The 56,338-nt window shown below is 69.7% G+C and carries 51 protein-coding genes and 1 pseudogene; 30 read left to right on the top strand and 22 right to left on the bottom strand.

All coding sequences use genetic code 11. The features are described from left to right. Nucleotides 1–138 precede the first annotated feature (138 nt). The 3 genes from SSP08S_RS37865 to hutH all read left to right on the top strand — a co-directional run bounded on the left by SSP08S_RS37865 (nt 139) and on the right by hutH (nt 4,073). Entirely contained in the window at nt 139–933 is a 795-nt protein-coding gene (locus tag SSP08S_RS37865) for an enoyl-CoA hydratase/isomerase family protein (protein ID WP_019072859.1), read from the top strand. Nucleotides 934–1,130: 197 nt separating this feature from the next. After that, nucleotides 1,131–2,276, top strand: a complete 1,146-nt coding sequence (locus SSP08S_RS37860) for a GGDEF domain-containing protein (RefSeq protein WP_019072858.1) — start codon at nt 1,131–1,133, stop codon at nt 2,274–2,276. Nucleotides 2,277–2,534: 258 nt separating this feature from the next. Then, on the top strand, nt 2,535–4,073 hold the full coding sequence (hutH, locus tag SSP08S_RS37855) for a histidine ammonia-lyase (RefSeq protein WP_026179181.1): 1,539 nt from the start codon (nt 2,535–2,537) through the stop codon (nt 4,071–4,073). A gap of 42 nt (nt 4,074–4,115) precedes the next feature. Here hutH and SSP08S_RS37850 read toward each other — a convergent pair whose 3' ends face one another. After that, nucleotides 4,116–4,931 (bottom strand): hypothetical protein, encoded by an 816-nt coding sequence (locus SSP08S_RS37850; RefSeq protein ID WP_174479432.1) that lies wholly within the window; start codon nt 4,929–4,931, stop codon nt 4,116–4,118. A 41-nt stretch (nt 4,932–4,972) separates the two neighbouring features. Next, nucleotides 4,973–5,266: an LAETG motif-containing sortase-dependent surface protein gene (locus SSP08S_RS37845; RefSeq protein WP_019072855.1), complete on the bottom strand. Its 294-nt coding sequence runs from the start codon at nt 5,264–5,266 to the stop codon at nt 4,973–4,975. Between the two features lie 130 nt (nt 5,267–5,396). Between SSP08S_RS37845 and SSP08S_RS37840 the strand changes: the two genes are divergently transcribed. Together SSP08S_RS37840 and SSP08S_RS37835 are read left to right on the top strand one after the other, a co-directional pair. Further along, entirely contained in the window at nt 5,397–5,750 is a 354-nt protein-coding gene (locus tag SSP08S_RS37840; protein ID WP_051106063.1) for a hypothetical protein, read from the top strand. A gap of 209 nt (nt 5,751–5,959) precedes the next feature. Beyond that, nucleotides 5,960–7,210, top strand: a complete 1,251-nt coding sequence (locus SSP08S_RS37835) for a L,D-transpeptidase (protein WP_026179179.1) — start codon at nt 5,960–5,962, stop codon at nt 7,208–7,210. A gap of 452 nt (nt 7,211–7,662) precedes the next feature. On the opposite strand, the gene SSP08S_RS56685 is transcribed toward SSP08S_RS37835, so the two are convergent. Both SSP08S_RS56685 and SSP08S_RS37825 read right to left on the bottom strand, forming a co-directional pair. Continuing rightward, on the bottom strand, nt 7,663–7,992 hold the full coding sequence (locus SSP08S_RS56685; RefSeq protein ID WP_019072852.1) for a DUF397 domain-containing protein: 330 nt from the start codon (nt 7,990–7,992) through the stop codon (nt 7,663–7,665). Beyond that, nucleotides 7,964–8,827 (bottom strand): helix-turn-helix domain-containing protein, encoded by an 864-nt coding sequence (locus tag SSP08S_RS37825; protein ID WP_026179178.1) that lies wholly within the window; start codon nt 8,825–8,827, stop codon nt 7,964–7,966. The genes SSP08S_RS56685 and SSP08S_RS37825 overlap by 29 nt, the downstream gene beginning before the upstream one ends. Before the next feature lie 112 nt (nt 8,828–8,939). On the opposite strand from SSP08S_RS37825, the gene SSP08S_RS37820 reads away from it, so the two are divergent. The 8 genes from SSP08S_RS37820 to SSP08S_RS37785 all read left to right on the top strand — a co-directional run bounded on the left by SSP08S_RS37820 (nt 8,940) and on the right by SSP08S_RS37785 (nt 17,763). Then, complete coding sequence (locus tag SSP08S_RS37820) at nt 8,940–9,125, top strand: hypothetical protein (protein ID WP_019072850.1); 186 nt, start codon at nt 8,940–8,942, stop codon at nt 9,123–9,125. After that, nucleotides 9,122–9,523: an ATP-binding protein gene (locus SSP08S_RS37815; RefSeq protein WP_019072849.1), complete on the top strand. Its 402-nt coding sequence runs from the start codon at nt 9,122–9,124 to the stop codon at nt 9,521–9,523. The genes SSP08S_RS37820 and SSP08S_RS37815 overlap by 4 nt, the downstream gene beginning before the upstream one ends. 57 nt (nt 9,524–9,580) lie before the next feature. After that, nucleotides 9,581–10,150, top strand: coding sequence for a DinB family protein (locus SSP08S_RS37810; RefSeq protein WP_019072848.1), 570 nt, complete (start codon nt 9,581–9,583; stop codon nt 10,148–10,150). A gap of 281 nt (nt 10,151–10,431) precedes the next feature. Further along, the gene (locus SSP08S_RS37805) at nt 10,432–11,895 is read left to right on the top strand and encodes an ABC transporter permease (protein ID WP_019072847.1); all 1,464 of its coding nucleotides are present in this window, start codon (nt 10,432–10,434) and stop codon (nt 11,893–11,895) included. A 161-nt stretch (nt 11,896–12,056) separates the two neighbouring features. Continuing rightward, on the top strand, nt 12,057–12,743 hold the full coding sequence (locus SSP08S_RS37800; protein WP_019072846.1) for an ABC transporter ATP-binding protein: 687 nt from the start codon (nt 12,057–12,059) through the stop codon (nt 12,741–12,743). Nucleotides 12,744–13,006: 263 nt separating this feature from the next. After that, nucleotides 13,007–16,363, top strand: coding sequence for a S8 family peptidase (locus tag SSP08S_RS37795; protein ID WP_439654586.1), 3,357 nt, complete (start codon nt 13,007–13,009; stop codon nt 16,361–16,363). 83 nt (nt 16,364–16,446) lie between these two features. Next, the gene (locus SSP08S_RS37790; RefSeq protein ID WP_019072844.1) at nt 16,447–17,217 is read left to right on the top strand and encodes a group II truncated hemoglobin; all 771 of its coding nucleotides are present in this window, start codon (nt 16,447–16,449) and stop codon (nt 17,215–17,217) included. 33 nt (nt 17,218–17,250) lie between these two features. Next, on the top strand, nt 17,251–17,763 hold the full coding sequence (locus SSP08S_RS37785) for a hypothetical protein (RefSeq protein ID WP_019072843.1): 513 nt from the start codon (nt 17,251–17,253) through the stop codon (nt 17,761–17,763). Here SSP08S_RS37785 and SSP08S_RS37780 read toward each other — a convergent pair. Then, the gene (locus tag SSP08S_RS37780; RefSeq protein WP_019072842.1) at nt 17,753–18,688 is read right to left on the bottom strand and encodes a helix-turn-helix domain-containing protein; all 936 of its coding nucleotides are present in this window, start codon (nt 18,686–18,688) and stop codon (nt 17,753–17,755) included. The two genes, SSP08S_RS37785 and SSP08S_RS37780, sit on opposite strands and share 11 nt — an antisense overlap. 169 nt (nt 18,689–18,857) lie before the next feature. Between SSP08S_RS37780 and SSP08S_RS37775 the strand changes: the two genes are divergently transcribed. After that, nucleotides 18,858–19,898 (top strand): NAD(P)-dependent alcohol dehydrogenase, encoded by a 1,041-nt coding sequence (locus tag SSP08S_RS37775; RefSeq protein WP_019072841.1) that lies wholly within the window; start codon nt 18,858–18,860, stop codon nt 19,896–19,898. Between the two features lie 415 nt (nt 19,899–20,313). Here the strand turns inward: SSP08S_RS37775 and SSP08S_RS37770 are convergent, their stop codons facing one another. The 5 genes from SSP08S_RS37770 to SSP08S_RS37750 all read right to left on the bottom strand — a co-directional run bounded on the left by SSP08S_RS37770 (nt 20,314) and on the right by SSP08S_RS37750 (nt 25,210). Further along, on the bottom strand, nt 20,314–21,351 hold the full coding sequence (locus SSP08S_RS37770) for a FecCD family ABC transporter permease (RefSeq protein ID WP_019072840.1): 1,038 nt from the start codon (nt 21,349–21,351) through the stop codon (nt 20,314–20,316). Beyond that, complete coding sequence (locus SSP08S_RS37765) at nt 21,348–22,337, bottom strand: FecCD family ABC transporter permease (protein WP_019072839.1); 990 nt, start codon at nt 22,335–22,337, stop codon at nt 21,348–21,350. The genes SSP08S_RS37770 and SSP08S_RS37765 overlap by 4 nt, the downstream gene beginning before the upstream one ends. A 19-nt stretch (nt 22,338–22,356) precedes the next feature. Further along, nucleotides 22,357–23,424 (bottom strand): ABC transporter substrate-binding protein, encoded by a 1,068-nt coding sequence (locus tag SSP08S_RS37760; protein ID WP_043259970.1) that lies wholly within the window; start codon nt 23,422–23,424, stop codon nt 22,357–22,359. 73 nt (nt 23,425–23,497) lie between these two features. Continuing rightward, nucleotides 23,498–24,256, bottom strand: a complete 759-nt coding sequence (locus SSP08S_RS37755) for a type 1 glutamine amidotransferase family protein (RefSeq protein WP_019072837.1) — start codon at nt 24,254–24,256, stop codon at nt 23,498–23,500. Nucleotides 24,257–24,310: 54 nt separating this feature from the next. Continuing rightward, the gene (locus tag SSP08S_RS37750; RefSeq protein WP_019072836.1) at nt 24,311–25,210 is read right to left on the bottom strand and encodes an AraC family transcriptional regulator; all 900 of its coding nucleotides are present in this window, start codon (nt 25,208–25,210) and stop codon (nt 24,311–24,313) included. A gap of 128 nt (nt 25,211–25,338) precedes the next feature. On the opposite strand from SSP08S_RS37750, the gene SSP08S_RS37745 reads away from it, so the two are divergent. Both SSP08S_RS37745 and msrA (SSP08S_RS37740) read left to right on the top strand, forming a co-directional pair. Beyond that, the gene (locus SSP08S_RS37745; protein ID WP_019072835.1) at nt 25,339–26,430 is read left to right on the top strand and encodes an aldo/keto reductase; all 1,092 of its coding nucleotides are present in this window, start codon (nt 25,339–25,341) and stop codon (nt 26,428–26,430) included. A gap of 136 nt (nt 26,431–26,566) precedes the next feature. After that, nucleotides 26,567–27,079 (top strand): peptide-methionine (S)-S-oxide reductase MsrA, encoded by a 513-nt coding sequence (gene msrA, locus SSP08S_RS37740; RefSeq protein ID WP_026179176.1) that lies wholly within the window; start codon nt 26,567–26,569, stop codon nt 27,077–27,079. A 125-nt stretch (nt 27,080–27,204) separates the two neighbouring features. Here the strand turns inward: msrA (SSP08S_RS37740) and SSP08S_RS58425 are convergent, their stop codons facing one another. Both SSP08S_RS58425 and SSP08S_RS37730 read right to left on the bottom strand, forming a co-directional pair. Next, nucleotides 27,205–27,582, bottom strand: a complete 378-nt coding sequence (locus SSP08S_RS58425; RefSeq protein ID WP_019072833.1) for a DUF3885 domain-containing protein — start codon at nt 27,580–27,582, stop codon at nt 27,205–27,207. A gap of 37 nt (nt 27,583–27,619) precedes the next feature. Next, nucleotides 27,620–28,213 (bottom strand): DUF4291 domain-containing protein, encoded by a 594-nt coding sequence (locus SSP08S_RS37730; protein ID WP_019072832.1) that lies wholly within the window; start codon nt 28,211–28,213, stop codon nt 27,620–27,622. A 299-nt stretch (nt 28,214–28,512) separates the two neighbouring features. On the opposite strand from SSP08S_RS37730, the gene SSP08S_RS58420 reads away from it, so the two are divergent. The 3 genes and pseudogenes from SSP08S_RS58420 to SSP08S_RS56670 form a co-directional block, all read left to right on the top strand. Further along, nucleotides 28,513–28,794: a hypothetical protein gene (locus tag SSP08S_RS58420; protein ID WP_019072831.1), complete on the top strand. Its 282-nt coding sequence runs from the start codon at nt 28,513–28,515 to the stop codon at nt 28,792–28,794. Then, nucleotides 28,784–30,301: a fibronectin type III domain-containing protein gene (locus tag SSP08S_RS58415; RefSeq protein ID WP_020684322.1), complete on the top strand. Its 1,518-nt coding sequence runs from the start codon at nt 28,784–28,786 to the stop codon at nt 30,299–30,301. The genes SSP08S_RS58420 and SSP08S_RS58415 overlap by 11 nt, the downstream gene beginning before the upstream one ends. 106 nt (nt 30,302–30,407) lie before the next feature. Continuing rightward, nucleotides 30,408–31,429: pseudogene (locus SSP08S_RS56670) on the top strand (hypothetical protein); the annotation flags it as partial. Here SSP08S_RS56670 and msrA (SSP08S_RS37710) read toward each other — a convergent pair. Both msrA (SSP08S_RS37710) and SSP08S_RS37705 read right to left on the bottom strand, forming a co-directional pair. Further along, complete coding sequence (gene msrA, locus SSP08S_RS37710) at nt 31,404–32,114, bottom strand: peptide-methionine (S)-S-oxide reductase MsrA (RefSeq protein ID WP_019072830.1); 711 nt, start codon at nt 32,112–32,114, stop codon at nt 31,404–31,406. The pseudogene SSP08S_RS56670 and the gene msrA (SSP08S_RS37710) overlap by 26 nt on opposite strands. A gap of 121 nt (nt 32,115–32,235) precedes the next feature. Continuing rightward, nucleotides 32,236–33,354, bottom strand: a complete 1,119-nt coding sequence (locus SSP08S_RS37705; protein WP_019072829.1) for a hypothetical protein — start codon at nt 33,352–33,354, stop codon at nt 32,236–32,238. Nucleotides 33,355–33,481: 127 nt separating this feature from the next. Here SSP08S_RS37705 and SSP08S_RS37700 point away from each other — a divergent pair, with 127 nt between their 5' ends. Next, on the top strand, nt 33,482–34,636 hold the full coding sequence (locus tag SSP08S_RS37700; protein ID WP_019072828.1) for a cystathionine gamma-synthase: 1,155 nt from the start codon (nt 33,482–33,484) through the stop codon (nt 34,634–34,636). A gap of 8 nt (nt 34,637–34,644) precedes the next feature. Here SSP08S_RS37700 and SSP08S_RS37695 read toward each other — a convergent pair whose 3' ends face one another. The 3 genes from SSP08S_RS37695 to SSP08S_RS37685 all read right to left on the bottom strand — a co-directional run bounded on the left by SSP08S_RS37695 (nt 34,645) and on the right by SSP08S_RS37685 (nt 36,039). Next, nucleotides 34,645–34,893 (bottom strand): hypothetical protein, encoded by a 249-nt coding sequence (locus tag SSP08S_RS37695; RefSeq protein WP_019072827.1) that lies wholly within the window; start codon nt 34,891–34,893, stop codon nt 34,645–34,647. 25 nt (nt 34,894–34,918) lie between these two features. Further along, complete coding sequence (locus SSP08S_RS37690; RefSeq protein ID WP_026179173.1) at nt 34,919–35,422, bottom strand: sigma factor-like helix-turn-helix DNA-binding protein; 504 nt, start codon at nt 35,420–35,422, stop codon at nt 34,919–34,921. Nucleotides 35,423–35,541: 119 nt separating this feature from the next. Next, entirely contained in the window at nt 35,542–36,039 is a 498-nt protein-coding gene (locus SSP08S_RS37685; protein WP_019072825.1) for a MarR family winged helix-turn-helix transcriptional regulator, read from the bottom strand. Nucleotides 36,040–36,202: 163 nt separating this feature from the next. Here SSP08S_RS37685 and ilvA point away from each other — a divergent pair, with 163 nt between their 5' ends. From ilvA to SSP08S_RS37670, 3 genes are all read left to right on the top strand, one after another. Next, nucleotides 36,203–37,432: a threonine ammonia-lyase gene (gene ilvA / locus SSP08S_RS37680; protein WP_019072824.1), complete on the top strand. Its 1,230-nt coding sequence runs from the start codon at nt 36,203–36,205 to the stop codon at nt 37,430–37,432. Between the two features lie 173 nt (nt 37,433–37,605). Further along, nucleotides 37,606–38,622, top strand: coding sequence for a daunorubicin resistance protein DrrA family ABC transporter ATP-binding protein (locus SSP08S_RS37675; RefSeq protein ID WP_019072823.1), 1,017 nt, complete (start codon nt 37,606–37,608; stop codon nt 38,620–38,622). Continuing rightward, the gene (locus SSP08S_RS37670) at nt 38,619–39,476 is read left to right on the top strand and encodes an ABC transporter permease (RefSeq protein WP_019072822.1); all 858 of its coding nucleotides are present in this window, start codon (nt 38,619–38,621) and stop codon (nt 39,474–39,476) included. The genes SSP08S_RS37675 and SSP08S_RS37670 overlap by 4 nt, the downstream gene beginning before the upstream one ends. A gap of 126 nt (nt 39,477–39,602) precedes the next feature. On the opposite strand, the gene greA is transcribed toward SSP08S_RS37670, so the two are convergent. Beyond that, nucleotides 39,603–40,103, bottom strand: coding sequence for a transcription elongation factor GreA (gene greA, locus SSP08S_RS37665; RefSeq protein WP_019072821.1), 501 nt, complete (start codon nt 40,101–40,103; stop codon nt 39,603–39,605). Between the two features lie 168 nt (nt 40,104–40,271). Then, nucleotides 40,272–40,670 (bottom strand): DUF4307 domain-containing protein, encoded by a 399-nt coding sequence (locus SSP08S_RS37660; RefSeq protein WP_019072820.1) that lies wholly within the window; start codon nt 40,668–40,670, stop codon nt 40,272–40,274. A gap of 158 nt (nt 40,671–40,828) precedes the next feature. On the opposite strand from SSP08S_RS37660, the gene mca reads away from it, so the two are divergent. After that, entirely contained in the window at nt 40,829–41,692 is an 864-nt protein-coding gene (gene mca / locus SSP08S_RS37655) for a mycothiol conjugate amidase Mca (protein ID WP_019072819.1), read from the top strand. Further along, nucleotides 41,685–41,930 carry a hypothetical protein gene (locus SSP08S_RS37650; RefSeq protein ID WP_174479431.1) on the top strand — a complete coding sequence of 82 codons (246 nt, stop codon included), beginning with the start codon at nt 41,685–41,687 and terminating at the stop codon, nt 41,928–41,930. Before mca ends, SSP08S_RS37650 begins: the two co-directional genes overlap by 8 nt. A gap of 24 nt (nt 41,931–41,954) precedes the next feature. Here SSP08S_RS37650 and SSP08S_RS37645 read toward each other — a convergent pair whose 3' ends face one another. Then, complete coding sequence (locus SSP08S_RS37645; protein WP_019072817.1) at nt 41,955–45,158, bottom strand: tetratricopeptide repeat protein; 3,204 nt, start codon at nt 45,156–45,158, stop codon at nt 41,955–41,957. A 146-nt stretch (nt 45,159–45,304) separates the two neighbouring features. Here SSP08S_RS37645 and SSP08S_RS37640 point away from each other — a divergent pair, with 146 nt between their 5' ends. The 5 genes from SSP08S_RS37640 to SSP08S_RS37620 all read left to right on the top strand — a co-directional run bounded on the left by SSP08S_RS37640 (nt 45,305) and on the right by SSP08S_RS37620 (nt 54,049). Further along, entirely contained in the window at nt 45,305–47,341 is a 2,037-nt protein-coding gene (locus SSP08S_RS37640; RefSeq protein ID WP_019072816.1) for a thioredoxin domain-containing protein, read from the top strand. 192 nt (nt 47,342–47,533) lie between these two features. Next, nucleotides 47,534–48,802, top strand: coding sequence for a glycosyltransferase (locus SSP08S_RS37635; protein ID WP_019072815.1), 1,269 nt, complete (start codon nt 47,534–47,536; stop codon nt 48,800–48,802). Beyond that, the gene (locus SSP08S_RS37630) at nt 48,799–50,448 is read left to right on the top strand and encodes an ArnT family glycosyltransferase (protein WP_019072814.1); all 1,650 of its coding nucleotides are present in this window, start codon (nt 48,799–48,801) and stop codon (nt 50,446–50,448) included. The genes SSP08S_RS37635 and SSP08S_RS37630 overlap by 4 nt, the downstream gene beginning before the upstream one ends. Further along, nucleotides 50,445–51,635 carry a glycosyltransferase gene (locus SSP08S_RS37625; RefSeq protein WP_026179171.1) on the top strand — a complete coding sequence of 397 codons (1,191 nt, stop codon included), beginning with the start codon at nt 50,445–50,447 and terminating at the stop codon, nt 51,633–51,635. Before SSP08S_RS37630 ends, SSP08S_RS37625 begins: the two co-directional genes overlap by 4 nt. After that, a complete protein-coding gene (locus tag SSP08S_RS37620; protein ID WP_019072812.1) occupies nt 51,632–54,049 on the top strand; it encodes a galactose oxidase early set domain-containing protein in 2,418 nt (805 codons plus the stop codon). The genes SSP08S_RS37625 and SSP08S_RS37620 overlap by 4 nt, the downstream gene beginning before the upstream one ends. A gap of 27 nt (nt 54,050–54,076) precedes the next feature. On the opposite strand, the gene SSP08S_RS37615 is transcribed toward SSP08S_RS37620, so the two are convergent. Further along, nucleotides 54,077–54,709, bottom strand: coding sequence for a TetR/AcrR family transcriptional regulator (locus SSP08S_RS37615; protein ID WP_019072811.1), 633 nt, complete (start codon nt 54,707–54,709; stop codon nt 54,077–54,079). Continuing rightward, on the bottom strand, nt 54,706–56,280 hold the full coding sequence (locus tag SSP08S_RS56665) for a DHA2 family efflux MFS transporter permease subunit (RefSeq protein ID WP_051106061.1): 1,575 nt from the start codon (nt 56,278–56,280) through the stop codon (nt 54,706–54,708). Before SSP08S_RS56665 ends, SSP08S_RS37615 begins: the two co-directional genes overlap by 4 nt. Nucleotides 56,281–56,338: the final 58 nt, after the last annotated feature.

Raw genomic sequence — 56,338 nt, 5'->3', positions numbered from 1 at the left:
CCCTGTCGTGTGGCGGACGCACGTTATGCGCTTCTCCGGGCGGTCCGGCGGGAGTTGGGCGGCATGTCACCCGAACGGGGAAGGGCCGTGCGATGATCGGGGCGAGTTAAGTTAACCCACGTTAACCAGGAGGGTGTCATGAGCGAGGAACGGTTCGGGGAGTTCGTGCTGGTGCGGCGGCACGACCACGTCGCGGAACTCGTCCTGGACCGGCCCAAGGCCATGAACGCCGTCTCCACCGCGATGGCCGGGTCCATCGCCGCCGCCTGTACGGCGCTGGCGGCCGACCGGGACGTCCGCGTCACCGTGCTGACCTCCTCGCACGAGCGGGCCTTCTGCGTCGGCGCCGACCTCAAGGAGCGCAACTCGCTCACCGACGCGGAGCTCGTACGGCAGCGGCCGCTCGCTCGGAGCGCGTACACGGGTGTTCTGGAACTCCCGATGCCTACGATCGCCGCCGTGCACGGGTTCGCGCTGGGTGGTGGTTTCGAACTGGCCCTGTCCTGCGACCTGATCGTGGCCGACGGTACTGCCGTGGTGGGGTTGCCGGAGGTGTCGGTGGGGGTGATTCCGGGGGGCGGCGGTACGCAGCTGCTGCCTCGGCGGGTGGGGGCGGCTCGGGCGGCCGAACTCATCTTCACCGCACGGCGGTTGGAGGCGCCCGAGGCGGCGGAGCTGGGGCTGGTGGACGTCCTGGTGGAGGCGGGGCAGGATCGTGAGGAGGCCCTTGCCTTGGGTGCGCGCATCGCCGTGAACTCGCCCGTCGGGCTGCGCGCGGCCAAGCGGGCGCTGCGGCTAGGGCATGGGCTCGATCTGCGGACCGGACTCGAGGTCGAGGACGCGGCCTGGCGGTCGGTGGCCTTCTCGGGGGACCGGGCGGAGGGTGTCGCGGCGTTCAACGAGAAGCGGAAGCCGGAGTGGCCGGGGGAGTAGGCCCACCCACCAACGCCCCCAGCACCAACCTCTTAGGGGCGCGGGGCTGTGACATGTGCGGCTCCGCCGCGTGGGCGCGACCAGCCCCCACCGGACCCGCACATGACAGACAGCCCAAGCCTCCGGTCTCCCACCCCCCGACACCTGTTCGCCGCATCAATGTCCCGGTATGCCCTAAACCTCCCTAGCCTGGAGTGATGGGTGAGGACAGGCGGCTGGCTGCCGTGGTGGAGCTGGCGCAGGGGATGGCGGCTGCGCACACCCCGCGCGAGTCCTGGCGGGCGGCGGCGGCCGGGGCGTGCCGGGCGCTGGACGGGAGTTTTGCCGCGCTGTCGGTGTGGGAGCGGGAGCTGGGGCGGCTGCGGGTCCTCGTCAACGTGGGGGAGCGGGCCGCCGGCGAGGAGGAGTTCCCGGACGGTGAGACCTATCCGGTGCACCAGTTCCCGGAGATCACCGAGTTTCTGCACGAGCGGTGGGCCGGGGGCGGCGAGCCCAATGCCTGGGTCGAGACGGCGGAGGGCCTGGCCGCGGGCAGTCCCGGCTACTGCCATCAGCGGGTCGCCGCCCTCCGTCGTCGTAGGCGCGGATGCTGTGTGGTCGCGCCGATCGTGCTGCACGGGCGGGCCTGGGGTGAGCTGTATGTGGCGCGGCCGGTCGGTGCGGCCGTGTTCGGGCGGGGCGACGCGGACTTCGCGACTGTGCTGGCCTCTGTCGTTGCGGCCGGGATCGCGCAGACCGAGCGGCTGGAGGAGGCTCGGCGGCTCGCCTTCACGGACGCGCTCACCGGGCTCGCCAATCGGCGGGCCGTGGATGTACGGCTCGACGAGGCGGTTGAGCGGCATCGGCGGGACGGGGTTGTGGTCAGCCTTGTGGTGTGCGATCTCAATGGGCTCAAGCGCGTCAACGACACCCAGGGGCACGCGGTCGGTGACCGGCTGCTCGAGCGGTTCGGGTCGGTGCTGTCGCTGTGCGGGGCGATGCTGCCGGGGGCGCTGGCGGCGCGGCTCGGCGGGGACGAGTTCTGTCTGCTCGCGGTCGGGCCGCCTGCTGACGAGGTGGTCGACGCGGCGGGTGAACTGTGCCGCAGGGCTGCCGAGTTGGAGCTGGGGGAGGGGGTCGCGTGTGGGGTTGCGTCCACCGAGGATCCGATCGGGGCGGTGCGGTCCGGGCGGCGGCTGTTCCGGCTCGCGGACGCGGCTCAGTACCGGGCGAAGGCGCTGCGGGCGGACCGGCCGGTGGTTGCCGGGCGGGACGGGCCGGACGATCCGGTGGTGCGGCTTGCCGACTCCCCTACGCCGGAGATGCCTGCCGAGCGGCGGCGGTTTCGGGGGCGGCGGGCGTGATGGGTGGGTCGCGTCGCGTTTGGTGTGGGTCGGTGCCGTGTCGGGGGGTGTCCGTCCTCGGAACGGCGCGGAATCGGTCTCGCAGGATTTTGAGGGTGTTGACGCGCCAACCGCTGCGGGCGGACACCCCCCGACACGGCACCTTCGCGCCGTACGCGGCTGTCGGCCCGCTCTGCCCAGTGACCTATCTGTAAGGGTCTAAGTGGGTACCCGGTAGTGACACTGCCGCATTCAATGCGTACGCTCCTGAATATGGATATGCACACTGTGGTGGTGGGGACGTCGGGGGTCACCGCGTCCGACGTTCTTGCCGTGGCGCGCGGAGGCGCCCGGATCGAGCTCTCGGGTGAGGCCCTCGCGGCGCTCGCCGCGGCGCGGGAGATCGTGGACGCGCTGGCCGCCAAGCCGGAGCCCGTGTATGGCGTCAGTACGGGGTTCGGGGCGTTGGCGTCCCGGCACATCAGCCCGGAGCTGCGGGCCCAGTTGCAGCGCAACATCGTTCGCTCGCATGCCGCGGGGATGGGGCCGCGGGTGGAGCGGGAGGTCGTGCGCGCTCTTATGTTCCTGCGGCTCAAGACTGTGTGCTCCGGGCACACCGGTGTGCGGCCTGAGGTCGCTCAGACCATGGCCGATGTGCTCAACGCCGGGATCACCCCCGTTGTTCATGAGTACGGCTCTCTCGGGTGCTCCGGTGACCTTGCCCCGCTCTCGCACTGCGCCCTGACGCTGATGGGAGAGGGTGACGCCGAGGGGCCCGATGGGGTTGTGCGGCCCGCCGGTGAGTTGTTGGGTGAAGCCGGGATCGTGCCTGTCGAGCTGCGGGAGAAGGAGGGGCTTGCCCTTCTCAACGGCACCGACGGGATGCTCGGCATGCTGGTCATGGCTCTCGCCGATCTGGACATGCTCTACAAGTCCGCCGACGTCACGGCAGCGTTGAGTCTGGAGGCGCTGCTCGGTACCGACAAGGTGCTCGCGCCCGAGTTGCACGCCATCCGGCCGCATCCCGGGCAGGGTGCCAGTGCCGCCAACATGCTTGCCGTGCTTGCCGGTTCGGAGCTCACCGGGCATCACCAGGACGGCGCGCCGCGGGTTCAGGACGCGTACTCGGTGCGGTGTGCTCCGCAGGTCGCGGGTGCGGGGCGGGACACCATCGCGCATGCTCGGCTCGTTGCGGAGCGGGAGTTGGCTTCGGCCGTCGACAATCCCGTTGTGCTGCCTGACGGTCGGGTGGAGTCCAACGGCAACTTCCATGGTGCGCCCGTGGCTTACGTTCTTGACTTTCTTGCCATCGCTGCTGCCGATCTCGGGTCGATCTCCGAGCGGCGTACCGACCGGCTGCTCGACAAGAACCGGTCGCACGGGCTGCCGCCGTTCCTCGCGGACGATGCCGGTGTCGACTCCGGGCTGATGATCGCCCAGTACACGCAGGCCGCCCTGGTGAGTGAGATGAAGCGGCTGGCCGTGCCTGCCTCCGCCGACTCGATTCCGTCCTCCGCCATGCAGGAGGACCATGTCTCCATGGGGTGGTCGGCCGCGCGCAAGCTGCGCACCGCCGTCGGCAACCTCACTCGGATCATCGCGGTGGAGTTGTACGCGGCCACGCGTGCCGTGGAGTTGCGTGAGGGGCTGGCTCCGGCGCCCGCGTCCCGGGCGGTCATCGACGCCGTGCGGGCGGCGGGAGTCGAGGGTCCTGGGCCGGACCGGTTCCTGTCTCCCGACCTGGCCGCTGCGGAGGCGTTTGTGCGGGACGGGTGTGTGGTGGAGGCCGTGGAGAAGGTCACCGGGCCGCTGCGGTAGGGGTGTTGGGGCCCGGCTGTGGCAACTGCCGGGCCCCGTACGTCACTTCAGCTTGGCGGACTGGGCGGTGATCACGGCGGTCGGGATGGCGTAGGCCTTCTGCGTCATCAGGGCGCCGAGGTTGACCGTGTAGTACGTGACGAGGGTGTTGCCGTGCCGCACCACCTCGGTGTGCACGGTGCCCGTCTTGCCGCCGGTGTCCTCCATGACGGCGGTCGCGCCGAACGCCACCGACTCGTCGCCGGAGTTCGAGGCCTTCTCGGTCGCGACGCCGGTGTACTTGGTGCCGTCGGAGCCGGGGACGAGGGTGAAGCCGCCGGCGCAGGTCTTGACCGCGTCGGAGATGGTCTTGAACGTCTTCTCGGCGCCGTCGCCGTCGTACGAGGACAGTCCTACGACGGTGGTCGTGCGGTCCAGTGCGGAGCCGAACGCGTCGTCGAACTCCTCCTCGGTCATGTCCTCCACGGACTTGGAGGGGGTGGAGGAGGTCTTCTTCGCCTCGGTGACCAGCCTGTTCGTGGCCGCGGCGGCGTCGCCCGGCGCCTGCCCGGCCATCGCCCAGGCCAGCGGGCGGCACTGCGCCTTGTCGACGGTGACGGCGCTCTTGGTCGCGGGGTACGTCTTGCCGACCGACCCGACCTCGTAGCCGGTGACATCGCCCTTCGCGAGGGCCAGCTTCTGCAACTCGGCGGCGCTGAGCGCCTTCGCGGAGTTCTTGGTGGTGCCTTCGGCGTTGCTCTTGGCGTCGTCGCTCTTCGCGGTGTCCGAACCGCCGTCGGAGCAGCCGGTGATGAGGGCCAGCGACAGTGCGCCCACCGCGACGGTGACGCACAGCCGTATGCCCGATGATCTCTTCATGAGCGGACTATGAAGCTTGAGTCAAGTAAGAGTCAAGCAACTTAAAACCCGAGGCGCTCCCGCCGCACCGAATACGCCACGAAACCGGCGCCGAGACCGAGGAAGACGGTCCCGCCGACGATGTACGGCGTGGTGTCCGGGCTTCCGGTGTCGGCGAGTTGGGTGTCGTCCGAGTAGGTGGTGACCGCCGAGGAGGTCACCCTGGCCTGCTGGGTGACCTGGGAGGTTGGCGTCGCCGAAGTCTCCACTCTCACCTGGTCGGTCACCGTCGCGTTGGCGGAGGGGACGAACCACAGGGCGCCCAGCAGGGTGCCCGCGGCGGTGGCGGTCAGCATCGTTCGGCGAGCGGTTGACACGGAATATCGATCCCCTTGTGGCGCTGGCGAATTGGCCGTGTGGAGCGATGCTAATGAACTCTGCGGGTCGTGGGAAAGTCACGGGAGCTGTGGGCCGTACGCTCCCGGCATGAGCACTCCAGAGACATCACGTTTTGTACGCCTTCGTGTCGAACTCGTTCTTGAAGTGGAGAACGAGGACGCCGTGACCAAGGCCGCGCTGGCCAAGATCGCCGACGATCCGGAACTGCCCGGGGACGAACGGACGCACGCCGAGAGCGCTGTGACGGAAGACACCGCCGAGGCCCTCGCCTATCTCGTGGACCCGTTCGACCTGGTCGGCGAGATGCCCGGGGTCGAACTGGCCCAGGCCTCATGGAGCAGTGAGGAGATCGACTACGACCCGGATTCGCCGGATTGGGACCTCGACGAGGATGATGTCGACGGCGATGAGGAAGCAGACGGGACGGCAGTGGTCGGCTGAGCCGTGCGCGGGAGCGTATGACCCCGGGCGGCAACCGCTGTCCGGGGTTTCGTCGTCCCAGTGGTTCCGGGCGTCACAGTCGACGTGGTGTGCCCCACAGATAGTGGGTAAGCGGAACGGGATGCACCAGTCGTAGCGTTGGATTCTTAAGAACTGTTTAACGGGGCGCTCGGGTGTTTGGTGATTCGGCAACGATGGAGAAGCGTGTGATGACGGACAGTAAGCGGCGCAGGGGTCTTGTGGCCGCGTCCGCACTGCTCGGCGGTGTGCTCGTGCTCACGGCGTGTTCCGGCAGCGACGACAAGTCCTCCGGCAGCGACTCGAGCCAGAGCTCACAGTCGAAGGCCGACGAGGCGGCGGCGAAGAAGTCGTCCGAGGCCCAGATCAAGATCACACCGGCGGACGGTTCGGACAACGCCTCCATCAACAACTCGGCCGCCGTCACCGTCAGCAAGGGCACGCTCACGGCCGTGACGATGACCACCGCGGACGGTACGGCCGTCGCGGGCACCATCTCCGCCGACAAGCTCAGCTGGAAGCCCAGCGCCCAGCTGGAGCGCTCCACGACCTACAAGGTCGCCGCGACCGCCAAGGACTCCGCCGGCCTCGCCGCCCACGAGAACGCCTCCTTCACCACGGTCTCCCCGGCCAACAGCTTCATAGGGAACTTCACTCCCGAGGACGGTTCCACGGTCGGCGTCGGCATGCCGGTCTCGATCAACTTCAACAAGGCGATCACCAACAAGGCCGCCGTCCAGAAGGGCGTCACCGTCACCTCCACCAGCGGCCAGGAAGTCGTCTGCCACTGGTTCAACACCCAGCGCATGGACTGCCGCCCCGAGGACTACTGGAAGGAGAACTCCACCGTCACGCTGAAGCTCGCGCTCGACGGCGTCGAGGGCGCCTCCGGGGTCTACGGCGTGCAGCAGAAGACGGTCACCTTCCACATCGGCCGCAACCAGGTCTCGTACGTCGACGCCAAGTCGAAGCAGATGAAGGTCGAGCAGGACGGCAAGGTCGTCAAGACCATCCCGATCTCGGCCGGTTCCCCCGAACACACCACGTACAACGGCCAGATGGTGATGTCGGAGAAGTTCACGCAGACCCGGATGAACGGCGCGACGGTCGGTTTCACGGACGACGACGGCAAGGGCGAGTACGACATCAAGGACGTCCCCCACGCCATCCGCCTCACCAGCTCCGGCACGTTCATCCACGGCAACTACTGGGGCTCGCCGTCCGTCTTCGGCAGCGTCAACACCAGCCACGGCTGCGTGGGTCTCCAGGACGTGAAGGGCGCAGGCGACAAGAACATGCCGGCCGCCTGGTTCTACAACAACTCGATCGTGGGTGACGTCGTCGTCATCTCCAACACGGGTGACAAGACGGTGGCCCCGGACAACGGCCTCAACGGCTGGAACATGGACTGGGCGCAGTGGAAGGCGGGGTCGGCGGTCTGATCCGCCAACTCCGGTTTGCTTGAAGGCGGTTGCCCCTTGGTTGGGGGTGACCGCCTTTTCGTTGCCTGACGTGGCTCAAGTGGTGTACGGCATATGCGAGTTGCCGGTAATATCCGTCATATGACGCGCCCTCGGGTGCGCCTCCCTTGTTCCGGGTCCCGTCCCCTCGGGGCCCGGCCCGAAGCGAGGCGGATCCGGGTACGAAAAAAGGCCGCCTCCCTGAGAAAAGGGAGGCGCACCCATGGGACGTCATGCCAAGCCAAGGCTGACTCTTGTGTGTCGGCTCACCCGGTTGCTGCCGGAATCGTGGGCCAAGCACGTGAGGAGGTGGTGGCTCTGGTGGCTCAGCAGGTAGCCGGAGGTCCCCAGAAGTATTAGGGGCCTCCGAAGGCTCCTGAGTGAGCCTGAGCCCCTGTCACGGATACCGGCCGTGGCGGGGGCTCGTTCCTCTTCTACGACGATACCGGCTGCGGCGCCCGCAGCAAGCCCGACTGGTCAACAGGGGTCTTCAGCGCGGTGACGAAGGGGGCCCAGGCGGAGGCGGTGAGGATGAGGGCGGGGCCGTGGGGGGCGGTCTTGGAGTCGCGGACGGGGACGAGGCCGGGGAGGTTGGCGGCGACCTCTACGCAGTTGCCGCCGTCCCCGTTGCTGTAGCTCGACTTGCGCCAGAGGGCGGAGCCGGGGAAGTCGGTCGCGATCTCGACGCAATCTCCCCCATCCCCGTTGCTGTAGCTGCTCTTGATCCAGAGCGCGTCACTCAAGTCGGTCCCGTTGCTTGCCATTTCGGAATTCCTCTGCCGCTGCCTTGATCATCGCCAGGGACGCCTCCGGTGACAACGCGACGGCCCTGAGCCGATCGTATGCCTTGCGGTACTGCTTCACGAGGGCCGGATCGTCGATGGTGTCACCGCTGTACGACGCCTCCGTGTAGATCAACGGCGGGGCGTCCGGGAACGCCATGACCTTGATGGAGGCGGCCATCAGAGGATGCGCGCCGCACGTCCGCGGAACGATCTGCGGAGTAACCCGACGTCGCTCGGCCAACTCCACGATTCGGTCGAGTTGTTCGGCCATCTCCTCTGGCGGGAGGACCGGGTCGGCAAGCAGCGACTCGTGCAGGATCACCCAGTACTCAGGGGTGGCGTGGTCGTCCTCGAAGAGGCGGGCACGGGCGAGGCGGCCCGTCACCTTCTCCTCGACCCACTCGTCGGAGGCCGCCGGGTGAGCCGAACGGACCATCGTCCGCGCGTACGTGGCGGTTTGGAGCAGCCCCGGGACGTTGATGGGGCACCACTCCTCGATGGACTCCGCGTGCTTCTCCGCCTCCAGGACCTTCTCGAAGTACGCGGCATGCGGCCCCCTCCGCGCTTTCCGCACAACCTCACAGTTCCGCTCGAAGAACCCGTCCGTCCCCAGCTTCCGATCCGCATGCTGGGCCAGATCGAGCGGCATCCGTCGCTCACCGTGCTCGATGTCGCTCAGGTACGTCTTGCCGTAGAAGATGCCCTCCAGGAACGCATCCAACGACAGCCCCGCCTCCTCCCTCTTCCACCGCAACTCCTTGCCGTAGAAGGTCGGAACGCTCATCGAGCCGTCGATGTCTTTGCCCCGTGCCACCACTTGCCCTCCTCCGCAGCGCCGGTCGCGAACGCGAAACCTCTTTTACGGTAGCCAGCGGGACGCCAGTCTGTGAGGAGTTCGTCACAGAGCGCACAGGAGGCACCCGTTCATGTCCGACCCCTACGACACGACCCTCTGCGTGGAGGAACTCCGCGAGGCCCTCGGCCTGCACGACATCACGCTGCCCTCCCTCGGCGTGGACATCCTGGCCGCCGGCCTCGTCGCGCTCGGGAACTGCAACATCGCCACCGCCCGTGAACTCGCCGCCGCCCTCCGCAAGGCGGCGGGACAGTGACGTTCGAACTCCGTCTGCTCGCAACTCCCAAGGCCGTACCGGAACTTCGCCACCACCTCCGCCACCACACCTACGAAGTCCGCCTCTGCGCAACGGAGTTGGTGACGAACGTGATCGACCACGTCGGGGAAGGGACTCCGGTGACCGTGCGAGTCCTCGACGCGGACGACGGCCACACGCGAGTCGAGGTCACCGACCCGGACCCGCGGGCGTTGCCCGTCCTGCTGAGGGCCGGCGCGACGGACGAACACGGCCGGGGCATGGCACTCCTCGACGCGCTCACGCAGCGGTGGGGCGTGGAACAGGGCGCGGACCGCAAGACGGTCTGGTGCGAGCTGAACTGCCTTGCCGAAAGGGGTCGTTCATCTCAGGGAGCTGCGGGAACGCGTTCACCCTGACGGAACCTTCTTCGAAGTGGGCCTGCTCCCGGGCGGCCCATGGCAGGCTCATGTCGCATGATCGATGAATTCGCGAAGGACAACCTGCACGGGAGACTGCGGCGGGATCGCGAGGCGTTGCTCTGGAAACTCGACGGCTTGTCCGAGTACGACGCCCGGCGGCCTTTGACGGTGACCGGGACCAATCTCCTCGGCCTGGTCAAACACGTGGCCACCGTCGAGGCCAGGTACTTCGGCGAGGTCTTCGAGCGCCCTTCCCCGGAACCGCTCTCCCGGTGGCAGGACTCCGACGGCAGCGATCTGTGGGCGGCAGAGGACGAGACCCGCGACCAGATCATCGCGTTCTACCGGCGCACGTGGGAACACTCGGACGCGACGATCGACGAGCTTCCCCTCGACGCCCCCGGCCATGTGCCGTGGTGGCCGGAGCCGTATACCAATACGAATCTGTTCGCCGTCATGGTCCATGTCCTGGGCGAGTCCGTCCGGCACACCGGGCAGGCCGACATCCTGCGCGAGGGCCTCGACGGCCGGACCGGGTTGCGCCCCGAACACGAGCAGCCCATCGACGAGGAAGCCCGTGCGGCTTACCGCGCGAAGATCGAGAAGGCCGCGTCATTGCGTTAGCCGTTGTCCGGATTCCCGCTTCTCCATCAGCTCTCTCATTTCACGAAAGGCCCCGTCCCTCCGAAATTCGGTGGGAACTTCTCGGGTGTACAGCCGGGCCACCCTCCCGGCGGCGGCTGTCCCGGAGTGGGGAAACAGGGATCAAAGGGTTGTATCGCCCTTGCTTCGCTTCCTCGTTGACAGCCCCGCAGAGGCTCATTCTTTGCCCACGGACAGCCTTCTCATCGTTCTCTTATGTCGGCCTTATGGCATCATCACGCGCCGTACCTAGCTTGCGGGCCATGTTCTTCACCTACCTGAGGCGCGAGTTGCGCCGCCGCAGAAAAGCGGCCCTCGTCGTCGCCTCCGGCCTCGCACTGGGCATTGCGCTGGTCATCGTGGTCAACTCCGTGTCCTCCGGCATGGGGAAGGCGCAGGACAAGGTCCTCCAGTCGCTGTACGGACTCGGCACGGACATGACCGTCACCAAGGCGGCCACGGCCAGCGCGAGCAGCTCGCAGCAGCCGCGGTTCCAGTTCGACGCCAACAACAACGACGACAGCAAGACGCAGAGCAGCGACCGCGTCATGGTCCAGGGCTTCACGACGCTGGCCTCCACCACCGTCACCAAGGTCGCGGGCCAGAAGGGGGTGTCCGACGCCGTCGGCGGGCTCAGCCTCAACGTCGTCAAGGTCGACGGCCAGTTCACCCGCGGCCAGTTCCAGCAGAACCAGGGCAGCGGCACCGGAGGCGGCAACCGGCAGGGCGGTGGCACCGGCGCGCCGCAGGGTGAAGTCACCGGTGGTGGCGCCAACTTCAACATCAACGCGTACACGGTCTACGGCACGGACGTCACCAAGCCCGCGCTCGGCCCGCTGACCTCCTCGAAGATCACCAGCGGCCGTACCTTCACCACCTCCGAGACCAACTCCAAGGTCGTCGTCGCCGACTCGGCGTACGCCAAGGAGAAGAAGCTCAAGGTCGGTTCGACCGTCACCATCAAGAGCGTCAAGTACAAGGTCATCGGGATCGCCACCGCGACCAGCGGTGACGCCGCGGCCAATCTGTACATCCCGCTGACGCAGGCGCAGACCCTGAGCGGTGACAAGAACAAGGTCACCACGATCTACGTCAAGGCGACCGACTCCAAGCAGATCTCGGCCGTCAAGAAGACCATCACCAGCAATGTCTCGGGTACGACGGTCACCACCTCCGCCGACCTGGCGGACACCGTCTCCGGGTCCCTGTCCACCGCCTCCTCCCTCGCCACCAGCGTCGGCAAGTGGCTGTCGATCGCGGTGCTGATCGCCGCGTTCCTGGTCGCCGGTCTGCTCACCTCCTCGGCGGTCTCCCGCCGGGTGCGTGAGTTCGGCACGCTGAAGGCGCTCGGCTGGAAGTCCGGCCGGGTCACCCGGCAGGTGGTCGGCGAGGCCATCGTCAACGGTCTGGTCGGCGGCGCCCTCGGTATCGCGCTCGGCCTGGCGGGCGCGTACGTCGTGACCGCGATCAGCCCGACCCTGTCCGCCTCGCTCGGCAACTCGGCCGGCGGCGCCGCCCGTCCGGGCGGCGGCCCCGGCGGCGGTGGCGGCTTCGGCCGGCAGGCCGCGGCCAAGACGCTCGACGTCGCGCTCACCGCGCCCGTCAACGCCACCACCATCGGCCTCGCGGTCGGCCTCGCCGTAGCCGGCGGCCTGATCGCCGGCGCCTTCGGCGGCTGGCGCGCCTCCCGCCTCCGCCCGGCGGACGCGCTGCGCAGAGTCGAGTAGCGGTCACTGCAGCGCCCCTTCAGGGGCGCGGGGCTGTATCGATTTGCGGCTCTGCCGCGTGGGCGCGACCAGCCACGACGCAGCCGCAGACGAACGACGGCGCAATGGGGCCCGTCCCACCGACGGGCCCCAACCCCCTTTACTTCTCCAGGAGTTGGACCATGTACGAACTCAGAGGCGTCACCAAGCTCTACTCACGCGGCAAGGAAACCGTCCACGCCCTCGACGGCATCGACCTCACCATCGGCGACGGCGACCGCCTGGTCATCCAGGGGCCGACCGGCGGCGGCAAGTCCACCCTGCTCCAGATGATCGGCGCCCTAGACCGCCCCACCGCGGGCGAAATCGTCCTGGACGGCGTCGACCTGGCGAAGCTGTCGGAGGCCAAGCTCACCAAGGTCCGCAGCGAGAACATCGGCTTCGTCTTCCAGTCCTTCAACCTGATCCCGACGCTCACCGCGCAGGAGAACGTCGAGACCGCCCTCGTACCGCTGGGCGTGAAGACGAAGGAGCGGCGCCAGCGGGCCGCCGACGCGCTGGTCTCGGTCGGTCTCGGCGAGCGCCTCGGCCACCTCCCCGGCGAGATGTCCGGCGGACAGCAGCAGCGTGTCGCCATCGCCCGCGCGCTCGTCAAGCAGCCCAAGGTGCTGCTGGCCGACGAGCCGACCGGCAACCTCGACGAGTCGATGCGCGACGAGATCATGGACGTACTGGAGCGCATGTGGAAGGAGCACGGGCTGACCTTCATCATGGTCACCCACGACTCCGCCATCGCGAAGAAGGCGCCGCGTCTCGCCACCATCCGCAAGGGCAAGATCACGGTGAAGGAGAACGCGGGGTCGAAGTAACTCCGGTGCTGTGCAAGGGAGTTCGATGGGAGGAGTTTCCTTAGCGGAGTTCTCGCGGGCTGAACCCGGCGACTGCGTAACGGAGTTCACGCGGGCCCGTAACATTCTCCGGCCGTGCTCTCTTACCCTCCTCTCATCTCTTGAGCGGTTGATCACCCCTCGGCATACTTCGTGTTCCGGGGGGTGTGCGCGCAGGTGTGCGAACTCTCCCCCGGCCGGGTGAATGGGGAAATTCGCCCGGTACCTGAGCTCCAGGGGGAGTCTTGCGCAGACAAGTGAAGAGAGCGTGCGCGGCCGGTGTCGCCACGGCCGCCGCCGTCGCCCTCGCCGCGGGCATGACCAGCCCGGCGTCGGCGAAGTCCGAACAGAGCGGGGGGAGTTCGACCGGCTCCGCGCTGCGTACGGCCGGTGCCGCGCAGGCCCGGCTGGCCGGCGAGCATCATCTGACCCTGATCACCGGCGACCGCGTCACCGTCGACGCCAAGGGCCGGGTCGTGGGACTCGAGCCCGCGAAGGGCCGTCAGCACATACCGGTTCAGGTGCGGAAGGTCGCCGGGCACACGCTCGTCATACCCGCCGACGCGGCCCGTCTGGTCGCGAGCGGCAAGCTCGACCAGCGGCTCTTCGACATCACCGAACTCGACAAGTCCGCCGAGCGCGCCTCCCAGAAGGCCGGCCTGAAGGTCATCGTCGGCTACCAGGGCGCCGCGGCCGCCACCCGCGCCGACGTCCGCGACGCGGGCACGCTGCGCCGGTCCCTGAAGACCCTGAACGCCGACGCCGTGCAGACCCCGCAGCAGGACGCCCCCGAGCTGTGGGACGCGGTCACCAACGGCGACCGTACGGCCTCCGGGATCGCGCACGTCTGGCTCGACGGCGTCCGAAAGGCCAGCCTCGACAAGTCCGTGCCGCAGATCGGCGCCCCCAAGGCATGGGCCGCCGGCTACACAGGCAAGGGCGTCAAGATCGCCGTACTGGACACCGGGGTCGACGCCGACCACCCGGACCTGAAGACGCAGGTGATCGAGGCCAAGAACTTCTCCACCTCCGCCGACACCAAGGACCGCGTCGGACACGGCACCCATGTCGCGTCCATCGCGGCGGGCACCGGCGCGAAGTCGCACGGCAAGTACAAGGGTGTCGCGCCCGACGCGAAGATCCTCAGCGGCAAGGTCCTCGACGACACCGGCTCCGGCGACGACTCCGGCATCCTGGCGGGCATGGAGTGGGCGGCCCAAGAGGGCGCCGACATCGTCAACTTGAGCCTCGGCGGTCAGGACACCCCGGGCATCGACCCGTTGGAGGCGGAGGTCAACAAGCTCTCCGCCGAGAAGGGCATCCTCTTCGCCATCGCGGCGGGCAACGAGGGCCCGGAGTCGATCGGTTCGCCCGGCAGCGCGGACGCGGCCATCACCGTCGGCGCGGTCGACGGCAACGACAAGCTCGCCGACTTCTCCTCCACCGGCCCGCGCCTCGGCGACGGCGCCATCAAGCCGGACGTCACCGCGCCCGGCGTCGACATCACGGCAGCCGCCGCACCCGGCAGCCTCATCGACCAGGAGGTCGGCGAGAACCCGCCCGGCTACCTGACCATCTCGGGTACGTCGATGGCGACCCCGCACGTCGCGGGCGCCGCAGCCCTCCTCAAGCAGGAGCACCCCACGTGGGGCTACGCCGAGCTGAAGGGCGTGCTGACCGGGTCCGCGAAGGGCGGCAAGTACACGCCGTTCCAGCAGGGTTCGGGCCGTATCGCCGTCGACAAGGCCATCAAGCAGAGCGTCATCGCCGACCCGGTGTCGGTGAGCTTCGGCGTGCAGCAGTGGCCGCACACCGACGACACCCCGGTCGCCAAGGAACTCACCTACCGCAACCTCGGCACCACGGCCGTCACCCTCAGCCTCACGGCGGCGGCCACCGACCCGAAGGGCCACACCGCCCCCGCGGGCTTCTTCAAGCTGGGCGCCACGAAGGTGACCGTCCCCGCCGGCGGCAAGGCCTCGGTCGCCCTGACCGTCAACACCAAGCTCGGCGGCACGCTCGACGGCGCCTACTCCGCGTATGTGACGGCGACCGGCGGCGGACAGAGCGTCCGTACGGCCGCGGCCGTGGTGCGCGAGGTGCAGTCGTACGACCTGACGCTGAAGTTCGTCAACCGTGACGGCACCCCCGCCACCTACTACAGCGCCTCGGTGGCGGGCGTCTCCGGCCTCGGCAACGGCCAGTTCTTCAGCCCCTACGACGCCTCGGGCACCGTCAAGATCCGTGTCCCCAAGGGCGGTTACGTCCTCGACGGCGCGATCTTCGTGGACCCGGAGGACGCGGCCAAGGGTGCCGACTGGCTCTCCCGGCCCAAGCTGGACATCAGCAAGGACACCACGCTGACCCTCGACGCCCGTACGACCAAGCCGGTCGACATCACGGTGCCCGACGCCGGCGCCAAGTCGGTCTTCGCGTCACCGGCCTACCTGCTCGAGACCGGCGACGGGGGCGTCTCCTTCGGCTGGTTCCTGGAGACGTACGCCAACTTCCGTACCGCGCACCTCGGTCCGCAGATCACCGACGGTTCGCTGACCGAGCAGTGGGACGCCCACTACATCAAGGGCGCCGACGAGCAGTACGACACCACGACCGCGGCCAAGGTCAAGCAGCTCGCCACCGGCTACACCAAGCACTACAAGGCGAGTGAACTCGCCACGGTGAAGGCCCGCATGGGCGCCGCGGCGAGCGGCAAGACGGGTCAGGTGGCCGCCTTCGGCTATCTGCCCAACGGCATCGGCGGCTCCGCCACCGGCGTCCAGCAGAAGCTGCCCGGCACCCGCACCCTGCACGTCTCCACCATCAACGGAGTGCAGTGGGGGCTGGAGTTCGAGCAGGACGGCGGGCTCGACGCGGACGGCTTCCCGATCACGGAGGCCTACTACACCCTGAACGACCTGCAGACCTTCAAGGCCGGCCAGACCTACTCGAAGACCTTCAACACGGCCGTCTTCGGGCCCCGTCTCACCGCCGACTACGGCGTGTTCCGCATGGGCAACGACATCGCCGGGCTGGTGCCGCTGTTCGCCGACTCCCAGGGCAACCCGGGCTCGTCGACGTTCACCTCGGTCAACACGACCCTGTACCGCAACGGCACCAAGATCGGCTCCAACAAGGACCCGCTGTTCGGCGGGGACACGTTCAAGGTCCCGGCCGCCAACGCCTCGTACAGACTGACCACTTCGGTCATCCGCAGCGTCAAGGTCGCCGCCGCCTCCACCCGGATCGACGCGAGCTGGACGTTCTCCTCGAAGAAGCCGTCCGGTGACACCGTCGCCCAACTCCCGGTCTCCACGGCCCGTTTCCACGCGGTCACCGGCCTGGACAGCCGCGTCGAGGCCGGCAAGAAGGTGACCTTCCCGGTCACCGTCGAGGGCGCGGCGGCCGGCCGCAACCTCAAGTCGCTCGGCGTGTGGGTGTCGTACGACTACGGCCAGACCTGGAAGAAGATCCCCGTGGTCAACGGCAAGATCACCGTCACCAACCCCGCCAAGGGCAAGGCCATCTCCTTCCACGCCAAGATCGCCGACAAGAAGGGCAACAAGTCGACGATCTCGATCTACAACGCGTACTACGCCAAGTGAACCGCTAGTACCTGAGTAGGCCGACAGCGAACGGCCCGCCGGAAGTGCAGCTTCCGGCGGGCCCTTCGTGTTTCTGTGGCCCCATGACAGCCCAGACCGTCGAGTACATCCGGTACCGCATCCCCGAGCAGCGGTCGGCACAGTTCCTGGCCGCCTACACCCGTGCCGCACGTCAGCTGGCCGCGGCCCCGCAGTGCGTGGCGTACGAACTGGCCCGCTGCGAGGAGGATCCCGAGTCCTTCGTGCTCCGCATCACCTGGACGTCCACCGAGGCGCACCTGGAGGGTTTCCGCAGGTCGGACCTGTTCCCGCCGTTCCTCGCCGAGATCGGCCCGTACGTGGAGGACATCGAGGAGATGCGCCACTACGAACCGACGGCGGTCCGCGGAAACGGCTCGGCCGTCCCCACCCTGTACGACTGGGCGGGCGGTGCGGAGGCCTTCTCCCGGCTGACCGAGGTCTTCTACGACAAGGTGCTCAAGGACGACCTCCTCGCCCCTCTCTTCGCCGACCTCGCGCCCGCGCACGCCGCGCACGTCGCCCTCTGGCTGGCCGAGGTCTTCGGCGGCCCGGCCGCCTACTCCGAGACCCAGGGCGGCCACGGCCACATGGTCGCCAAACACTTCGGCAAACACATCACCGAGCCCCAGCGACGGCGTTGGGTCAACCTCGTCCAGGACGCGGCGGACGACGCGGGCCTCCCGACGGACGCGGAGTTCCGCTCGGCGTTCGTCGCGTATGTGGAGTGGGGCACGCGCCTGGCCGTGTACTTCTCCGGCCCGGACGCCCAGCCACCGGCGGAACAGCCGGTGCCACGGTGGGGCTGGGGGTCGATGCCGCCGTATCAGGGGTGACATTGCCGTACCCGGGGACCGTAGGGTCACCGCATGACCGCCGCCGTCACCGCCATGATCACCGCCGTCGTCGGTGTGCTCGGTACGCTCTTCGCGCCCGTCCTCAGTCAGCGTCTCACCGCCCGGCAGCGGGCCGAGGATGTCCAAGTGGCCGAGCGCAGGCGGTTGTTCGAGGAGCGGCGGGATGCCTATACGGCGATGAACCGTTCCTCGCGGCACTTTCATACGCTGCTCAAGGACGCGCTGCACCGCATCCGCGACGGTGTCTACACCGAGCGGGAGCGCGACCAGCTGGAAGAGGCGCGGCGTGAGCACCGGGACCGTTACGCCGAGGCGCAGATGGTCGTGCCCGAACGTGTCCTGGACGCGTCGCGTGCGGTGAACGAGGTCCTCGTGGCCGCCGACGCCGCCGTGAAACGGCTCGACCGGGGGCTGACGCGGGACGGCGAGAACGCCGAGCGGATCATGCTCGACCTGAAGGAGGCCGAGCCCCGGCTGACCGCGATGCGGCGGCTGATGCGGGCCGACCTCGGTGTCACGGAGTGAGGCCGGGGCGGTCCGCCGATGCCGTGCCCGCGCGGGTCGCGTCCGTGCCCCAGCTGGCGAGGAGGCGGAGGGCGTCGGCGGACGGGGAGCCCGGTTCCGCGTGGTAGGTGACGAGGATCTGGTCGGAGCCGTCCGCCAGGCGGAAGCCCTCGAAGTGGAGGGTGAGGTCGCCGACCAGTGGGTGGAGGAGGCGCTTGACGCCGTAGGTCTTCTCCTTGACGTCGTGGGTCGCCCACAGCCGCCTGAACTCCGCGCTCTTCACGGAGAGTTCGCCCACCAGCGCGGACAGCCGCGGGTCGTCCGGGCAGTAGCCCGCGTCCATCCGCAGCATGCTGACGATGTCCGCCGCCTTCTGCTCCCACTCCACGAACAGGTCCCGGTACTCGGGCCGCAGGAACACCAGCCGCGCCCAGTTCCGCTCCTGCGGCGGCAGCTCGGACCAGTCGCCGAAGACGGCCGCGGCCATCCGGTTCCACACCAGAATGTCCGTGCGCCGGCCCGAGATGTACGCCGGAACCGTGTCGATCGTGTCGAGCAGCTGCCGCAGCGGCCCCCGCACGTGCTGGGCCGGGGTCGACGACTTCTTCTTGTGCTGCTTCGGCTTCGCCAGGTGGGTGAGGTGCGAGGACTCGGCATCGGAGAGGCGCAGCGCGCGGGCGATCGCGTCGAGGACCTCCGCCGACACGTTCCGCCCGTTGCCCTGCTCGAGCCGTGTGTAGTACGCCACCGACACCCCGGCCAGCTGCGCCAGCTCCTCGCGCCGCAGCCCGGGCACCCTGCGGTGCCGCCCGAAGTCCGGCAGCCCGACGTCCTCCGGCTTCAGCCGGGCCCTCCGGGTGCGCAGGAACTCGCTGAGCTCGGCACGCTGGTCCAGCGGCCGGCCGGGGTCCAGGGGCTCGGTGGCGGATTCGGGCTGTTCGTCCATGTGCTCCAGTATTCCCGGTCGTACGTCCATGAGCCTGACCTCGCTGGTGGTAGGCACAGCGGACGTACGCAGAAGCGTGGCCTGGGTAGCCGTAGAGCGATCGGGCAGGCTGTACAGCGTGCCCGGCCGGAAGGCAGCCGGGCGCACATCCCCCTAGGAGTGTTCCGGCATGACCACAGTCGCCGCTTACGCAGCCCCCGCCGCCAAGGCTCCCCTGGAGCGCACCACGATCGAGCGCCGGGCGGTCCGCGAGTTCGACGTCCTGATCGACATCAAGTTCGCCGGCATCTGCCACTCGGACATCCACCAGGCCCGCGAGGGCTGGGGCGAGGCCATCTTCCCGATGGTGCCCGGCCACGAGATCGCCGGCATCGTCTCCGAGGTCGGCCCCGGTGTCACCAAGTTCCAGGTCGGCGACCGCGTCGGCGTCGGCTGCATGGTCGACTCCTGCCGCGAGTGCGACAACTGCAAGGCCGGCCTCGAGCAGTACTGCACCGGCGGCAACGTCGGCACGTACAACGCGCTCGACAAGAACGGCGAGCCCACCTACGGCGGCTACGCCGAGAAGATCGTCGTCGACGAGAACTTCGTCCTCGGCATCCCCGAGGGCATCTCCCTCGACGTGGCCGCCCCGCTGCTCTGCGCCGGTATCACCCTGTACTCCCCGCTGAAGCACTGGAACGCCGGCCCCGGCAAGAAGGTCGCGATCGTCGGCATGGGCGGCCTCGGCCACATGGGCGTCAAGATCGCGCACGCGCTCGGCGCGGAGGTCACCGTCCTCTCGCAGACCCTGAGCAAGAAGGAGGACGGCCTCAAGCTCGGCGCCGACCACTACTACGCGACCAGCGACCCGAAGACCTTCGAGGAACTGCGCGGCAGCCTCGACCTGATCATCTCCACCGTGTCGGCGCCGCTCAACCTCGGCGCGTACCTCTCGCTGCTGAAGACGGACGGCGCGCTGGTCAACGTGGGCGCCCCCGAGGAGCCCGTCTCCCTCAACCTGTTCTCTGTGATCGGCGGCCGCAAGACCCTCGCCGGGTCCGGCATCGGCGGCATCCGGGAGACCCAGGAGATGCTGGACTTCTGCGCCGAGCACGGCTTCGGCGCGGAGATCGAGCTGATCTCGGCGGACCAGATCAACGAGGCGTACGAGCGGGTGCTGTCGAGTGACGTCCGCTACCGCTTCGTGATCGACACCGCCACGATCTGACTGCGTCGCTTCTAGCAGGGGCGTGGGGGGCGGTGCGCTGTCGGGTGCGGGTGTGTGGGGGCTGGTCGCGCAGTTCCCCGCGCCCCTGAAGGGTCGGACCAGCGCAGGCGCTTTGCAGGCGCGGTGGTCGGTGCGTTGTCGGGTGCGGGTGTGTGGGGGCTGGTCGCGCAGTTCCCCGCGCCCCTTTAGGTGGGAGCAGCACAGGCGCTTTTAGGGGTGCGGGGCGTGGTGCGTTGTCGGGTGCGGGTGTGTGGGGGCTGGTCGCGCAGTTCCCCGCGCCCCTGAAGGGTCGGACCAGCGCAGGCGCTTTTAGGGGCGCGGTGCGCGCCCCTAAAGACACCGGTCGCCCTGCGTCTTTTAGGGGCGCGGGGAACTGCGCGGCCAGCCCCCACCGGCCCGCGGGCGCCGACGAACCTCAGCCTCCCACCCTGTTCCGCCCCAACAGCCAGAGCAGATACGGCCCCCCGACCAACGAGGTGAGCGCCCCCACCGGAACCTCCAGTGGGGGCAGCACCGTGCGGGCGGCGAGATCCGCCGTCACCAGAATCACCGCACCCGTCAACGCCGAACACAGCAACGGCAGTTGAGGCGTACGGGTGAGCCGCCGGGCCAACTGCGGTGCGGTCAGCGCGACAAACCCGATCGGCCCCGCCGCCCCCGTCGCCGTCGCCGCCAGCACCACCCCGAGCACGGTCAGCGCGAGCCGCGTCCGGTCCACCCGCACCCCGAGCGCGGCAGCCGTGTCGGCGTCGAGCCCGAGCGGCCGTACGGCCCGGCTCGCCCACACCAGCGCGGGCAGACACACCAGCAGTACGACGGCCAGCGGCCCCGCCTGCTCCCAGCCGCGCCCGTTCAGCGAGCCGGTCAGCCACAGCTTCACCTGCTCGGCGGCCTCCAGCTCGCTGTCGGCGAGATACAGCTGCACGACGGCCGACAGCGCGACCCCGATACCAACTCCCGTCAGCACGAACCGACTTGGCTGCATCCCGTGCCGCCACGCCAGCACGTACACCAGCGCGGCGGCGGCGAGCCCGCCCACCACGGAGACGACGGGCATCGCACCCGGCGAGGCGACAAGACCGGTGGACAGCGCGAGCACGGTCGCGGCGGCGGCACCGTGCCCGACCCCGATCACGTCCGGGCTGGCCAGCGGATTCCGCGTGACGGTCTGCACCAGCGCCCCCGCGAGCCCCAGCGCCACCCCGACCAGCGCCCCCAGCACGATCCGCGGCACCCGCAACTCGTTGACGACAAGGTCGTACGGCCCCGAACCGGTACGCAGCGTGTGCCACACCTCGGCGGGCGGGATGTAGGTCTGGCCGAGACAGGCCGCCGCGACCGTCGCAACGGCCAGCAGCAGTACGAGAGTTACGGCCACGACGGCCGAACGGCGGTGCAGGAGCAGGGAGATGGTGGGGCGGGGGCGGAGGACCGTGACGCCGGTGGTGCTCATAGCGCGGTTCCCCTGCGTCGTACCAGCACCACCAGCACCGGCACTCCCACCAGCGCCGTCATCACCCCGGCCGGCACCTCCGCAGGCGCCCGCACCACCCGGCCCGCCGAGTCCGCCGCGACCAGCAGCGCCGCACCGAGCAGCGCGGACAGGGGCAGCAGGGCGCGGTGTCCGCCCGAGGTGAGGCGCCGGGCCAGATGCGGGACGGCGAGTCCGACGAAGGCGATCGGACCGGCCGCGGCCACCGCCGACGCCACCAACAGGGTCGCGCCGAGCGCCGCACACACCCGTACGACCCCCACCCGGTGCCCCAGCGCCCGCGCCGTCTCGTCCCCGAGCGCCAGCGCGTCCAGCCCGCGCGCACAGGCGAGCACCAGCACCGCGCCCACCGCCAGGAACGGCAGCATCCGTACGACGGTGTCGGCGTCCCGCCCGCTCAGCGAGCCGACCTGCCAGAACCGGAACTGGTCCAGGGTGGCCGAGCTGGAGGTCAGGACGACGGTCGTACCACCGGCGGTCATCGCGGACAACGCCGTACCGGCGAGGGCGAGTTTGACCGGGGACGCCCCGCCGCGGCCGCGCGCGGCGATGCCGTAGACCAGGCAGGCGGCGAGGACGGCACCGGCGAAGGCGTACCGGACGTAGCCCTCGAAACCGCTCGCGAGGCCGGTCGCGATGGCGAGGACGACGCCGGCCGCCGCGCCCTGGCTGAGGCCGAGGATGCCCGGGTCGGCGAGCGGGTTGCGGGTGACGGCCTGGAGTGCGGCGCCCGCCACGCCGAGCGCCGCGCCCGCCGTCAGTCCGATCTCGGTGCGGGGCAGCCGCAGCGACCGTACGACCAGGGCGTCGGGTGAACTCCCGCCGTGCAGAAGGGCGTTGAGGACCGTAGCCGGTGGGATCTGGCGGGTGCCGACGGCGAGGCTGAGCAGCACGGCGGCGGCCACCGCGAGGGTGGCCGCCGGCCAGGCGAGGCGCTTGAGGCTCATGACCTTGTGGAAGAACTCGCTACTTGCTTATGTCCTCGGCGAGTTGGAGGACGACGAGGCGGGCGGCGGTGGGGCCCGCGTTGAGGTACCAGGGGTCGTCGTCGACCTTCACCGCGTGCCCGGCCTTGACGGCCTTCATCGACTTCCACAGCGGTCCGGCGAGGACGCTCGCCGCGTCCGTCCTACCCGCGTCGCCCTGTACCGAGTAGAAGATCCAGTCACCGTCGGCCGAGTCGATGCTCTCCGCGCCGATGTCCTGCGAAATCGCCTTGAACTGCTGAGACTTGGGCCGGTCGAGCCCCATGTCGACGGCGATGGAACCGGTGAAGGACGAGACACCGAACATCCGGGTCCGGCCGGGCGTGAACCGCAGCATCGACACGGAGGTCTTCGACAGCGCCTCACCCTTCTCGTGCGCGTCCTCGACGATCTCGTCGAGCAGCTTCTGCGCCTGCTCGCCCTTGCCGATCGCGTCGCCGACGAGCAGCAGGTCGCGCTTCCAGTTGATGCCGTTGCCGGCCGTGACGACGGTAGGCGCGATCTTCGACAGCTTGGGGTAGAGGTCGCCGAGCGAGTCGTTGGCGAGGATCAGGTCGGGCTTGGCGGCGGCGAGCGTCTCCAGGTTGGGTGCCTGGCGGGTGCCCGCGTCCGTCATCGCGGCGAGCTTCGACTTGTCGGCCGGGAAGGCGTCGGCGAGGTAGTCGGGGACGAGCCCGGCGTTGTCGGCGCGGGTGGTGGCGGTAGGGACGGTGCCGAGGGAGAGCAGGTCGTCGAGCTGCCCGGTGCTCAGCACGGCGATCTTCGTGGGCTTCGCCTTGATCGTCGTCCTGCCCTCGAAGTGGGTGACGGTCCGGGGGAAGGTCCCGTCGGTGTCGGTGTCCGCGCCCATGCCGGTCGCGAGGGTGCTCGGTGCGGCGGACGGGCCCTCCGAGGCGCCGATCACCTTGTTCTGCGAGCCCTCGGTCGTCTTCTCGGCATCGTTGTCGGCGGAGGAGGACGAGCACCCGGCCAGCAACCCCCCGACGACGGTCACGGCGGCCACCGCCGTGACAGCCCTCCTCTTGAACGCGCGCACTGTCACTGTCACTCCGACTCTCCGCTGAAAACTGGCCAGGTAAGGCTTACCTTAACTTGCCGTCGGAGTGGGTCGGCCGGGGGGCTCAGTGCGCGAGAAACGACTCGCCTGCGCCATAGGACCGTACGAGCACACCGCCGTCCGCCGCCGGCCGCACCGAGTGCGCCCGCCCCGGCCCGGAGACATGCGCACGTCCGTCCGCCGCCACCTCGACGAGGGTGTTCTCGTCGAGGGCGACACCGTGCGGGAGCCGATGGCGGCCGACGGCGGCGATCAACCGCGGCAGCGTCCCCCACTGCGCCGCGTGCGCGTCCACCGCGAAGGGCGCGAGCCCCAACCCCGGCCGTACGGCGATCTCTTCGAGGTCCTCGGCCGTGTCCTCCGGGCACACCGGAACGCCGTCCAGCAACCACCCGCCGACGACGGCCGACCGCGCGGCGAGCGCGGCCCCGGCGGAGAACCCGGCGTACGGGACGCGCCGCTCGGCGAGAAGGCCGGGCAACAGGTCGAGACAGTCCGCGAAGGCGTCCTGGTAGGCGGGGGTCAGCCCGCCGCACACCAGCAGCCCGTCCACGTCCGAGACCGCGTCGAGGTCGAAGCGCCCGCCGATCGGCACGAGCGACGGTACGGGTGTGCAGTCGGCGGCGGCCCTCAACACGGCGTCGTAGCGCGCGAATTGACGGTCCCCGTCGCCCTCGCCCTCGTCGACGATCACGCAGGCGATGCGGGGCGCGGAACGGGCGGAGCCACCCGCGGCGCGCAGGAAGGGCTCGTAGACGACGGGGGTACCCCATCCTCCGCCGATCAGGAAAGTGCTGGACCTGGGCTTGCTCGGCTCGCTCACCAACGCATCAAAGCCCGTCGCCGCGGCGCTGTCACACGCTTTTGGCGTCCGGAGTCATAGGGGTGAGGGCGCCGCCTCGCCCCGCAGCCGCAGCGCGTCCTGCCCCGGCGGTCTGCCGAACGCGCGGCGGTATTCGCGGCTGAACTGGGACGCGCTGTCGTAGCCGACCGCGAAACCGATGTCGGCGATGTCCCGCGCGCCGCTCATCAGCAGCAGCCGGGCCTCCTGCAAGCGGATCCGCTTCTGGTACTGGATCGGGGTCAGCGCCGTCACCGCGCGGAAGTGCCGGTGGAAGGGGGAGGCGCTCATGCCGGCCAGGCGGGCCAGGTCCTCGATGCGGAGCGTCTCCGTGTGGTGGTCCCGGATCCAGCGAATGGCCCTGCCGATATGGGTGAGTTGACTGTCGGCGAGCCCGATCTGCCGTACGAGAGCGCCCTGTTCACCGGTGATCAGCCGCCACAGGATCTCCTTCTCGATCAACGGCGCGAGCACCTGCGCGTCGCCGGGACGGTCGAGCAGCCGTAGCAACCGGACCGTCGCGTCGAGGAGTTCGGCGGGCGCGTCGCACACGGCGAGGCCGTGCGGGGCCGCCCTGCGGGGGAGCGGGTCGGCGCCGGCCTCCAGGAGCAGTGCGGCGATCTTCGCGGGTTCGAGGGTGAACCCGCAGGCGAGGAAGGGTACTTCGGGGCCGGCCTGTGTGTAGTGTCCGGCAACCGGCAGGTCGACCGAGACGACGAGATACTGCCCGGCCCCGTAGTCATGGACGCGGTCGCCCAGGGTGAGCCGCTTCGAGCCCTGCGCGACGACCGCCAGCACCGGACGGGCGAGACTCGCGCTCGGCTCCTCGGGCCGGACCGCCCGGGTCAGCAGCAGACCGTCGACGGCGAGGGGCCCACGGTCGGCGTGCCGGTCGATCAGGGCACGCAGTTCGCCCAGGAGGGCGTGAGGGTCCACGCGCGTACCCACCTCTCAAGTCGACAGGATCGTGCAAGCACCCGACAGGATCGCCCTAACAACGTACCTGCTCACGGTGGTGTGATCGAGGAGTCGGTTTCCCGCCCACTCTCCGCAGGAGCACTTTCATGTCATTCGACGCACTCGACTCGTACGTCGGTCTCGGCCGGTCCGGTCTCAAGGTCAGCCCCTTCTGCCTCGGGGCGATGAACTTCGGCGAGGACGGCGGCTTCGGCACCGGCGTCGAGGAGTCCGAGAAGATCCTCCAGGCCTACCTCGACCGCGGCGGCAACTTCGTCGACACCGCGAACTTCTACACCAACGGCCACTCCGAGGCGATCCTCGGCGACTTCCTCGCCGCCCGCCCCGGCCTGCGCGACCGTCTGGTCCTCGCCACCAAGTTCTACGGCAACCTCCACCTCGGCGACCCCAACGGCGGCGGCGCGAGCCGCAAGGCGATCCTCGGCCAGGTCGAGGACTCGCTGCGCCGCCTGCGCACCGACTACATCGACCTGTACTGGCTGCACAACCACGACCGTTCCACACCGGTCGAGGAGACCCTGCGCACCCTGGACGACCTGGTGACGGCGGGCAGGATCCGCTACGTCGGCTTCTCCGACACCCCCGCCTGGTTCACCGCGAAGGCCCACACCATGGCGCTGCTGCGCGACTGGACGCCCATCACCGCACTCCAGATGGAGTACTCCCTCCTGGAACGCACCATCGAGGGCGAGCTGATCCCGCTGGCCCAGGACGCGGGGATGGGCGTCCTGCCGTGGAGCCCGCTCAAGAGCGGCTACCTGTCCGGGAAATACACCCGCACCCAGTCGACTCCCGCCGACACCAGGCGCTCCGCCGTCCTCGGCGCCCCGACTGCCGCCCAGTTCAAGGTGATCGACGCCCTCGCCGAGGTGGCCGAGCAGGCGGGCGCGACCTCCGCGGCCACCGCGCTGTCCTGGGTCCTTTCCCGCCCCGGCGTCACCTCCACCCTCATCGGTCCCCGCACCCTGTCCCACCTCGAAGCCAACCTCGCCGCCCTGGACCTCCGGCTCACCCCGGCCCAGACGGCCGCCCTCGACGACGCGTCCGCACCCACCCTCAACTTCCCCCACGACCTCAACCAGCAGGTCGGGACCATGCTCAAGTACGCGGGCGCGACGGTCGACGGAGTGCCGAGCGCCGTGTATCCGCCGCTGCTCGAGAGCGCGGCGCGGTACTGAGGGTGACGGGGAGCGCGGCCGCGCGGCCGTCCAGTCGTACGGCATTCCGGCCGGTGCGCGGGGTACGGAATCGCGGGGCGTCCCCGCGCGTTGTGGACTGTGGGTGACCGAGCCGACAGAAAGTGGAGGTATCGCGATGGCTGCGCAGACGCAGAGGGCCGTACTGGCGGGCGGATGTTTCTGGGGGATGGAGGAGCTGATCCGCCGGCTCCCGGGCGTGACGGCGACCCGCGTCGGATACACCGGCGGTGACGTGGAGAACGCGACCTACCGCAACCACGGCACGCACGCGGAGGCCATAGAGATCCTCTACGACCCCGAGAAGACCGACTACCGCGCGCTCCTGGAGTTCTTCTTCCAGATCCACGACCCGAGCACCAAGAACCGCCAGGGCAACGACATCGGCCTCAGCTACCGCTCGGCGATCTACTACGTCGACGACGAGCAGAAGCGCATCGCCGAGGACACGATCGCCGACGTGGACGCCTCCGGCCTGTGGCCCGGCAAGGTCGTCACCGAGGTGGAGCCGGTCGGCCCCTTCTGGGAGGCCGAGCCCGAGCACCAGGACTACCTGCAGCGTTACCCGGACGGCTACACCTGCCACTTCCCCCGCCCGGGCTGGCGGCTGCCGGCACGCGCGGAGGGCTGAGCCGCTTCGATGGCCATGGGGTAGGCCGGCTCCGGGGGCAGCAGTCGCGCCGCCGAGTCGAGCCGGCCGCTGCCCACCGGCGCGTTCATCTCACGCGCCGTACGGCCTCTCCGGAGAGGTTTTGCTCAAAGGCCGCTCGGATGGCGAGGCAGCCAGTCACGGTGACTCTCGCGCAGCCGGTCCCGTTCTTCGGGACTCGCCGCGATGACGTCCGCGACCTCGCGATCGTCGTCGTACGCGAGCGTCATCCGTCGGGTGCCTTGGGGTGCGTCTCGTGTCGCTCCGGCGGGAGTTCCTGCCCGGACCGTGTTGCACCGGTGGAGGACGACGGCGTACTCGTCCCCGGTCTCCGGATAGCGCTTCGAGCCCGGGAGGCTGTGGAAACGCACCCAGCGGTCGCTGTACGCGGCGCGCAGTTCGTGGGCGACGGGAGGCCCCTTCGGGAACTGGCGCCGCCACAGCGCGGAGAGCCTGTCTCGGTCTCCGTCGAGGTCGCCGCTCATCCTTCGGCCGCGGTCGGCTGTCGTGCGAGCCGGCCCGTCATTCCAGGAGGTGGGCAAGCGATTCCGCTCCAGCGGGATAAGGAAGTTCCTGGGGCAGCAGCCGCGTGGCGGAGTCCAACTCCCCACGGCTGACGAGCGCGTGGAGACGATGGGCGAGCGGAGTCACGTCGCGGATGGCGACCGTCCACTCGTCCGCGTAGCGCCGTACGGCCTCGCCGGAGAGCCCCAGTTGCAGGGATCGGTACGGCAGGGGCTGGAGGCGCAGGTCCCGCTCGGGGTCCCACTGGACGCGGGTGGGCGCGCGCTTCAACTGACGCTGCCAGGCTGCTCGGTCGGGGTGCACCCCGCGGACGTAGCTCGACAGACACGCGTTGCGCAGCGCCCACTCGAAGCCGTCACGGCTGATCTCGACGGCGAGAACCGTCTCCTGCCCCTCCTTCGCACCCCAGCCGCAGCGGTACATCATCCACAGGAACGACGGCTTGATCCACGTCATCCTGTCCCGCTTCCACCCGGCGGAGAAACGGCCGTCGCGGACGGCGGGCAGGCCGATCTCGGGGGAGTACGCCTGATAGACGGTGATCGTGCTCTCCGAGTAGGCCGCACGGATCGTGTGTCGCGGTTGTTCCATGGCGTACAGCGTGGGGTCGGCCGGGTCGGGCGGCCACCGATTTTCTATGGGTGTTCCTGTGGCAACAGCCAGGCGAGGAGGCCTGGTTGCCACTGCTGACGCGGGCTTGGACGTCGCGAACAGGTGGGTCTGTCGGCCGTAGTCGGGGCGAAGCGGCGCAAATCAAAGCAGTCACCCGATGCCCTGTCGTCGAAAGCGCCAAGAAACCGTTTGGCCGTACAAACCACAGGCTGCTCTCATGAATCCCCTGTTCCGGTAGGACTGCCTGCGGGGCAGCCACGTGTCCAAAAGGGGACTCAGTGAGCAGTGTCGGAAGATCCCGTCTGGCCGCCGCGACCGCGGTGGTGACCGTGCTGACGGGCGGTCTCGCCGCGGTGGCCACCTCGTCGGCGTCGGCGGCGACCTGCACGACGAACACCTACACCCGGCAGGTCTTCGCGAACACCGCCTTCTCGGGTGCGGCGAAGCGCACGGACTGCGACACGGCGGTCAGCGAGAACTGGGGCACCAACGCGCCCGGCGTCTCCGGCGTAGGCAAGGACAACTTCGGCGTCCGCTGGACCGTGACCCGTGACCCGTGACTTCGGCTCCGGCGGGCCCTTCGCGTTCACCGCGTCCGGGCAGGACGGCATCCGCGTCTACCTCGACGGCGTACGCAAGATCGACCTGTGGAAGAACGGCACCGCCACCGTCTCCAAGACCGTCGCCCTCACCATCCCCCGCGGCACCCACGTCCTCCGCGTCGACTACGTCAACTGGACCGGCTCCGCCGCCGTCAAGTTCGCCTACACGCCCGGCACTTCGGGCCCGGACGACGTCGCCCCGCTCGCGCCCGCGGGGACGAAGGCGGCGTACGACAAACGCGCCGGCTCCACCACCGTCACCTGGGCGCTCAACAAGGAGATGGATCTCGCCGCCTATCCGTATCAGGTGTACCGACAGGTCGCGGACGGTGGCTGGATCTCCATGGGGCCGACCAACAAGACCACGTGGACCGACCCCGACGTGACATCCGACGGCAGGCGACGCCAGTACGTCGTCCAGGCCACCGACCGCGCGGGGAACGTGTCCGAGCGGACCCCCGTCCTGACGGTCACCCCGCCCGACACCGTCGTTCCGACGGCACCCGTCCTCGCCGTGGCCCACAAGTCGGGGACGGCCAGCTCCCTCGACATCAGCTGGGACCAGCCCAGCGAGCGCACCCAGAACGAGCTGCGCACCGGCGGCACCCTCAAGCTCTACCGCTCCACCGGCGACAGCCTCGGCGACAACCCCGACCTCCTCGCGACGGTGACGGCGGCCTCACCGTCGATCGAGACCTTCACGGACGCACTGCCGGCGTTCGACGGCACGACCTACACCTACGCCGCCGTGGTCACCGATGCCGCCGGCAACGTGTCCCCGATGTCGGAGCCGGTCACGGTGACCCCCGACAGCGTTCCCCCGCCCGCGCTCACCGGCCTGACCGCGACCCCGCGGGCGGACGGCATCGTGCTGAGCTGGGGCGCCCCCGCCGAGAGCGGCCTGCACTACGTCGCCGCCCGCGTCGTCCAGCGGCCCGACGGCAGCATCCACTACGACACCACCGGGTGCAGCGACGCCGGGTCGACGTTCCCTGACAGGGACATACCGGACGAGCTGCTGTGCGCAGGTCCCCTGGACGGCGAGACGGTGACCTTCTTCGTCGCGGCGCTCGACCGCTGGGACAACCACATCCCCTGGGCCGACGCCTCCACGGCCACCGTCACCGAGCCCGACAACAGGCCCGACGACGCCCGCGGCACGGACACCGGCCCGCTCACCATCGCCAACCCCGACACCGTGGGCACTCTCGGATACGTCCAGTGGACCTGCGACGAAGAGACCCTCTGCGGCACCATCTCCGAGTACCAGCTGGACAAGTGGAACGCGTCCACCCACACCTACGAACGAGTCAGCACGGTCGCGAGCTCCAAGGGCCCCCTCTTCAAGGCCTACGTGCCGCGGGTCCACGGCGACACGACGTACTTCCGGATCACCGGAGTCCTCGCCGACGGCACAACCGCAGCCGTGACGCACGGCGCCGGATCCTACGGCGCCACACTGTGAGGCTCAGGCGCCGTCCCTACTGCTGAGAGCTACACGTTCTCGCGTCCGCCCGCCGCCTACTTCTCCGTTCGGCGGAGTTGCCTTCTGCACTTCGTCGCTCTGGGCTGGGCGCGGGATTCAGCTCCCGGTGCTCATGGAGTCGGGCACGTTCGCCGTGGATCCTGAGCCCTGGGGGCCGCCGTGGCGGGTGTGGAAGGACATCGATCCGGACGAGGCGGCAGCACGCGGCATCTACGCGCCGGTCCACGCCCTGTCCGACGGCGCCCCCGGCGCGACAGTCATCTCACCCGGAGACGCCCGAGGCACTCTGCTGGTCACTGAGCGGGGCGGCGGCTACTCCTGCGGCCTCGACGGGGCGGACGGCCCCAACATGGCCTGTGAGTCGTGTGGCCTGGCCGTGGCGAGCCGGATCGACTACTGCTCGCTCTGGCAGGCGGTGTGACTTGCCCCGAACGCCGTGCGCAGTCTCCTCGTCGACGCGGACGACGCACCGCTCCCATGGGGGGAGCCGGCGGCGAAGGGGAAAGGCACGCCCCCGTTCGAGCCGATCACCAGGTGGGGATCCCAGGCGTGGTCGAACCACTGGTGGTCGTGGAGCCCGCAGTGGGAGGCGGCAGCCGGACGGGCCCCTGCCCACTGCTGGTGGCTTCGGAAGGCCGGCCCGTGACCGTCCCGGACGGCCTGGTCAACGAGGTTTTCCAACGAGCTCTCGACGCCCTGTTGCCCGAGGGCCTGCCGGCGCGGCGCTCCGTCCTCGCCGGACCGGGGCTGCCCGTCCCTGACGCGGACGCCGACATACTCCTCGTGCCGGACCACCCGCAGACGGGGAAGACCTGGACCCACGCCGGCCCGGCATACGCGGTACCGCTGCCGTACGGGGTCTGGTTGTGACTGGCCTCTCCCGAGCCGCACCTGCCCACCCCCGCGTCGGGCGGCATGCCCCACGGCGTCCTCCGCGACAACCCGCCCACTCCGCGCCCCGGTTACCTGTTCCGGGCCGATTCGGGAGCCTTCCGTCACACGCTGGTCCGGCTGCCGGCCGGCAGCAGCCCGTGGCTGCGCGAGATCCTTGAGAACCTCACGTTCTCGTCCGGGCAAGCAATCAATCATCCGTGGGAGTTGGCGTAAGACCCGTCGGACATGACCCTCCCGAGTTCGTCTCGAACGGGGTACTTAGCTTGACCCCCGTCCCGCCGATCCCGCAGTACCCCGCCGGATTCTTCGCCAGGTACTGCTGGTGGTATCCCTCGGCCGGATAGAACACCCGCCCCTCCGCCGGCAGTATCTCCGTGGTGATCGTCCTGAAGCCGGAGCGCGTGAGGACCTGTTGGTAGGCCGTGCGGGAGGCTTCCGCGGCGGCCGACTGCGCGGGGGTGTGGGGGTGGATCGCGGAGCGGTACTGCGTACCCACGTCGTTGCCCTGGCGGAAGCCCTGCGTCGGGTTGTGGGACTCCCAGAACGTCTTCAGCAGCCGCTCGTACGAGATCAGCGCCGGGTCGTAGACCACACGGACCGCCTCCGTGTGGCCGGTCAGGCCCGAGCAGACCTCCTCGTAGTGCGGGTTCTCCGTGTAGCCGCCCTGATAGCCGACCAACGTCGTCCACACCCCCACCGGGAGCTGCCAGAACTTGCGCTCGGCACCCCAGAAGCAGCCCAGCCCGAAGTCGGCGATCTCCAGGTGCTCGGGGTAGGGACCGAGCAACGGCGTACCGAGCACGATGTGGCGGTCGGGGACCGCGAACAACCGCTCCGGCCTGCCCTGCAGAGCCTGCTCGGGGGTCGGCAGCTGGGGTGTACGGCTGTGCAGGAACATGCGCTCTCCCAACAGGCCCCGGGGTGAGCCCGAGTCCGAAGTGTGAACGGGCGGGGCGCAATGAGAATTCCGGCCCCGCGGCGGCCGCTGCCCGACCTCGCTGTTCCTGCGGCCCCCGCCGTCAGTGCGGCAAGCTCGCCGGACTCCCGCCGTTCGCCTCGTACCCCGCCACCGCCAGTGCCCGGTACACCGCGAACTCCGCCGCCGGGTCGGGGGACAGCGTCCAGGGGAGGGCTCCGACATGGCCGTCGATGTGTATGAGCTGGTTCATCGCCTCGGACCAGCGCTCGGCGCGGACCAGGAAGAAGACCAGCAGATGGCGGACGTGCGCCAGCATCGGGTCGTCGGGACGGGCCGCGTGCACGGCGAACAGCGCGCCGTGGATCGCCTTCTCCACGACCTCGCTCTGGTAGAAGCTGCTGACCAGGTTCACCTCGGGGAGGTGCTCGAAGACCGCGAAGAGCGGCATCGCGGCGAGGAGGGAGCCCTGGGGTGCACGGGCCGCGGCCGCCTCCGCGAACGAGTTCGCCAGCTCGCGCGAGCCGTGCCACTTCTCGCACCAGTAGTGCAGGGCCGCCAGATGCGCCCCCATGTGGGCCGGCGCGCGGTCGAGGATCTTCAGCCACAGCTGCTCGAACTCCGGCTGCGGATACGTCAGTCCACGGGCCACCGACAACTCGACGATGTACGGGACCGGGTCACCGGGGGAGAGCAGCGCGGCCTGACCGCAGGCGTCCTTCGCCTCCTCCATGATGATCCGGAACTCGTCCGTGCCCCGCGTCGACGTACGCCACGCCTGCTGCACCAGGAACTCCGCGTGCACGGCCGCGCCGCCCGCGTCCTTCGGGTGCTCGGCCCGCCACACCCGCAGCCACTGCCCGCCCGGCGTCTCGCTGACCCCGCCGGGCCGCTGCTGCAGCTCCAGCGAGGCGGCGCCCGCGAAGGCCTGCACCCGCTGCCAGCGCAGCTCGCCCGTGATCTCGGTGCCGGCCAGCAACTGCATCGCCGCGCGGTAGTCCTGCGTGCGCTGCACCAGGTCGAGGACGTCCAGCAGGTCCTGGTCGGGGCCGGGCATGCGGATGTCCAGCTCCTCCTCGCGCACGAAGCCGTAGGTCGCCGGGTCCGCGGCGTCCGGGTGGCCCGGCGAGACCTGCTCGATCATCCCGCGCCTGCGCCGCAGGAACGGGAGCAGCACGAAGCCCATCATGAGCAGCGCCATCAGGACCCAGAGAATCTCCATGCCTCAAGCGAACCAGACGGGTCCGACAATTGGCCAACCCGGCCCATCACCCTGTGGAAAACCCACGTCGCTCCGCCGAGGGCGTCCGGATCGTCGTTCACTCCGCGAGCGCACTACGCTCGGCCCCATGAGCGACAGGCACATCAGTCAGCACTTCGAGACCCTCGCGATCCACGCGGGCAACACCGCCGATCCCCTCACCGGCGCGGTGGTCCCGCCGATCTACCAGGTCTCGACCTACAAGCAGGACGGCGTCGGCGGTCTGCGCGGCGGCTACGAGTACAGCCGTAGCGCCAACCCCACCAGGACCGCCCTGGAAGAGAACCTCGCCGCCCTGGAGGGCGGTCGCCGAGGTCTCGCGTTCGCGTCCGGACTGGCGGCCGAGGACTGCCTGTTGCGTACGCTGCTCAGCCCCGGCGACCACGTCGTCATCCCGAACGACGCGTACGGCGGCACGTTCCGCCTCTTCGCGAAGGTCGTCTCCCGGTGGGGCGTCGAGTGGTCGGTCGCCGACACCAGCGACCCGGCGTCGGTACGGGCCGCCATCACCCCGAAGACCAAGGTCGTCTGGGTGGAGACCCCCTCCAACCCGCTGCTCGGCATCACCGACATCGCCGTCGTGGCGCAGATCGCCCGGGACGCGGGGGCGCGGCTCGTCGTCGACAACACCTTCGCCACGCCGTACCTCCAGCAGCCGCTCGCCCTCGGGGCGGACGTCGTCGTGCACTCCCTGACCAAGTACATGGGCGGCCACTCGGACGTGGTCGGCGGTGCGCTGATCGCGGCCGACGAGGCCCTCGGCGAGGAACTGGCGTACCACCAGAACGCGATGGGCGCGGTCGCCGGGCCCTTCGACTCCTGGCTGGTGCTGCGCGGCGCCAAGACGCTGTCGGTCCGCATGGACCGGCACAGCGAGAACGCCACCAAGGTCGCCGACATGCTCACCCGGCACGCGCGCGTGACGCGCGTCCTCTACCCGGGCCTCCCGGAGCACCCCGGTCACGAGGTCGCCGCCAAGCAGATGCGGGCCTTCGGCGGCATGGTCTCCTTCCAGGTCGAGGGCGGCGAGGAGGCGGCCGTCGAGGTCTGCAACCGCGCCAAGGTGTTCACGCTCGGCGAGTCCCTGGGCGGCGTCGAGTCGCTGATCGAGCACCCGGGGCGCATGACGCACGCGTCCGTCGCCGGTTCGGCCCTGGAGGTCCCCGGCGACCTCGTCCGCCTCTCCGTGGGCATCGAGAACGTGCAGGACCTCCTGGAGGACCTGCAGCAGGCGCTCGGCTAGGGCCGCTCTCACCAGTTCGACAGCGGTGGAGTCGTCTCCGACGGCGGCTCCACCCAGGGATGGACCATCAGCGCCCACACGGTGAACGCCACCACCGCCGCGCACATCAGCATCCACATCAGCCGCCGGGCGGCCCGGCGGCGGCGCAGCATCCGGCCGCCGCGGCGCAGCACGTCCGCGTACAGCTCCGGCGGCACCTGCGGCGGAGTCCGCTCCATGATCCGCCGTACGGCCGCCTCCCGCTCGGGCCTGTTCACGCGCGCGTACCCCCGTTCGGCGACCTCATGACGGCGCCACCTTGGCCCCCGCCACCTTCGGCACCGGGGGCCGCGGCGGATGCAGCAGCCTCGCCGTCGCCCGCTCGCAGATCGTCCGGACCCGTTCCGTGGGCAGCCCGAGCAGCGCTGCGGCCTGTTCCTCGGCGACTCCCTCGTACAACCTGAGGACGACGATCAGCCGCTCCTGGGGCGCGAGGGCGCCCAGTGGGCTGTCGGGGTGCGGGCGGGCCCGGCCGAGGCCGCCGTACTGGTGCCAGGCCGCGCGGGCGAAGCGGCTGGCCAGGTACTGCCGGGCCCGGTCGTACGGGTCCTCGCCGCGCAGCCGGTCCCAGCTCGCGTACGTGTGGGCCAGCGACAGCGTCAGCAGGCGTCGCGCGCGCGGGTTGTCGTCCGTGGCCTCCGCGGTGAGCAGTGTGGCGGCATGCAGCAGCCGCCCTGCCGCGCCCGCGACGAACGCCTCGAACTCCCGGGCCCGGCGGGCGCCCTGGGACACCTGCCGATCGCGCACCATGACCTCCCCCTGATGGCCCCGGTCTCATCTGAGGCCAGGGCCGTCCTGAGGTCAAGACCTCGGTACGAAGGGGCGGGAGTCGGGCACCACGCGCATGTGCCCGACGCGCCGAGGGATCAGGAAGCGGTCGACGGCTCGTTGCCCGGCATCGCCATCCGCGCGGAGAGGGCGCTGTTGAAGCGTGTGAGGAGCGTGCAGAACGCCTCGCGCTCCTCCGGCGCCCAGTCGTGTGTCAACTCGGCCATCAACTGACGCCTGGACGAACGGACTTCCTCCAGTCGCGACTGCCCGCGCGGGGACAGCTGCAGCACCACCGCGCGGCCGTCCTCGGGGTGCGAGGTCCGCTTGACGAGCCCGGTGTCGACGAGCGGCGCCACCTGCCGGGTGACCGTCGAGGAGTCGATCCCCATGCTCGCGGCGAGCGCCTTGACGCCCATCGGGCCTTCCTTGTCGAGGCGGTTGAGCAGCAGATACGCGGCGCGGTCCATGGAGTTGCGCACCTGTCCGACTCCGCCGAGCCGGGTCTGTTCGGCACGGCGCGCGAAGACCGCCACTTCGTGCTGCAGCGTGTCGAGGAGACCGGGTTCACCGACGGTCGTCATGTCCATCGACATTTCAGGTGTTGTGGGCATGGCCGGGGGCTCGCTTCATGAAGGGGGTGCTGGGTTGGGGGACAGGGTACGCGGATGGAAGGCGGCCCGTACCGGCGCTGCGCAAACCAGTCTCGGAGCTTGGTCACAGCCGTGGCGCGCGCCTGTGAACTGCGATGCTTGAGTCATGAGCTACAGCACGGCTGACTCCTTGCGACCCGTCACCCTCGACGATGTGCGCGGCGCCCAGAAGATGCTCACGGGCGTGGCGCGGGTGACCGCGATGGAGGGCAGCAGGCACCTGACCCAGCTCGTCGGCTCACCGGTGCACTTCAAGTGCGAGAACCTCCAGCGCACGGGCTCCTTCAAACTGCGCGGCGCCTACGTCCGTATCGCCGGACTGCTCCCCGAGGAGCGCGCCGCCGGTGTCGTCGCCGCGAGCGCCGGCAACCACGCCCAGGGCGTCGCCCTCGCCTCCGCACTCCTCGGCGTGCGCTCCACGGTCTTCATGCCCAAGGGCGCACCCCTGCCGAAGATCAGCGCCACCAAGGAGTACGGCGCCGAGGTGCGCCTGCACGGCCATGTGGTCGACGAGACGCTGGCCGCCGCGCAGGAGTACGCCCAGGAGACGGGCGCGGTGTTCATCCACCCCTTCGACCACCCGGACATCATCGCGGGCCAGGGCACGGTCGGCCTGGAGATCCTCGACCAGTGCCCCGAGGTGCGCACGATCGTCGTCGGGATCGGCGGCGGCGGACTCGCGGCGGGTGTCGCGGTCGCGGTGAAGGCGCTGCGGCCCGACGTGCGGATCGTGGGCGTGCAGGCGGCGGGCGCCGCAGCGTTTCCGCCCTCGCTGGCGGCCGGACGCCCGGTGTCGATCAAGCACCCCGCGACGATGGCCGACGGCATCAAGGTCGGCAGGCCCGGCGACGTGCCGTTCGGGATCGTCGCCGATCTGGTGGACGAGGTCCGCACGGTCACCGAGAACGAGCTGTCCACCGCGCTGCTGCTGTGCCTGGAACGGGCCAAGCTGGTCGTCGAACCGGCCGGCGCCAGCCCGGTCGCCGCGCTGCTGAGCGATCCGCGAGCCTTCGAGGGACCGGTCGTCGCACTGCTGTCCGGCGGGAACGTGGACCCGCTGCTGCTCCAGCGCATCCTGCGCCACGGCATGTCCGCGCAGGGCCGGTACCTGGCCGTGACGCTGCGGTTGACGGACCGGCCGGGGGCGCTCGCGACGCTTCTCGGGGTGTTGTCAGTGGTCGACGCTAACGTCCTCGATGTGAGCCACGTCCGGACCGACCCACGGCTCGGGCTCACCGAGGTGGAGGTCGAGCTGCACCTGGAGACGAAGGGGCCGGTGCACTGCGCCGAGGTCGGCCAGGCCCTGCGCGACGCGGGCTACACGGTCATCGACTGAGGTCGGAGCCCGTTCGTCACCTGTTCCGTCACTCGTTCGAGAAAATCCGTTGAGAGACGCGATACATCGCGTTATGGTGTGTCTCGTGTCGCCGTTCCTGTGAAAAACGGGAGGCGGAGCACCATGCGCAAACCTAGGCTTTTCGAAGATTCCCCGACGACGTGGAGACTGATATGCCAGGCGCCATCTATGCCGAAGGCCTGGTGAAAACCTTCGGCGATGTGAAAGCTCTGGACGGCGTCGACCTCGATGTCCCCGAGGGCACCGTGCTGGGCCTGCTCGGGCCCAACGGCGCGGGCAAGACGACCGCCGTCCGCTGTCTGACCACTCTCCTGCGACCCGACAGCGGCAAGCTGACCGTGGCCGGCCTCGACGTGCTCAAGCAACCCAACGAGGTGCGGCGTTCCATCGGTCTCTCCGGCCAGTTCGCCGCGGTCGACGAGTACCTGACCGGCAGGGAGAACCTGCAGATGGTCGGCCAGCTCTACCAGATGAAGGCCAGGGCCGCGAAGGCCCGGGCCGACGAACTGCTCGACCAGTTCAACCTCGCGGACGCCGCCGACCGTACGGCGAAGACCTACTCCGGAGGCATGCGCCGCCGGCTCGACCTCGCGGCGGCCCTGGTCGTCTCCCCGCCCGTGATGTTCATGGACGAGCCGACCACCGGCCTCGACCCGCGCAACCGCCAGATGCTGTGGGAGGTCATCAAACAGCTCGTCTCCGGCGGTACGACACTGCTGTTGACCACGCAGTACCTCGAAGAGGCCGACCATCTCGCGCACGACATCGCGGTCGTCGACCACGGCAAGGTCATCGCCCGCGGCACCTCCGACCAGCTCAAGGCCCGCACCGGTGGCGAGCGCGTGGAGGTCGTCGTGCACGAGCGCGACCACATCGAGATCGCCTCGGAGGTGTTGCGCGGCTTCGGCAAGGGCGACACCACCGTCGAGGAGCACACCCGCAAGCTCACCGTGCCCGTCACCGGCGGCGCGAAGCTCCTCGCCGAGGTCATCCGCGATCTCGACACCCGCGGCATCGAGATCGACGACATCGGCCTGCGCCGCCCCACCCTCGACGACGTGTTCCTCTCCCTCACGGGCCACCTGGCCGAGGAGAAGACCGAGGAAAACGGCGCGGACACCACCCCGGACACCAAGGACCGCAAGCAGAAGAAGGAGGCCGCGAAGTGAGTGCCGTCACCGACGCCGTGCCGGTCGCGGCACCGAGCAGCGCGCTGGGCCAGTCCGTGCACGACTCCCTGGTCGTCGCCAAACGCAACTTGATCCGCATGAGCCGGATTCCCGAGATGGTGATCTTCGGGCTGATCCAGCCCATCATGTTCGTGGTGCTGTTCACCTACGTCTTCGGCGGTTCCATGCAGATCGGCGGCAGCACCAGCGCCACCGACTACAAGAACTTCCTGATGGCGGGCATCTTCGCGCAGACCGTCACGTTCGCCACCGCCAGCTCCGGCGCCGGTATCGCCGACGACATGCACAAGGGCCTCATCGACCGCTTCCGCTCGCTGCCCATGGCGCGCGGCGCGGTGCTGACCGGGCGGACGCTCGCGGACCTCGTACAGACCGCGCTGACCCTGCTGGTCCTCGCGATAGTCGCCCTGCTGGTCGGCTGGCGGGTCGGCTCGGACGGGGGCACCAACGCCGGCAAGGTTCTCGGCGCCTTCGGCCTGCTGCTCCTGCTCGGGTACGCGTTCACCTGGATCGGCGCCCTGATCGGGCTCAGCGTCCGCACGCCCGAGGCGGCCACGTCCGGCGGACTGATCTGGCTCTTCCCGGTGACGTTCATCTCGAACGCGTTCGTCGACACGGGCAACATGACCCCGTGGCTGCGGCACATCGCCGAGTGGAACCCGTTCAGCGCCACCGTGCAGGCCTGCCGGGTGCTCTTCGCCAACCCGGGACAGTCGCCCTCGGACGCCTGGCCCATGGTGCACCCGGTGTGGGCCTCACTGATCTACTCGCTCCTGATCATCCTCATATTCCGGACGCTGGCGGTGCGGAAGTACCGCTCGGCGACGGCCTGAGGGGACGCGGGACACCGAATCCCCGGGGCATGGCGAAACCCCCGGCGCCGCGAGGCGGCCGGGGGCTCGTCGAAGGCGAAGCCTCGGAAACCCGTGGCTCGGGTCCCGCAGGTCACATCCCGCAGGTCAGCCGTTGTACGGCTCGGCCTTGAGGATCGTCACCGAAGCCTTCTTGCCGTTGGGCAGCTCGTACTGCGCGTCCTGGCCGACCTTGTGGCCGAGCACGCCGGAGCCCAGCGGGGACTGCGGCGAGTAGGTCTCGATGTCGGCGCTCGCGTACTCGCGCGAGGCGAGCAGGAAGGTCATCGTGTCGTCCTTGTCGCCGTCGAAGGCGATCGTGACGACCATGCCGGGCGCGACCGCACCGTCCGCCGACGCCGGAGCCTCCCCGACCTTGGCCTTCTCCAAGAGCTGGACCAGCTGGCGGATGCGGAGCTCCTGCTTGCCCTGCTCCTCCTTGGCCGCGTGGTACCCGCCGTTCTCGCGCAGGTCGCCCTCCTCGCGCGCGGCCGCGATCTTCGCGGTGACTTCCTCGCGCGCGGGACCAGACAGGTACGCCAGCTCTTCCTTGAGCTTGGTGTACGCCTCCTGCGTAAGCCAGGTGACGTCTTCGCTGGTCTGGGTCACAGGTGCTCCTCGTAGGTACTGGGAATACAAAGCATCGCCCTACCCAGAAGAATGTTCCTTCATGGAAGGGCGAAACCACGAGCCTAACAATTCAACGGCGTCAGGGGGAGGACATAAGGCATCAGAAATACGTCAACGCAGGTCAAGGCCTACGCAACGAGGGTGATGTCAGTCGGTGTGGCAGCCCAGCAGCTCGGCCGTGGTGCCCCTGGCCGTCGTACGCAGGGTGACGACCTTGTCGATGCGGGTCGCGGAGCCGCCGAAGTGGAAGTCGGCGCGGCCCACCTCGGACTGGTCGGCGGCCTGCGAGCGCAGGGTGCAGTAGCCGCTGGTGCCCGAGTCCTTGTGGACCTCCAGATGCACCTTGACCTCGTTGTCCGAGGCCTGGAAAGTGATCACTTCGGCGCTGATCTTGGCCTCGACGACATAGTGGTACGCGAAGTAGCCGACGAGGGCGACGAGGACCGCCGCGAGGACGGCGCCGGCGATCCTGAGCTTGTCGTCGGCACGCTCGTCCGACGAGTTGCCGTAGCGGCCCTCGGGCAGTCGCGTACTCGCCGTACTCATGATCGTCCTCCCGGCAAGGGGCTCAAGGGGCCTCCCGAAACCGGCCCCCGGAATTATTCGCCCCTCGATTCGGTCACTATAGAAGCCGCCGATCGCACCCCAGGACACCGGGGCGCCGACTTACTGAGGATTGAGTCTTGACTGACCAGCTGCGACTGATGGCCGTTCACGCGCACCCCGACGACGAGTCGAGCAAGGGCGCGGCCACCATGGCGAAGTACGTGTCCGAGGGGGTGGACGTGCTGGTCGTGACCTGCACGGGCGGGGAGCGCGGCTCCATCCTCAACCCCAAGCTCCAGGGCGACAAGTACGTCGAGGAGCACATCCACGAGGTACGCAAGAAGGAGATGGACGAGGCCCGCGACATCCTCGGCATCAAGCAGGAGTGGCTCGGCTTCGTCGACTCGGGGCTGCCCGAGGGCGACCCGCTGCCGCCGCTGCCCGAGGGCTGCTTCGCGCTGGAGGACGTCGACCACGCGGCCGGCGAGCTGGTGAAGCAGATCCGCTCCTTCCGTCCGCAGGTGATCACCACCTACGACGAGAACGGCGGGTACCCGCACCCCGACCACATCATGACCCACAAGATCTCGATGGTGGCGTTCGAGGGCGCGACCGACACCGAGAAGTACCCGGAGTCGGAGTACGGCCCGGCGTACCGGCCGCAGAAGCTGTACTACAACCAGGGCTTCAACCGGCAGCGCACCGAGGCCCTGCACAAGGCGCTCCTCGACCGGGGCCTGGAGTCGCCGTACGGGGACTGGCTCAAGCGCTGGGACGAGTCCGGGACGATGCGGGACCGCACGCTCACCACGCACATCCCGTGCGCCGAGTTCTTCGAGATCCGTGACAAGGCGCTGCTCGCGCACGCCACGCAGATCGACCCCGACGGCGGCTGGTTCCGGGTCCCGATGGAGATCCAGAAGGAGGTCTGGCCGACCGAGGAGTACGAGCTCGCGAAGTCTCTGGTCGATACCTCCCTCCCCGAGGACGACCTCTTCGCGGGCATCCGCGACAATGCCTGATATGAGCTCAAGCGCAGCCCTGGCAATGACGCACCTGGTCCCCCTCGCCGAGGTCGACGAGAACAAGGTCACCCCCGGCGTCCTCGGTTTCATCGTCTTCGCGGTGATGGCCCTGGCCGTATGGGGACTGATGAAGTCCATGAGCAAGCAGATGAACAAGGTCGACTTCAAGGAGGCCCCGGACCCGCAGGCGGAGTCCGAGGCCACCCCGGCCGCACCCAAGGCCAAGCAGGGCTGACCGGGCGGGCCCGCGCGGGGGTGCTCAGGGCCGGTCCGGCACCGCCACCCCCATCACCTCACGGGCGTGCCGGTTCGGCACCATGCCCAGCCGCCACGCCTGCCAGCCCGCCTCCAGGTTCACGCCCCGCTCCAGCAGCAGCTGGTACGCCTCCACGTAGTCGTCGAGTTTCTCGTCGCGGTAGGGGTGCCGGGTGCGGGCGAGCTGCGCCAGCTCCTCCTGCGCGACCGCCGTGCCGACCTCGACGCCGCCGGGGGCCGCGTACGGGAGAAGTGTGGAGCGCAGGAAGCGGGCCCAGTCCTCGCCGCGGTGGTCGCCGTACGAGGTGAACAGGCCGAGCGCCTCGTCGCACAGGGTCAGTGCCTGTGCGGTACGGGCGTTGCCCGCGTCGACCACCGCGAGTTCCAGGCAGGTCCACGCCTCGCCGTGGGCGACGCCGATGCGCTGGAAGTCGGCGCGGGCGTCGACGAGGAGCTGGCGGGCGAAGCCGGAGTTGCGCAGCGAACCCGTCTGGGCGGCGCGCTGGTCGCGGGTGACGCGGGCCGAGTGATGCCGGGCGCAGGCCAGGCCGTAGACGTCCCGCATGCGGGAGAACATGGTGCGGGAGCGTTCCAGTTCGCGTACCGCCAGGTCCAGGTTGCCGGTCTCCTCCAGGGCTTGGCCCAGGTAGTAGACCGTCCAGGCCTCGCCGCGGGCGTCCTCGTTGTCGCGGTGCCGGGAGGCCGCAGTGCGCAGGCCGTCCACCGCCGGGGACGGATCGCCGGCGATCAGCCGGGCCCGGGCCAGCTGGGTCAGCGCCCAGGCCTCGCCGCGGGCGTCGCGGGTACGGCCGTAGAGGCCGAGGGCGGTGGTCAGTTCGGACTCGGCGCGGGGGATGTCGCCCATGCGCAGGCCGAGTTGACCGAGCTGGAAGTGGGCCCAGGCCTCGCCGTGCACGGACTCGCCCGCGCGGTGCAGGACCAGGGACTCGGTCAACAGCCGCATGGCTTCCGGGAGTCGGGCGCGGTCGCGCTCGACGGCGGCCAGGGCGTGCATGGTCCAGGCGCGGTCCGTGGCCAGTTGGGGCGGGGCTTGCAGGTCGAGGGCCTCGCGGAGTTTCGCCGCCGCCTCGGTGAGGTTGCCCTGGTGGTGGAGGGTGATGCCGAGGGAGCACAGGGCGCGGGCGGCGCCGGCGTCGTGGTGGGCCTCCATGTAGAGGTCGACGACGGAGGTGAGGGTGGTGCGCGCCTTGTCGAGTTCGCCGAGCTGCCGGGCCGCGATACCCGTGCGCCACTGCACGGACCGCACCAGTAGCCCCTGGTCGACGGCCTGCGCCAACTCGCTGATCTCGCCCAGCCGGTAGAGGTCGCCGCGCAGCAGGCAGTAGTCGCACAGCGCGCCCAGCAGATTGAGTACGGCGCCCTGGTCGACGCCCTCCGCGTGCCGCAGCGTCGAGGTGATGAAGCTGGACTCGTCGTCCAGCCAGCGCAGCGCCTCGTCGAGCGAGGTGAAGCCGTGCGGGCCGAAGCGGTCCGAGCGGGTCGACATGTTGCCGTCGACCAACCGCAGTACGGAGTCGGCGAGTTCGGCGTAGTTCACGATCAGCCGTTCCTGCGCGGCCGTACGTTCCGAGGACTCCTCCTCGTCCAGGAGGCGGGCCTGGGCGAAGGCGCGGACCAGGTCGTGGAGGCGGTAGCGGGTGCCGCGGACGTGGTCGATGAGGCCCGCGCGGGAGAGGGCGACCAGGTGGCGGGTGGCCTCCGTCTCGTCCGTGGCCAGCAGGGCGGCGGCCGCCGCGGCACCGAGCGAGGCACGGCCGGCGAGGGCCAGCCGGCGCAGCAGGGTGCGGGCCGGGTCGGACTGGTCGGTGTAGCGCAGCCACAGCGCCCGCTCGACGGGCTCGACCGGGCCGTACGCGCCGAGGTCCGTGGCCAGTTGGCGGGGCGAGCGTGGGCCGAGGGAGGAGCCCGCGATCCGCAGCGCCAGCGGCAGTCCGCCGCACAACTCCCTGATCCGGTCCTCGGATTCGGCGTCGTAGGGCCCCGAACCGTCCTGCGCCGCGGCTCCCAACAGCTCTTCCGCGCCCGCCGAGTCGAGCGCGTCCACCGGCAACTGGTGGACCCAGGCGGCCAGTTCGGCCGGCAGGTCGAGAGGCTTGCGGGTGGTCACCACGACCAGGCTGTCGGACCGCTCGGGGACCAGGGTGGCCACCTGCCCGGGATCGGAGGCGTCGTCCAGGACGATCGTCACCGGGAGCCCGGTCAGATGCTGGTGGTACAACTCGCCCAGCCGCTTGACCTGTTGGTCGGGGGAGGACCGCTCACGGAACAGGAGCTGTTCGCGGGGCGCGCCGAGCCGGTTCAGCAGATGCAGCAGGGCGTCGCGGGTGGGCAGCGGGGACTCGCCCGGGCTGTCGCCGCGCAGGTCCACCACGCACGCGCCGCGGAACTGGTCGCGCAGATCGTGCGCGGCACGCACCGCGAGGGTGGTGCGGCCGGAACCCGGGGCGCCGTGCAGCACGACCACGGTCGGCCGGGTCTCCGTACTCGCGCGGGCCGCCTGCACCAGCTGCCGGATCCGCGCCAGCTCCGCCCGCCGTCCGGCGAACGCGCCCACCGCGTCCGGGAGTTGACCGAACGACTGCTCCAGCACACTCCGTCTGCGGGCCGCCGCGCTCTTGTCCGTACCGCGCAACTGCGGCCCCGGCTTCTTCGTCGGCCCGGTGGAGGCGGCGAGCACCCGCTGCTGGTCCAGGAAAGGCCGGATGCCCCGCACCTCCAGCGCGGTCAGCCACTGCAACCTCAACTGCTCAGGCCCGCCGGGCTGGTTCGCCGCACCGGCGCGGTGATGCGCGGCCGGCAGATGCGAGGCGGTCACCTTCACGACGGTCGCCGCCGCACCGACGACACCGACGGTCACCCCCGCGCCCAGCGCGGCACCGGTGCCGGTACCGAGGGCCAGGTCGGCCACGATCGCCGCGACGGCGCCAACACCCGCCACCAGCAAGGGAGTTCCACCACCCTCCCTGGCGTACCGCTGCCCGAAGGTGAGCTGCCCGGCCGCCGCCTCGTCGAGCGCGCCCGTATAGGCCGCGTACTCCTCGGCCGCCGTCTCCGCCATGGCGTCCAGCGCGGCCCGCGACCGCGCCAGCAGCACCGGCCCCTCGACGCGCCCGCCGGAGCGCCGCACCTCCTCCTCCACGGCCCGAGCCAACAGCCGCTCGGCATCGCTCCGATGGCTGTCCCGCATGTCGCGCCCCCTCCGACGGCAACTCCCTGGCCTATGAGTGTCCTTCGGGGGAGCCGAGAGCGCGAGAGGGCGACGATCACCCGTTCGCTGCGCGGAAGCGGCAGGCCGTCCTACGACCTCCGTCGCCCGTCGGGCACGATGGGTCCATGCCGAACCGACTGGCCCATGAGACGTCCCCGTACCTGCTTCAGCACGCCGACAACCCCGTCGACTGGTGGCCCTGGTCGGAAGCGGCATTCGACGAGGCCAGGAGGGCGAACAAACCGGTCCTGCTGAGTGTCGGATACAGCAGCTGCCACTGGTGTCACGTGATGGCGCACGAGTCCTTCGAGGACGACCCCACCGCCGACTACCTCAACGAGCACTTCGTCAGCATCAAGGTCGACCGGGAAGAGCGCCCGGACGTCGACGCCGTCTACATGGAGGCCGTGCAGGCGGCGACCGGGCAGGGCGGCTGGCCGATGACCGTGTTTCTCACCCCGGACGCCGAACCGTTCTACTTCGGCACCTACTTCCCGCCCGCGCCCCGCCACGGCATGCCCTCCTTCCGGCAGGTGCTCGAAGGGGTGCGCAGTGCATGGACCGACCGGCGGGACGAGGTCGCCGAGGTCGCCGGGAAGATCACGCGGGATCTGTCACAGCGGGAGATCGACTACGGCGGCACCGAGGCACCCGGCAAGGAGGAGCTGGCGCAGGCGCTGCTGGGGCTCACCCGTGAGTACGACCCGCAGCGCGGGGGATTCGGGGGTGCGCCGAAGTTCCCGCCGTCCATGGTCGTCGAGTTCCTGCTGCGGCATCACGCCCGCACCGGTTCCGAGGGCGCGCTGGAGATGGCGCAGGACACCTGTGAGCGGATGGCGCGCGGCGGTATCTACGACCAGCTCGGGGGCGGGTTCGCGCGGTACTCCGTCGACCGGGAGTGGGTGGTGCCGCACTTCGAGAAGATGCTCTACGACAACGCCCTGCTCTGCCGTGTCTACGCCCACCTGTGGCGCAGCACCGGCTCCGAACTCGCCCGTCGTGTCGCCGTGGAGACCGCCGACTTCATGGTGCGTGAACTCCGTACCAACGAGGGCGGGTTCGCCTCCGCGCTCGACGCCGACAGCGACGACGGGACCGGGACCGGCAAGCACGTCGAGGGTGCCTACTATGTCTGGACGCCCGAGCAGCTCGTCGAGGTGCTCGGCGAGGCGGATGCGGAGCTCGCCGCTCAGTACTTCGGTGTGACGGACGACGGCACCTTCGAGGAGGGGCAGTCCGTCCTCCAACTCCCGCAGAGCGAAGGGGTCTTCGACGCCGAGAGGATCGCGTCGGTCAAGAGCCGTCTCCTCGCGGCCCGTTCGCAGCGGCCCGCCCCCGGCCGTGACGACAAGGTGGTCGCCGCCTGGAACGGGCTCGCGATCGCCGCGCTCGCCGAGACCGGTGCCTACTTCGACCGGCCCGACCTGGTCGAGGCCGCCGTCTCCGCCGCCGATCTCCTCGTACGGCTGCATCTGGACGAGCACGCCAAGCTGGCCCGCACCAGCAAGGACGGTCAAGTCGGCACGAACGCGGGGGTGTTGGAGGACTACGCCGATGTCGCGGAGGGCTTCCTCGCGCTGGCGTCGGTCACGGGGGAGGGGGTGTGGCTGGAGTTCGCCGGGTTCCTGCTGGACCATGTGCTCGCCGGGTTCGTGGACGAGTCGGGGGCGCTCTACGACACCGCCGCCGACGCCGAGCGGCTCATCCGCCGGCCGCAGGATCCGACCGACAACGCCACCCCGTCCGGCTGGACCGCCGCGGCGGGCGCCCTGCTGAGCTACGCGGCCCAGACCGGCGCCGAGCCCCATCGCAGCGCCGCCGAACGGGCGTTGGGGGTCGTGAAGGCGCTCGGGCCGCGGGTGCCGCGGTTCATCGGGTGGGGGCTCGCCGTCGCCGAGGCGTATCTCGACGGGCCGCGCGAGGTCGCCGTCGTAGGACCTTCGCTCGGCGACGAAGCCGCAAAAGCCTTGCACCGTACGGCACTTCTGGGAACCGCGCCCGGTGCGGTGGTCGCCTTCGGGGTCGCGGAGAGTGAGGAGCTGCCGTTGCTCGCGGACCGGCCGCTGGTGGGTGGTGAACCGGCCGCGTATGTCTGCCGTAACTTCACCTGTGACGCGCCGACGACCGACCCCGAACAGTTGCGCACCGCGCTGAGCAGGTGAAACGGCAGAGTCGTAACCATCCCAAACGCGACCAGTGCGGGAAATGGTCATGTGTGGGACCCAATGTGAAGAAACATGCTCTTCACCGAAATCACCTGTCCGCTTCACAGGTCGCCCATAGTCTCGGCCCCGTGACGCGACGGACGTAACTCACCGTCGTGCCAGGGGGATTGGGATCTGGGGGGATCTGCTGTGCTGACGTCCGTATTCGTCGCTGCCGTTTCGCTTGCCCTGTTCTGGATGGCGGCCTTCACCCTGTGGTGGCAGATGCACGCGTGGCGTACGCCCGAAGTGCTCGCCTCCACCCGCTTCAGCAGTCCGGACGGGGACGAGCACGTCTCGTTCTCGTTGCTGCTGCCGGCCCGGCACGAACAGGCCGTGCTGGACCACACCATCCAGCGCCTGCTGGAGTCCACGCACACCGACTTCGAGATCATCGTGATCGTGGGGCACGACGACCCCGAGACCGCGGCGGTGGCCGACAGCGCTGCCGCGCGCGACCCTCGCGTCCGCGTCGTCGTCGACACGCACGAGAAGAAGAACAAGCCGAAGGCCATGAACACGGCGCTGCCGCACTGCCGCGGCGATGTCGTCGGGGTCTTCGACGCCGAGGACCAGGTCCATCCGGAGCTGCTCGCCCATGTCGACCACGCGTTCCGGACGACGGGAGCGGACGTCGTCCAAGGGGGCGTCCAGCTCATCAACTTCCACTCCAGCTGGTACAGCCTGCGCAACTGCCTGGAGTACTTCTTCTGGTTCCGCTCCCGGCTGCATCTGCACGCGCAGAAGGGGTTCATCCCGCTGGGCGGCAACACCGTCTTCGTACGGACCGACACCCTGCGGGAAGCCGACGGCTGGGACCCCAACTGCCTTGCCGAGGACTGCGACTTGGGCGTCCGGCTGTCCAGTGTCGGCAAGAAGGTCGTCGTCGCCTACGACTCCGACATGGTGACCCGGGAGGAGACTCCGGGCTCGCTGATGTCGTTGCTGAAGCAGCGAACCCGCTGGAACCAGGGCTTCCTTCAGGTCTACCGGAAGAAGGACTGGAAGCAACTCCCGGGATTCGGGCAGCGGTTGCTCGCCCGCTACACGCTGATGACGCCGTTCCTGCAGGCCTTCTCCGGGGTGATCATCCCGCTCAACGCGGCGGTCGCGCTCTTCCTGGACGTGCCGGTCGGCATCGCCTTCCTCACCTTCCTGCCGCTGGTCACCGCCGCGGTCACCTTCGTCTTCGAGGTCGTCGGACTGCACGACTTCGGCAAGCAGTACGGACTCCGCGTCCGTGCCGTCCACTATCTGAAGCTCGTCGTGGGCGGCCCCTTCTACCAGGTCCTCCTGGCCGGAGCCGCGATCCGCGCAGTGTGGCGTGAGCAACGTGGCCGAAACGACTGGGAGTTGACCTCCCATGTCGGCGCGCACCTCACCGAACCCGCAGTGATCCGAGAGGACGTTCCTGCGTGACCTCCACCCTTCCCGCGGCGACCACCACGGTCCCCGCGCAGCGGCAGCCTGCGCCTGAAACCGGTTCGACGGGTCGAACGGCGCCGCCGAGCAGACTCCGTTCCTCCCGCCCCGACCTCCTCCTGTGCGGTCTGCTCCTGGCCGCGATCCTCGTCGTGCAGGGCTGGAACATCGCCGACTACCCGACGCTCAGCGACGACGAGGGCACCTACCTCGCCCAGGCCTGGGCCGTCCAGCAGGGCACAGGACTCGCCCACTACACCTACTGGTACGACCACCCGCCGCTCGGCTGGATCCAGCTCGCGCTGCTCACCTGGATCCCCGCGCACTTCAGCCCCGGCTCGATGACCGTCGGCACCATGCGTCTCGTGATGCTGGTGATCAGCGCGATCAGCGCGGTCCTCGTCTACGTCCTCGCCCGCCGCCTGTCCCTGCCCCGCTGGGCGGCGGGACTCGCGATGCTGCTCTTCGGTCTCTCGCCGCTGTCCGTCATCCTTCAGCGGGAGATCTTCCTCGACAACATCGCCGTGATGTGGATGCTGCTCGCGTTCTGCCTGGCCGCGTCACCGAGTCGCCATCTCTGGCACCACTTCGGGGCCGGGCTCGCGGCCGCCGCCTCGGTCCTCACCAAGGAGACGATGGTCGTCGTCCTGCCCGCGCTGGTGGTCACCATGTGGCGGCACGGACACCGGGACACGAGGAAGTTCGCGCTCACCGGCGCCATCACCGCCTGTGTCCTGATCGGCTGCGCGTACCCCCTCTTCGCCCTGCTCAAGGGCGAGTTGCTCCCCGGCAGCGGCCATGTCTCCCTGTGGGACGGCCTCAAGTACCAGATGACCAGGCCGGGTTCGGGTTTCATCCTCGACCGGGGGACCGGCTCCTACGGCGTCCTCCACTCGTGGCTCTACTACGACCGTGTCCTGCCCCTGGGCGGCCTCGCCGGGGCGCTCCTGCTCCTGGTCACCTGGCGCTGGTCGGTCACCGCCCGCTCGCTCGCCGGCCCCGCGCTGACCGTGGCGATCCTCGCCGCGGTGGCCCTGCGCCCGGGCGGCTATCTGCCCGCCATGTACGTCATCGGCGCGCTGCCCTTCCTCGCCCTGGTCCTCGCCGGAGGCACCGCCTCGGTCGCCCACGCGGTGCTGCGCAGATGGCGCGGCGAGGGGGAGAAACGGTACGTCACCGGGGGCCGGTACGCGCTCGCGGCCGTACTGGCGCTCGCCGCCGGCGCCTATGTCGTACCGAAGTGGTACGACGGCGACCGCACCGCCGTGACCGCGGATGCCAACGCCCCCTACCGGGCAGCCTCCAAGTGGCTGTCCACCGAGGTGCGGGACCCGAAGGACACCCGGGTCCTCGTCGACGACGCGCTCTGGCTGGACCTGGTGCACGCCGGGTACCGGCCCGGGCTCGGGGTCATCTGGTTCTACAAGGCCGACCTCGACCCCGCCGTCACCAAGACACTGCCGCACGGCTGGCGGGACATCGACTACGTGGTGGCCTCGCCGACGGTACGGCGCGACGCGGTCGACCTGCCCAACGTCAAGGCGGCGATCGAGCACTCCACCCCCGTCGCCACCTTCGGCAACGGCGACGACCGCATCGAGATCCGGCAGGTCCGGTCCGAGACCGTGGGAGCCCAGCGATGAGCCAAGAGTCCACAGTTCCAGGCGAGTTGGGTGAACCGGCCCTACAGGGCGCGGAGTTGGCCGAGCCCGGTGCCGTCACCATCGTCGTACCGACCTTCAACGAGTCCGCGAACATACGGGAGTTGCTGCACCGGATCACCGAGTCCGTGCCCACGCGGCTGCCCTGCGAAGTCGTCTTCGTCGACGACTCCACCGACGACACCCCCGAGGTGATCTCCGAGGCCGCGCGGGACTGCCCGTTCCCGGTGACCCTGCTGCACCGGGAGGAACCGGTCGGCGGACTCGGGGGCGCGGTCGTCGAGGGGATGAGGAGGGCGTCGTCGGACTGGATCGTCGTCATGGACGGCGATCTCCAGCATCCTCCGTCCCTGGTACCGGAATTGGTGGGTACGGGCGAGCGGGCGCACGCCGGGCTCGTCGTCGCCTCCCGGTACATCAAGGGCGGCAGCCGCGAGGGACTGGCCGGCGGCTACCGCATCGCCGTTTCCCGTGGGGCGACCTGGCTGACCAAGGGCCTCTTCCCGCGCAGACTGCGGGGCATCAGCGACCCGATGAGCGGCTTCTTCGCGATCCGCCGCAGCGCGGTGACGGCGGAGGCGCTCAAGCCGCTCGGCTACAAGATCCTGCTCGAACTAGCCGTCCGCAGCCGCCCGCGCACGGTCACCGAGGTGCCGTTCGTCTTCCAGGACCGCTTCGCCGGCGAGTCCAAGTCGACGGCGAGGGAGGGCTTTCGCTTCCTGCGGCATCTGCTCGGGCTGCGCACCGCCTCGCCGGTCGCGCGCATGCTGGTCTTCGGCCTGATCGGCGCCACCGGCTTCCTCCCGAACCTGGTCGGCCTGTGGGCGCTCACCAAAGCGGGCATGCACTACGTCCCCGCCGAGATCCTCGCCAACCAACTCGGCGTGGCCTGGAACTTCTATCTCATCGAGCACCTCCTGTTCCGCGACCGCCGGATGCACCGCAACTGGTGGGACCGGGCGGGCCGGTTCGCGCTGCTCGCCAACGCGGACCTGGTGCTGCGCATCCCGCTGATCGCCCTGTTCGTCCACAAGTTCGGCATGGGCGCTGTGTCGGCGACGGCACTCGCACTGGTCATGACGTTCGTCCTGCGCTTTGTCGGCACCGAGGCACTGGTCTATCTCCCGCGCCGCAAAGGGAGTTGTACGGAACCGAGGAGAGCCGTGTGAACAAGTACCGCAGAAGAACCGCGTTCGTCGGGGTGGGGACGCTGACCGCCGGACTGCTGCTGACCTCGCCGCAGTCCGCCGAGGCCGCGAACCTCGTCCTCAACCCGGGGTTTGAGACGGCGGGCAGTGACGGGATGCCGTACTGCTGGGAGAAGTCCGGCTGGGGCGACAACGACTTCGACTTCACCACGCCTTCGGACGCGCACTCCGGTTCCAAGGCCATGAAGGTCACCGTGACGCGGCGGGTCGACGGTGACCGCAAGGCGCTGATCACCGAGTCCACGACCTGCGCGCCGGTGGTGACGGCGGGCAAGCAGTACGACCTCGGGCTCTGGTACAAGACGACCACGCCGGACGCCAACATCACCCTCTTCCGGCACGACACCGTCGCCGGCTGGCAGTACTGGACCGACCTCAAGACCCTGGAGATGCAGGGCAGTTGGACCCAGGCGAGCGTCCGTACGCCCGAGGTCCCGGCCGGGACCGACCGGATCACCTGGGGTGTCTCGGTCTACGGCACCGGGTCCGCGACCACCGACGACTACACGATGGACCAGGTGCCGGACACGCTCCCGCCCGCGACCTGTACGGCGACCGCCGAGCAGTGCGCGAACGGGCGTTGGGACGTGTTGCCGACGCAGAACCCCGTCCGCTCGATGCACTCCGTCGTGCTCAACAACGGCAAGGTGCTGCTGATCGCGGGCTCCGGGAACAGTCAGGAGCAGTTCGACGCGGGGACGTTCACGAGCGCGGTGTACGACCCGGTCGCCGGGACGTACAAGGTGATTCCGACGCCGAAGGACATGTTCTGCTCGGGGCACATCCAGTTGCAGGACGGCCGGGTGCTGGTGATGAGCGGCAACAAGGCGTTCCCGGCGGCGGACGGTTCGCACGGGTACGAGGGGTACAAGGACTCGTACATCTTCGACCCGGTGACCGAGACGTACAGCAAGACCAACGACCTCAACGACGGCCACTGGTACCCGTCGGCGACCGAGCTCGGCAACGGTGACGTCGTCTCCTTCGGCGGGCTGCGGGAGGACTCGACGGGGTCGGTGACGGCCGAGTACTGGTCGGACGCGCAGCAGAAGTGGCTGCCGTTGTCGCAGGTCAACCAGACCTGGTCGTACTGGGGGCTGTACCCGTCGATGGTCCTGATGCAGGACGGCCGGCTCTTCTACACGGGCAGCCATGTCTTCGGGAACAACATCCCGGGGACGGGCAGCGCGATCTACGACTACTCCGCCAACACGGTCACGTCGGTCTCGGGGCTTCAGAACAAGGACCAACGCGACCAGTCCGCAAGCGTGTTGCTGCCCCCGGCGCAGGACCAGAAGGTCCTCACCATCGGCGGCGGCAACATCGACTCCAACCCGGACGCCAACCGGCTGACCGACATCATCGACCTCAAGGCGGCCAATCCGGTCTACACGGTCGGCCCCCAAATCCCGCAGGGGACGGTCGACTTGGGGAACGGCCAGGTGGCCGAGACCGGTGCGCAGGGCAAGATGTACGTGTCCGCCGTACTGCTGCCCGACGGCACGGTGCTGGAGACGGGCGGCGCGCTGCACAACCGGGCGAACCCGGTGTACGAGGCGTCGATCTTCGACCCGGCGACCACGACCTTCGACCCGGTGGCCGCCGACCCCGAGGCCCGCGGCTACCACTCCTCGTCCTTCCTGCTGCCGGACGGCCGGGTGATGTCGACCGGTGACAACCCGGGCAACGGCACCTGGAACCACAACGTGTCGATCTACACCCCGCCGTATCTCCTCAAGGGCACGCGGCCGACGATCACTTCGGTGATCGACAACGAGTGGGAGTACGGCGACACCCAGACGATCACCGTCGACCGGCCCATCGCCAAGGCGGAGTTGATCCGCCCGGCCGCGGTCACGCACTCCTCGGACCCGAACCAGCGGTTCGTTGACCTGCCGCTGTCGGTGAACGGCAACACGGTCGACCTGAACGTGACGAGCAACCCCAACCTGGCGCCGCCCGGCTGGTACATGCTCTTCGCGGTCGATGCCAACGGCGTCCCTTCGGTCGCCAAGTGGGTTCATCTGCAAGGCCCTTCGGCCCTGACGACCGACACGGCCTCGGCCCACGTCCACTCCTTCGCCGACGCCCTGACCGGCAAGGTCACCGAGCCCGGCAAGAAGCGCACCTCGCAGAAGGTCCCGGTGACCATCTCCGGCTGCGACCGCCACTACGGCACGATCAACGTCTGCGTACCCACGGTCTTCCCGGCCGAGGTCAAGTCGACTACTGCGGCCCGCTGTTCATGGCTGCGGCAGAACGACTACGGCCGCCTGAAGGTCAACGGCAAGGACGATCCGCTGAGGCTGGACCCGAACAGGGACGGGGTGGCTTGCGGGAAGGGTGACGTGAAGACCGTGCCGACCAAGCGCTAGCGGTCCCTACGGACCCGGAGCACGGGCTCACTCGGAGAGCCCGTGCTCCAGTACGTCCAGCGTGCGGTCCATGAGGTCCTTGAACTCGTCCCGGTGGCCGTGCTCCGCCCAGTACAGGGACGTCTCCATCAGGGCGCCGATGAGGGCCATCGCGGAGACCCGTACCTCCAGGCTCTCCTGGTCCCGGCCGGTGCGCTCGGCGATGGCCTGGCAGAGCATGTCGCCGGTGACCGACATGCTCTCCATCATGCGTGAGCGCACGGCCGGGACCTGGACCATGAGGTGGGTGCGGAGGCGGGACACCTCCTCGTCCTCCTTCATGCCGTACGCGATGGCCTTGTGCATCACGTACCGCAGCGTGACCATCCAGGGCTCGTCGGCCGGGCGGGCCCGGAGTTCGTCCATGATGATCGGGTCGAACTCGTCCGTGATGACGATGTCTTCCTTGGTCGGGAAGTAGCGGAAGACGGTCGACGGCGACACCTCGGCGCGCTCGGCGATCTGCTCGATCGTGGTCGCGTCGTAGCCCTGCTCCTTGACGAGCGCGTACGTCGCGGTGCGGATCGCTTCGCGGGTCTTGATCTTCTTGCGCTCGCGGAGGCCCAGTTGGGGGCGGTCGGCGGGGCTGAAGGGGGAGGGTGCGGCCGTCATGGTGTTCATTGTCCGGCATCCGCCAGGGCGACGGCCACGGCCGCGGCGGGGTCTTCCTCCTCCTGCGCCGTGGGCGCGGCCGGGGTGTTCGGCAGGAACGCCGCCGCCAGCAGCGCGGTGACGAGGGCCGCGGCGCCGCACACCAGCAGGACCAGGCCCATGCCGTGGACGTACGCGCTGTTCGCCGATGCGATCAGGTCTGCCGAGCCCGCCTTCTGGCCGACGATGTGGGCCGCGACCACCGACTCACCAGCCGTGTCCGCCGCCTTCGCGGGCAGGCCGGTCACGTCCAGGCGGTCGCGGAAGGTGCCGGCCAGCAGGCTCCCCAGCAGGGCGATGCCGATCGCGGCGCCGACCTGGCGCATGGTCATCAGGAGCCCGGCGCCGCTGCCGGCCCGGTCGCGGGGGAGCGCGCCGAGGGCGCCGTCCATCGCGGGGACGATCGAGAAGCCGAAACCGAAGCCGGTGACGGACAGCCACAGCGCGGTGAAGCCGTAGCCGGAGTCGACCGTCGTACGGCTGCCGAGGACGGCGGCGAAGGCGAGGACCACCAGGCCCGCGGTGACGACCGCGCGGGAGCCGAACTTGGCGACGAGCGGTTGCGCGGCGCGGGCCGCGACGATCAGGCCGCCCATCATGGGCAGCAGGCGGACGCCGGTGCCGAGCGCGTCGTTGCCGAGGACCGCCTGGAGGTACTGCGGCAGCACGAACAGCAGGCCGGACAGGACGAACATCACGAGGGTCGCGGCCATGGTGTTGAAGAGGAAGCCGCGGTGGGCGAGCAGTTCCATGTCGAGCATGGGCCGTTCCATGCGCCGTTCGCGCAGCACCAGGGCGGCGATGAGGATCGCGGAGCCGATCAGCATGCCCACGATCAGCGGGTCGCCCCAGCCGCGGCTGGGCGCCTCGATGATCGCGTAGATGAGGGCGCCGAGGCCCGCCGCGGTGAACGCCGTGGAGAGGGCGTCGACCTTGGGGGAGGCGGGGTCGCTGGTCTCGGGGAGCAGGAAGACGCAGGCGGCGATGCCGAGCGCGGCCATCGGGATGTTGACCAGGAAGACCGAGCCCCACCAGAAGTGGTTGAGCAGCCAGCCGCCGATGATCGGGCCGAGCGGCAGGCCGAGCGAGGAGGCCGCGGAGATGATGCCGACGGCCTTGGTGCGCTCGTCGGGGCCGAAGAGCGAGGGCAGCACGGACAGGGCGAGCGGGGTGATCAGGGCCGCGCCCACCCCCATCACCGTGCGGGCGGCGATGACCCAGTTCACGTCGTTGGCCATGACGCCGGCCACGGAGCCGGCGAGGAAGATGCCGAGCCCCACGACCAGCATCCGGCGCCGTCCGAAGCGGTCGCCGAGGAGTCCGGCGGGGAGCATCAGGGCCGCGAAGACGATGACGTAGGAGTCCGCCATCCACTGCTGCTGGCCGGTGGTGGCGCCGAGGTCGCCGGCCATGGTGGGCAGGGCGACGTTGAGGATCGTCGTGTCGAAGCCGAGCGTGAGCATGCTCGCGACCAGGGCCCCGAGAGCCCACCAGCGGCGCGGATCGCGCCGCACCTCACTTGATTGAGTGACAGTAGCCATGAAATGAGAGTAGCTGTCAAAAGGTGGCCGCTGTCAATGGGGATCGACTTTCAGCGCA

The organism is Streptomyces hokutonensis, from assembly GCF_000376565.1.
GTDB classification, from domain to species: Bacteria; Actinomycetota; Actinomycetes; order Streptomycetales; family Streptomycetaceae; genus Streptomyces; species Streptomyces hokutonensis.
This window is presented reverse-complemented; position numbering and strand designations above follow the sequence as displayed.

What these genes read in the sequence shown, in the direction of transcription:
- SSP08S_RS37865 (WP_019072859.1), top strand. Translation starts at nt 139, where the DNA reads ATGAGCGAGGAACGGTTCGGGGAGTTCGTGCTGGTGCGGCGGCACGAC.
- SSP08S_RS37860 (WP_019072858.1), top strand. Translation starts at nt 1,131, where the DNA reads ATGGGTGAGGACAGGCGGCTGGCTGCCGTGGTGGAGCTGGCGCAGGGG.
- hutH (WP_026179181.1), top strand. Translation starts at nt 2,535, where the DNA reads ATGCACACTGTGGTGGTGGGGACGTCGGGGGTCACCGCGTCCGACGTT.
- SSP08S_RS37850 (WP_174479432.1), bottom strand. Translation starts at nt 4,931, where the DNA reads ATGAAGAGATCATCGGGCATACGGCTGTGCGTCACCGTCGCGGTGGGC.
- SSP08S_RS37845 (WP_019072855.1), bottom strand. Translation starts at nt 5,266, where the DNA reads ATGCTGACCGCCACCGCCGCGGGCACCCTGCTGGGCGCCCTGTGGTTC.
- SSP08S_RS37840 (WP_051106063.1), top strand. Translation starts at nt 5,397, where the DNA reads ATGAGCACTCCAGAGACATCACGTTTTGTACGCCTTCGTGTCGAACTC.
- SSP08S_RS37835 (WP_026179179.1), top strand. Translation starts at nt 5,960, where the DNA reads ATGACGGACAGTAAGCGGCGCAGGGGTCTTGTGGCCGCGTCCGCACTG.
- SSP08S_RS56685 (WP_019072852.1), bottom strand. Translation starts at nt 7,992, where the DNA reads ATGGCAAGCAACGGGACCGACTTGAGTGACGCGCTCTGGATCAAGAGC.
- SSP08S_RS37820 (WP_019072850.1), top strand. Translation starts at nt 8,940, where the DNA reads ATGTCCGACCCCTACGACACGACCCTCTGCGTGGAGGAACTCCGCGAG.
- SSP08S_RS37810 (WP_019072848.1), top strand. Translation starts at nt 9,581, where the DNA reads ATGATCGATGAATTCGCGAAGGACAACCTGCACGGGAGACTGCGGCGG.
- SSP08S_RS37805 (WP_019072847.1), top strand. Translation starts at nt 10,432, where the DNA reads ATGTTCTTCACCTACCTGAGGCGCGAGTTGCGCCGCCGCAGAAAAGCG.
- SSP08S_RS37800 (WP_019072846.1), top strand. Translation starts at nt 12,057, where the DNA reads ATGTACGAACTCAGAGGCGTCACCAAGCTCTACTCACGCGGCAAGGAA.
- SSP08S_RS37790 (WP_019072844.1), top strand. Translation starts at nt 16,447, where the DNA reads ATGACAGCCCAGACCGTCGAGTACATCCGGTACCGCATCCCCGAGCAG.
- SSP08S_RS37785 (WP_019072843.1), top strand. Translation starts at nt 17,251, where the DNA reads ATGACCGCCGCCGTCACCGCCATGATCACCGCCGTCGTCGGTGTGCTC.
- SSP08S_RS37780 (WP_019072842.1), bottom strand. Translation starts at nt 18,688, where the DNA reads ATGGACGAACAGCCCGAATCCGCCACCGAGCCCCTGGACCCCGGCCGG.
- SSP08S_RS37775 (WP_019072841.1), top strand. Translation starts at nt 18,858, where the DNA reads ATGACCACAGTCGCCGCTTACGCAGCCCCCGCCGCCAAGGCTCCCCTG.
- SSP08S_RS37770 (WP_019072840.1), bottom strand. Translation starts at nt 21,351, where the DNA reads ATGAGCACCACCGGCGTCACGGTCCTCCGCCCCCGCCCCACCATCTCC.
- SSP08S_RS37765 (WP_019072839.1), bottom strand. Translation starts at nt 22,337, where the DNA reads ATGAGCCTCAAGCGCCTCGCCTGGCCGGCGGCCACCCTCGCGGTGGCC.
- SSP08S_RS37745 (WP_019072835.1), top strand. Translation starts at nt 25,339, where the DNA reads ATGTCATTCGACGCACTCGACTCGTACGTCGGTCTCGGCCGGTCCGGT.
- msrA (WP_026179176.1), top strand. Translation starts at nt 26,567, where the DNA reads ATGGCTGCGCAGACGCAGAGGGCCGTACTGGCGGGCGGATGTTTCTGG.
- SSP08S_RS58425 (WP_019072833.1), bottom strand. Translation starts at nt 27,582, where the DNA reads ATGAGCGGCGACCTCGACGGAGACCGAGACAGGCTCTCCGCGCTGTGG.
- SSP08S_RS37730 (WP_019072832.1), bottom strand. Translation starts at nt 28,213, where the DNA reads ATGGAACAACCGCGACACACGATCCGTGCGGCCTACTCGGAGAGCACG.
- msrA (WP_019072830.1), bottom strand. Translation starts at nt 32,114, where the DNA reads ATGTTCCTGCACAGCCGTACACCCCAGCTGCCGACCCCCGAGCAGGCT.
- SSP08S_RS37705 (WP_019072829.1), bottom strand. Translation starts at nt 33,354, where the DNA reads ATGGAGATTCTCTGGGTCCTGATGGCGCTGCTCATGATGGGCTTCGTG.
- SSP08S_RS37700 (WP_019072828.1), top strand. Translation starts at nt 33,482, where the DNA reads ATGAGCGACAGGCACATCAGTCAGCACTTCGAGACCCTCGCGATCCAC.
- SSP08S_RS37685 (WP_019072825.1), bottom strand. Translation starts at nt 36,039, where the DNA reads ATGTCGATGGACATGACGACCGTCGGTGAACCCGGTCTCCTCGACACG.
- ilvA (WP_019072824.1), top strand. Translation starts at nt 36,203, where the DNA reads ATGAGCTACAGCACGGCTGACTCCTTGCGACCCGTCACCCTCGACGAT.
- SSP08S_RS37675 (WP_019072823.1), top strand. Translation starts at nt 37,606, where the DNA reads ATGCCAGGCGCCATCTATGCCGAAGGCCTGGTGAAAACCTTCGGCGAT.
- SSP08S_RS37660 (WP_019072820.1), bottom strand. Translation starts at nt 40,670, where the DNA reads ATGAGTACGGCGAGTACGCGACTGCCCGAGGGCCGCTACGGCAACTCG.
- mca (WP_019072819.1), top strand. Translation starts at nt 40,829, where the DNA reads ATGGCCGTTCACGCGCACCCCGACGACGAGTCGAGCAAGGGCGCGGCC.
- SSP08S_RS37650 (WP_174479431.1), top strand. Translation starts at nt 41,685, where the DNA reads ATGCCTGATATGAGCTCAAGCGCAGCCCTGGCAATGACGCACCTGGTC.
- SSP08S_RS37645 (WP_019072817.1), bottom strand. Translation starts at nt 45,158, where the DNA reads ATGCGGGACAGCCATCGGAGCGATGCCGAGCGGCTGTTGGCTCGGGCC.
- SSP08S_RS37640 (WP_019072816.1), top strand. Translation starts at nt 45,305, where the DNA reads ATGCCGAACCGACTGGCCCATGAGACGTCCCCGTACCTGCTTCAGCAC.
- SSP08S_RS37625 (WP_026179171.1), top strand. Translation starts at nt 50,445, where the DNA reads ATGAGCCAAGAGTCCACAGTTCCAGGCGAGTTGGGTGAACCGGCCCTA.
- SSP08S_RS37615 (WP_019072811.1), bottom strand. Translation starts at nt 54,709, where the DNA reads ATGAACACCATGACGGCCGCACCCTCCCCCTTCAGCCCCGCCGACCGC.
- SSP08S_RS56665 (WP_051106061.1), bottom strand. Translation starts at nt 56,280, where the DNA reads ATGGCTACTGTCACTCAATCAAGTGAGGTGCGGCGCGATCCGCGCCGC.